Here is a 57,426-nt window from a genome sequence, read left to right on the forward strand (position 1 = left end):
CGGGTCGTTAGCTCAGTTGGTAGAGCAGTTGACTTTTAATCAATTGGTCGCAGGTTCGAATCCTGCACGACCCACCAATGTAAAAAAGCGCCCTAAAGGCGCTTTTTTGCTATCTGCGATATTCAAAGATTCGAACCTGCAGCAGGTTCGAGTTGAGCGCAGCGAAACAACGGAGCCGCTTGCGGCGACGACCCGAAGGGCGAGCGAAGCGAGTCATCCTGCACGACCCACCAATGTAAAAAAGCGCCCTAAAGGCGCTTTTTTGCTATGTGCGATTTGCGAAATTGCCAGATTCGCTTCGCTTATCAGACCTACAATTTCCGGCAATCTCCCCCTCGCCTACTGTCTCAATGCTGCCAACAGCTTAACCATCGCGGGCGTCACCTGCTGCGTTTCATAAACAATATATAAATCTGCCGGGATGCGCTCTTTGAGCGGACGGAAAATGACACCAGGCCAGTTCATCTGTGCATAGCTGTCTGCTATCAATGTGATACCAATGCCCATACTGATCATGGCCAGCACCGTTTGTGGTTCATTAACTTCGCGAATAACAACCGGTGAAAAACCCGTCTGCTGACAAACGCGCTGCAAAAATTCCCAGTCAGTGTACACGGGCGGCATTGTGACAAAATACTCGTCACGTAGTGCTTCCAGCGGAACGTCGGAATATGATGAGAGGTGATGCTCTTCAGGCATCGCTACCAGAAACGCCGATTCATGCAAGCGTAAGCTGGTAAAATCTTCCGGTGGTTCTGTCGCCATTCGCCAGATCCCGGCATCGAGTTCGCGGCGCTCCAACAGCGCCATTTGCATCGCAGGCATCTTTTCGCGAAACAGTACTTCAACGTTGGGGTTTTCCCTAAGGAATCGCCGCATAACTGGCCGCATCCGTCCCCACATTGCCGTTCCGACCACACCGAGTTCAATCCGCCCTGCTTCTCCCCGGCCTATTTGTTCAATCCGAGCCAACACCTGATTTGCATTCATCAGCAACCGGCGCGATTCTTCCATCAAGATTTTGCCCGCGTGTGTCAGGGCGACGCTGCGCGAATGACGAATAAAAAGCTGTGTGCCAAGTTGATTTTCCAGCTCTTTAATATGAATACTGAGCGGAGGCTGAGACATATTTAAACGCGCCGCTGCGCGGCCAAAATGTAACTCTTCCGCTACAGCAAGAAAATAACGGAGCAACTTAAGGTCTGTTCTGTAAATGCGTTCCATAATTAAATGCTCCGTTTAATAAAAATATCTTATTAAATTATCACGGCATAAAGTATTTCACCACCAGATAACCTACATACATAAACACAATAGATAATATACCCGGCAATACATTTGGCACGGGAATAGGTAACCGCACGATTGTAAATAAAGCACCAATACCAAAACCGACGCCAGAAGAAAATAAAATATCTTTCATTAATTAACCTTTATCATAAAAGCAGCCCTGAAAAAAAGAGCTGCCAGTTCTTTTAATGTGTCACTGTTCGATGTGTTATCTTTTCAGGGTCATGGTTATATTTAAATCCAAAGAAAAATATCACTGCGAGGAAAAGAGAATATCCTGCAAACATCAGCCAGATAGTTTGCCAGTCTTTTACGCCATCTACCGAGAAGTAATCCACTGCCATGCCGCTCAGAATCGAGCCAACCCAAGCACCGACACCATTTACCATGGTCATAAAGAGCCCCTGTGCGCTGGCACGAATGTTGGAATCAACTTCCTGTTCAACAAAGACCGAACCGGAAATATTGAAGAAATCAAATGCGCAGCCGTAAACAATCATCGACAGCAGCAGCAAAATAAACCCAGTTGGTGACGGATCGCCATAAGCAAAGAAGCCAAAGCGCAGCGTCCAGGCCACCATACTCATAAGCATGACCGTTTTGATGCCGAAACGCTTCAAAAAGAACGGAATCGTCAGAATGAAACCGACTTCAGCCATCTGTGAAACTGACAATAAAATGGACGGATATTTCACCACGAAGCTATCAGCAAACTCCGGGTTACGGGCAAAATCATGCAGGAACGGGTTGCCAAAAACGTTGGTAATTTGCAGTACCGCGCCCAGCATCATGGCGAAGAGGAAAAAGATGGCCATACGCGGATTTTTGAATAGCACAAACGCGTCCAGACCGAGTTTACTGGCAAGCGAAGTAGTCACTTTTTTCTGCGCAACAGGAATTTTAGGCAAAGTCAGCGCGTAAGCCGACAGCAGCAGAGACGCACCGGAAGCGATATACAATTGCAGGCTGCTCAATTCCAGATGCAGTAAGCTTACTGCCCACATCGCAATGATGAACCCCACCGTACCAAAAACGCGAATAGGCGGGAAAGCTGTCACCGGGTCAAGCCCGGCCTGAGCGAGGCAGGAATAAGAGACGCTGTTTGATAACGCGATGGTCGGCATAAATGCCATTGCATTGACTAACATCACCCAAAACATCGTATCCGGATCACTGACGGATGCCGCATAAAAAAGCACGCCAGCACACACCAGGTGGCACAGCATATATGCGCGTTCCGCACGCAGCCATTTATCCGCGATCATCCCCATAATGCCAGGCATAATAATCGCAGCAATCCCTTTGGAGCTGTAGACCATACCGACGTTAGCGCCGGTAAAATGAAGGGTATTAATCATGTAGGAACCGAGGGTAACCAGCCAGCTCCCCCAGATAAAATATTGCAAAAAGGACATTACCTTTAAGCGCAAAGCGATGCTCATAATCGTTTCCTTGTCGCATCATGTGGCCTCACCCGTGAGGCCGTTTATTGTTGTTTTAATCAGGCAATATTGCGCAGAAAGCCGCAAATAAGGTTGATAAAGTTCTGCTTAGAGAGATCCGCTGCCGCCAACGTTTGGGTATGCGAGAGCTTCACGTCACTCAGACCTTCCGCCATATTGGTAATCGCAGAAACGGCCACGACCTTCAGGTCACAATGGCGTGCTGAAATAACTTCAGGCACAACGGACATTCCAACGACATCCCCGCCAATAATTTGCATCATGCGAATCTCTGCCGCCGTTTCGAAATTCGGCCCCGGATACGAGACGAACACACCTTCCGTCAGGGGGAAACCCTCTTCTTTCGCCACTTTTTGCAACAGTGCGCGGTAGTCCGCATCGTAGGCATTCGCCAGCGAGAAGAAGCGTTCGCCAAAGCGTTCATCGTTAAGACCCACCATCGGTGTACCTGGCATGGTGTTGATGTGGTCTTTCAGCGCAACCAGACTGCCCGCACCGACTTCCGGACGCAGTGAGCCCGCCGCATTGGTGCAGAACAGCAGTTCACAGCCCAGCAATTTGAAAGTACGAATCGCGTCAGTCATGATGGTCATTCCACGACCTTCATAGAAATGCCCCCGACCTTTCATACATGCCACCGGAACGCCCTGGAGATGCCCCAACACCAGCTCACCTGCATGACCATGCACCGTACTTACCGGGAAGCCCGGCAGCTTTTCGTAGGAAATGGCGACAGCGTTCTCAATCTGATCGGCCAGCGCGCCCAGCCCGGAACCTAAAATAAAAGCCACTCGTGGTGTGAAATCTGGTTTATAAGCCTGGATAATATCGACGCAATACAGCGGGTTATGAGAAAATTGAGCCTGAGACATATATATCCTTTTTTCAGTAGGGTTGAATCTAATGTCTTTTTATAGCGAAGTTGTCCCGGCTCTTACCAATACACTTTCCTCACGCATTCAATAGCGATTTGATATCGATGGATTTATATCTTTTCACTATTAATTCCCAGCAAAAACTGTATTGGCGATATTCACTCCCTTGCATTAACAATATGCCGTTTTTAACAAACCACTTTATTAAGCAATCTACTAATAACGATCGGCATAGGGAATTATGCTATGAAAAAACATCTTTTAACTCTGACGCTCACCTCTTTATTAGCCGTACCCGTAATCTCCCACGCAGAATTTAAAGGTGGGTTTGCAGATATCGGCGTGCATTACCTGGACTGGACCAGCCGAACCACCGAGAAATCGTCAACTAAGTCACACAAAGATGATTTTGGTTATCTGGAACTGGAAGGCGGTGCCAACTTTAGTTGGGGAGAAATGTACGGGTTTTTCGACTGGGAAAACTTTTATAACGACCGCCACGATAAACCAGGTAGTGAGCAGCGTTATACCTTTAAAAATACCAACCGCATTTACCTGGGCAATACCGGATTTAATCTCTACCTGCACGCGTATGGCACCTACAGTTCTGCAAATCGGGTAAATTTCCACGACGATATGTTCCTGTACGGTTTTGGCTACAACTTCACCGGTAACAGTTGGTGGTTCAAACCTTTCTTTGCCAAACGCTATACGGATCAAACCTATTACACGGGCGATAACGGCTACGTGGCAGGTTGGGTTGCGGGTTACAGCTTTATGCTGGGCAGAGAGAAATTCACCCTCACCAACTGGAACGAGTACGAGTTTGATCGTGATGCCACCTACGCGGCAGGTAATGGCGGTAAAGAAGGGCTGAACGGTGCGGTCGCCCTCTGGTGGAATGCTACCCCGAATATAACTACGGGGCTTCAGTATCGCTACGCGGACGACAAGCTGGGAGAAGCCTGGTATCAGGACGCCATCATTTACTCGGTCAAATTTAACTTCTGAACCATTTCTGCCGGGATTCCCGGCAGAAATGCATAACACGATATATGATACAACGATTCCCCTTCTCGCCCTGCCATCACTATTCCCCCTGTTCTTGCTCCACGTCCTCTAATGCTTCACCAGCTGTTGAAAGTGTCCGGTTCTTCCTTCGCTACTGTGACGAAAACCTTTAATTGTTTTAAAGAGTCATTCATCTATTTTCTTCATGAATGAATGCAATAAATCAATTTTATTTCTCAAACTGGAAGAAGCACAATAGAACCATCGATTATCTGGAGCCTTTATGAAACTTTTTCGTATCCTCGATCCTTTCACCTTAACCCTGGTCACGGTGGTGTTACTGGCTTCTTTCTTTCCGGCCAGAGGCGATTTCGTCCCCTTCTTTGAAAATCTGACCACAGCAGCCATTGCCCTGCTGTTCTTTATGCACGGCGCGAAGTTGTCGCGAGAGGCCATTATTGCAGGCGGTAGTCACTGGCGACTGCATTTGTGGGTGATGTGCAGTACCTTCGTGCTGTTTCCGGTTCTGGGCGTGTTGTTTGCCTGGTGGAAACCAGTAAACGTCGATCCCATGCTCTATTCCGGCTTTCTCTATCTTTGCATTCTTCCTGCCACGGTGCAGTCTGCAATCGCTTTTACCTCGATGGCGGGCGGTAACGTTGCGGCGGCCGTTTGTTCTGCATCAGCATCCAGCCTGCTGGGTATTTTCCTTTCGCCATTGCTGGTTGGTCTGGTGATGAATGTTCACGGTGCAGAGGGCAGCCTCGAACAGGTCGGTAAGATTATGCTGCAGCTGTTACTACCTTTTGTGTTGGGGCATCTTTCTCGCCCGTGGATTGGCAACTGGGTGGCGCGTAATAAAAAGTGGATTGCGAAAACTGACCAGACTTCCATTCTGTTGGTGGTCTATACGGCCTTCAGCGAAGCTGTTGTTAACGGCATCTGGCACAAAGTCGGTTGGGGTTCGCTGCTGTTTATCGTGGTGGTCAGCTGCGTGCTGTTGGCTATCGTGATTGTGATTAACGTCTTTATGGCGCGTCGACTGGGTTTCAATAAGGCGGATGAGATAACGATTGTCTTCTGTGGTTCGAAAAAGAGCCTGGCGAATGGTATTCCGATGGCGAACATTCTGTTCCCAACGTCAGTTATCGGTATGATGGTGCTGCCACTGATGATTTTCCATCAGATCCAGCTGATGGTTTGCGCGGTGCTGGCGCGTCGTTATAAGCGCCAGACCGAGCAACTACAGGCGCAGCAGGAAAGCCACGCAGGGAAGATTTAAAGCGGACGTTTCAGGGGCTGAACCAGTTGCGTCAGCCCCTCGGTTTTAATCAGCAGCGTGATTTGCATTAGCTCACCGAGTTTTCCTGCCGGGAACTCATCCTTGCGGGCAAACCACAAAAGATACTCTTCCGGCAGGTCGATTAAGCGACGCCCTTTGTACTTGCCAAACGGCATTATCGTATTGGCTATTTCAATCAGCTGCTCTTTTTCCATCTCAGTTACCCAGCAAACGTAGCATCTCTGCTTCGTCGATCACTTCAATGCCCAATTCCTGCGCTTTCGCCAGTTTAGAACCTGCGGCTTCTCCGGCGATCACCAGATCGGTTTTCTTCGAAACGCTGCCCGCGACTTTCGCGCCCAGTTCGACCAGGCGAGCTTTAGCATCATCACGCGACATCTGACTTAAGCTACCGGTGAGCACCACGGTTTTACCGGCAAACGGGCTGTCGATCTCTTCCGCGTTAATCACCACCGGCGCAGGCCAGTGAACACCTTCCGCCAACAGCTCGCTGATGACATTGCGGTTACTGTCTTCGGCAAAGAAGTTGTGAACATGGGATGCGACGACAATTCCGACATCGGGCACTTTTTGCAGCTCTTCAATCGAGGCTGCTTCCAGTGCGTCCAGCGTGCCGAAATATGCTGCCAGACCTGCTGCAGTGGCCTCGCCGACTTCGCGAATGCCAAGCGCATAAAGGAAGCGAGCAAAGGTGGTTTCTTTCGCTTTTTCCAGCGCGTTAACCACGTTTTGCGCTGATTTCGGCCCCATTCTCTCCAGTCCGGTCAGTTTGCCTGCGGTGAGTTTAAACAGGTCAGCAGGTGTGTGGACGTACTCTTTTTCGACAAGCTGGTCGATGATTTTGTCACCCATACCGTCAACGTCCATCGCCCGACGGGAAACAAAATGTTTCAGTGACTCTTTACGCTGAGCGCCGCAAATCAGGCCACCTGTACAGCGGGCGACTGCTTCTCCTTCCACACGTTCAACATCAGAACCACATACCGGACAATGTGTCGGGAACTCTACGGCACGGGTATCTTCCGGGCGTTCAGAAAGCACGACGTTAACCACCTGCGGGATCACATCGCCAGCGCGGCGGATCACCACCTTATCGCCAATACGTAAACCAAGACGTTCGATTTCATCGGCATTGTGTAAGGTAGCATTGCTCACCAGCACGCCTGCAACATGTACAGGTTCCAGACGCGCAACGGGCGTAATAGCGCCGGTACGCCCAACCTGAAACTCAACGTCACGCACGAAAGTCATCTGTTCCTGCGCCGGGAATTTAAATGCCACTGCCCAGCGCGGGGCACGTGAAACAAACCCAAGCTGTTCCTGCTGCGCCAGTGAGTTGACTTTAATCACCACGCCGTCGATATCAAAGCCCAGCGTCGGGCGGTCTTCTTCAACTTTGTGATAAAACGCCAGCACCTCTTCTGCCGATTCACATAACGTGACACGATCGCTGACCGGTAATCCCCACTTTTTAAATTGCATTAAACGACCAAGATGGGTGTCCGGCAGCTCGCCGCCTTCCAGCACACCAACGCCGTAGCAGAAGAACGTGAGCGGTCGCTTCGCCGTGATACGCGGATCAAGCTGACGCAGCGAACCTGCCGCAGCATTACGTGGGTTAGCAAATACTTTCCCGCCCGTGCGTCGCGCCTCTTCGTTGATCTTTTCGAACCCTGCTTGTGGCAGGAATACTTCACCACGCACTTCCAGGCGCGCCGGGATATTCTCACCATGCAATTTCAGCGGAATCGCGCGAATAGTACGGACGTTAGAGGTGATGTCTTCGCCGGTGGTGCCATCACCACGGGTCGCCGCACTGACCAGAACGCCATTCTCATACAGAATGCTGACGGCAAGGCCATCAAGCTTCAGCTCACAGCACCAGGTGACTTTTTCGTTACTTTTCAGACGATCCAGTACGCGTTTGTTGAAAGCGAGAAAACTCTCTTCATCAAAAACGTTGTCCAGCGACAGCATCGGTACTTCATGACGGATCTGGCTGAAGGCTGCCAGCGGCGCTGCACCTACGCGCTGGGTTGGTGAATCCGGGGTAATGAGTTCCGGATGTTTTGCTTCCAGCTCGCGCAGCTCACGCATCAGCCTGTCGTATTCAGCGTCGGGAATTTCCGGCGCATCCATCACATGATAAAGATATTCATGATGGCGAAGCGTCGTTCGCAGTTCTGTGAGTTGTCTTTCGATTGATTCCATATCGCACCATCAATGCTAAAAACCCCCGACAAGCGGGGGTTCGAAGAAGAGTTAATTTGCCTTAAGTGTATCAGACGTTAGCGTCTTTCACTTCGCGGATGATGTCCTGATACTCGCGCAGTTTCTGCGGAGTCATCATACGGCGCTGATCGTCAAGAACTACGCCACCGACTTCATCAGCGATATGCTGCGCAGATTGCAGCATCAGCTTGAAGTTTTGCAGTTCATCACCATAAGACGGAACCTGCATAAAGATAGTGACGCCAGGAGTGATGAAATCCTTCATTTCAGGATCGAATGTTCCCGGTTTCACCATATTCGCCAGGCTGAATAACGCAGGGCCACTGCCGTCCGGGCTGAGATGACGATGGTAAATATTCATATCGCCAAAGATAAAGCCCGCCTGCTGAATGCTGTTAAGAAGCAGTTCACCATTCAGCTCGCTACCGTGATGCGCCGCGACGTTCATAATGATCACCGCTTCTTTACGCTTCGGCTTATCCATGACAGGTGCCGGTTCATTTACAGGTTCAGGCTGCGGTGCCGCTACGGGTTCCGCAACCTGGAAAGCCTGCTGCGCTGGTTGGGGCGCTGGCTGCGTCGGTTGCGGAGCTGGCGGTACTTGCGGAGCAACCTGCTGTTCAGGCTGCGGCTGGTAGGTCGGCTGCTGAACCGGCTGCGGTTGCTGAACCGGCTGCGCTGAATGCGGAGCATGTTGCGGCGATACCTGCGCTTCAGGCGGCTGCTGAACCGGTTGACGCGGCTGCGCAGACGCATAAGGCGGTTGGTACTGGTGTTGCGGCGACGGACGAGCAGCCTCATGCTCCTGGGCGTTAGCCGGGGCATGATTTACGCGGTGAACACGAACCTCACCAACGCCCTCATCATCTTCGACATCCTCATCATAAGAATCGTCGTCACGTTTTGACTTCATTCGTTTTAATGGCCGATCGCGGAACATAGAAGATCGTTCTTTACGGCTGGTCCAGAAACCATGTACCAGTAAAGCGATTATGGCGATCGCGCCAACAATGATTAATATCAGACGCAAATCCTGCATCATTATATTCTCTGTTGTTCTAACACCTTGCCACCACGGCAAACATTTACTCACTAAGAGTATTTGCCGATTACCTCGAGTGCAAGTGCACTCTTAACTTTCACAGCACAAAGATAGATGAAATCGTGCTTTTTGCTGTTTTTTCGAACATATCCTAACTGTCCATTGCGCAATTACCCGGTAAAATACGCAGAATTTTCCTGGGATTGGTCAAAAGGAGCATCTCCTGATTATGGTTTCAACATACACATCTTCCCCACGCAGCGGTTTTTACTATTTTGCGCAAGGCTGGAAGCTCGTCTCGCAACCCGGGATTCGGCGTTTTGTCATTTTACCTCTGTTGGTCAATATTTTGTTGATGGGAAGTGCATTCTGGTGGCTCTTTACCCAACTGGATGTCTGGATCCCATCATTAATGAGCCACGTGCCTGACTGGCTGCAATGGTTAAGCTATTTGCTGTGGCCTGTCGCGGTTCTCTCCGTGCTGCTGATTTTTGGCTATTTTTTCTCAACTATTGCGAACTGGATTGCCGCGCCATTTAACGGTTTATTGGCTGAACAACTGGAAGCAAGGCTGACAGGCGCTACGCCGCCGGATACCGGAATTTTGGGTATCATGAAAGATGTGCCGCGAATTATGAAACGCGAATGGCAAAAATTTGCGTGGTATTTGCCACGCGCCATCGTATTGCTGATCCTCTACTTTATCCCTGGCATCGGGCAAACCGTCGCGCCAGTGTTGTGGTTCCTGTTCAGCGCCTGGATGTTAGCCATTCAGTACTGCGACTATCCGTTCGACAACCACAAAGTGCCGTTCAAAGAAATGCGCACTGCCCTGCGCACGCGCAAAATCACTAACATGCAGTTTGGCGCATTAACGAGTCTGTTCACGATGATCCCGGTGCTCAACCTGTTCATCATGCCGGTGGCCGTCTGTGGCGCGACAGCAATGTGGGTCGATTGCTATCGCGCTAAACATGCACTATGGCGGTAACAATCTTCCGGTTATTTTGTAAACTATTTGTATGAAACAAGGGTGGCTTATGCCACCCTTATTCCATCTTGCAAGTCATTATTTCCCTTCTGCATATAGATATGCTAAATCCTTACTTCCGCATATTCTCTGAGCGGGTATGCTACCTGTTGTATCCCAATTTCATACAGTTAAGGACAGGCCATGAGTAAGATTTTTGAAGATAACTCGCTGACTATCGGTCACACACCGCTGGTTCGCCTGAATCGCATCGGTAACGGACGTATTCTGGCGAAGGTGGAATCTCGTAACCCCAGCTTCAGCGTTAAGTGCCGTATCGGTGCCAATATGATTTGGGATGCCGAAAAACGCGGCGTGCTGAAACCCGGCGTTGAACTGGTTGAACCCACCAGCGGCAACACTGGTATTGCTCTGGCTTATGTGGCAGCCGCTCGCGGTTATAAACTCACTCTGACCATGCCAGAGACAATGAGTATTGAACGCCGCAAACTGCTGAAAGCCCTGGGCGCAAACCTGGTACTGACTGAAGGCGCGAAGGGCATGAAAGGCGCGATTCAAAAAGCAGAAGAAATTGTCGCCAGTAACCCAGAGAAATACCTGCTGCTACAACAATTCAGCAACCCGGCGAATCCGGAAATTCATGAAAAAACCACCGGTCCGGAGATCTGGGAAGATACCGACGGTCAGGTTGATGTATTTATTGCGGGTGTCGGTACTGGCGGTACGCTGACCGGCGTCAGCCGCTACATTAAAGGCACCAAAGGCAAGACTGACCTCATCTCTGTTGCCGTTGAGCCAACCGATTCTCCCGTTATCGCCCAGGCGCTGGCAGGTGAAGAAATCAAACCCGGCCCGCATAAAATCCAGGGCATCGGCGCTGGCTTTATCCCGGCGAACCTTGATCTCAAACTGGTCGATAAAGTTATTGGCATCACCAATGAAGAAGCTATCTCTACTGCACGTCGTTTAATGGAAGAAGAAGGCATTCTTGCCGGAATCTCTTCCGGTGCGGCGGTTGCTGCGGCGTTGAAACTACAAGAAGATGAAAGCTTTACCAATAAGAATATTGTGGTTATTCTGCCATCATCGGGTGAGCGTTATTTAAGCACCGCATTATTTGCCGATCTCTTTACCGAAAAAGAATTGCAACAGTAATGCCAGGTTGTTAAAAATGCGTAAAAAAGCACCTTTTCAGGTGCTTTTTTGTGGCCTACTTCAAATTTTAGCCTCTCCTGGCATTGATTCAGCCTGTCGGAACTGGTATTTAACCTGACTAATTATTTTGATGCGCGAAATTAATCGTTACAGGAAAAGCCTTAGCTGAATCGATTTTATGATTTGGTTCAATTCTTCCTTTAGCGGCATAATGTTTAATGATGAACGAAACGTCAGCGGTCGATATCCGCCAGCAATGGACTGTACAGAACACTTCGTGCGTCGCGTCTGTTAAAAACTGGCGCTAACAATACAGGCTAAAGTCAAACCGCCAGGCTAGACTTTAGTTCCACAACACTAAACCTATAAGTTGGGGAAATACAATGTTCCAGCAAGAAGTTACCATTACCGCTCCGAACGGTCTGCACACCCGCCCTGCTGCCCAGTTTGTAAAAGAAGCTAAGGGCTTCACTTCTGAAATTACTGTGACTTCCAACGGCAAAAGCGCCAGCGCGAAAAGCCTGTTTAAACTGCAGACTCTGGGCCTGACTCAAGGGACCGTTGTGACTATCTCCGCTGAAGGCGAAGACGAGCAGAAAGCGGTTGAACATCTGGTTAAACTGATGGCGGAACTCGAGTAATTTCCCGGGTTCTTTTAAAAATCAGTCACAAGTAAGGTAGGGTTATGATTTCAGGCATTTTAGCATCCCCGGGTATCGCTTTCGGTAAAGCTCTGCTTCTGAAAGAAGACGAAATCGTCATTGACCGGAAAAAAATTTCTGCCGACCAGGTTGATCAGGAAGTTGAACGTTTTCTGAGCGGTCGTGCCAAGGCATCAGCCCAGCTGGAAACGATCAAAACGAAAGCTGGTGAAACGTTCGGTGAAGAAAAAGAAGCCATCTTTGAAGGGCATATTATGCTGCTCGAAGATGAGGAGCTGGAGCAGGAAATCATAGCCCTGATTAAAGATAAGCACATGACGGCTGACGCAGCTACTCATGAAGTTATTGAAGGTCAGGCTTCTGCCCTGGAAGAACTGGATGATGAATACCTGAAAGAGCGTGCGGCTGACGTGCGTGATATCGGTAAGCGCCTGCTGCGCAACATCCTGGGTCTGAAGATTATCGATCTGAGCGCCATTCAGGATGAAGTCATTCTGGTTGCCGCTGACCTGACACCGTCCGAAACCGCACAGTTGAACCTGAAGAAGGTGCTGGGTTTCATCACCGACGCGGGTGGCCGTACTTCCCACACTTCTATTATGGCGCGTTCTCTGGAGCTGCCGGCCATCGTGGGTACTGGTAGCGTCACTTCGCAGGTGAAAAATGACGACTATCTGATTCTGGATGCCGTAAATAATCAGGTTTACGTCAATCCAACCAACGAAGTTATCGATAAATTGCGCGCTGTTCAGGAGCAAGTTGCTTCTGAAAAAGCAGAGCTTGCTAAACTGAAAGATCTCCCGGCTATTACGCTGGACGGTCACCAGGTAGAAGTGTGCGCTAACATCGGTACTGTTCGTGATGTTGAAGGTGCAGAACGTAACGGCGCTGAAGGCGTTGGTCTGTATCGTACCGAATTCTTGTTCATGGACCGCGACGCGCTGCCAACAGAAGAAGAACAGTTTGCTGCCTATAAAGCAGTGGCTGAAGCGTGTGGTTCGCAGGCTGTTATCGTTCGTACCATGGACATTGGCGGCGACAAAGAGCTGCCGTACATGAACTTCCCGAAAGAAGAGAACCCGTTCCTCGGCTGGCGTGCTATCCGTATCGCGATGGATCGTAAAGAGATCCTGCGCGATCAGCTCCGCGCTATCCTGCGTGCCTCGGCTTTCGGTAAATTGCGCATCATGTTCCCGATGATCATCTCTGTCGAAGAAGTACGCGCTCTGCGCAAAGAGATCGAAATCTACAAGCAGGAACTGCGCGACGAAGGTAAAGCGTTTGACGAATCAATTGAAATTGGCGTAATGGTGGAAACACCGGCTGCCGCAACAATTGCGCGTCATTTAGCCAAAGAAGTTGATTTCTTTAGTATCGGCACCAATGATTTAACGCAGTACACTCTGGCAGTTGACCGTGGTAATGATATGATTTCACACCTTTACCAGCCAATGTCACCGTCCGTGCTGAACTTGATCAAGCAAGTTATTGATGCTTCTCATGCTGAAGGCAAATGGACTGGCATGTGTGGTGAGCTTGCTGGCGATGAACGTGCTACACTTCTGTTGCTGGGGATGGGTCTGGACGAATTCTCTATGAGCGCCATTTCTATCCCGCGCATTAAGAAGATTATCCGTAACACGAACTTCGAAGATGCGAAGGTGTTAGCAGAGCAGGCTCTTGCTCAACCGACAACGGACGAGTTAATGACGCTGGTTAACAAGTTCATTGAAGAAAAAACAATCTGCTAATCCACGAGATGCGGCCCAATTTACTGCTTAGGAGAAGATCATGGGTTTGTTCGATAAACTGAAATCTCTGGTTTCCGATGACAAAAAGGATACCGGAACTATTGAGATCATTGCTCCGCTCTCTGGCGAGATCGTCAATATCGAAGACGTGCCGGATGTCGTTTTTGCGGAAAAAATCGTTGGTGATGGCATTGCTATCAAACCAACTGGTAACAAAATGGTCGCTCCGGTTGACGGCACCATTGGTAAAATCTTTGAAACCAACCACGCGTTCTCTATCGAATCCGATAGCGGCGTTGAGCTGTTCGTCCACTTCGGTATCGACACCGTTGAACTGAAAGGCGAAGGCTTCAAGCGTATTGCTGAGGAAGGTCAGCGCGTGAAAGTTGGCGATACGGTTATTGAATTCGATCTGCCGCTGCTGGAAGAGAAAGCCAAGTCTACCCTGACTCCGGTTGTTATCTCCAACATGGACGAAATCAAAGAACTGATCAAACTGTCCGGTAGCGTGACTGTGGGTGAAACCCCGGTTATCCGCATCAAGAAGTAATTCTTGCCGCAATGAAAAATGGCGCCATCGGCGCCATTTTTTTATGCATCTAACAGCGGCGGCAAAATCAATTCATCGCTCTCATGCTGCTGGGTATAACGCATTACCTCCAGCACACGTAAGCCCGCGCTGTGTACTGCGTCGGTTAACGCCTTCCCTTTCAGTAATCCACTAATAAGCTGGGCGCAAAACAGATCGCCAGTACCTTTCAGGTCGGTTTTTACCCGTGAATGGGAAATGACATTCACGCTATCGGCACTGACCACCACCACCTGCATCTCCTGATGTTCTTCATTGCCGGAGGCGCTGGTAACAACCACCCATTTTAATGTCTCTGAAAGCAGGCTTTTTGCAGCAGCAATGGCGCTGTCGAGGTCGCGGCAGTTTTTACCGGTCAATATTTCCAGCTCAAAGATATTTGGCGTAATCCCCTGCGCCAGCGGCAGTAAATATTGCCGATACGCATCGGGAAGATCAGCTTTGACGTAAATACCGCTATCAATATCGCCAATCACCGGATCAACCATAATCAGCAAGTCAGGATGCTCTTCGCGTAAGGCTGTCAGCCATTCAGCAAGGATTTTGATTTGCGATGCCGTCCCCATATAGCCCGTGGTAACAGCGCGAAGTTGGCGCAGCGCATCACGCTCCTGAAGCGCACGCAAATAGCCACTAAACCACTCGTCCGGAATCGCACCACCGTAGAACGTATCGTAATGCGGCGTATTGCTCAGCAACACGGTCGGCACGGCAAAGACATTCAGGCCGTTCTGTTTAATCGCAGGCACGGCAATGCTGTTACCTACGCTGCCGTACACCACCTGCGACTGCACGGCGACGATATCCGCCTGCAGCGCCCTGCTTTTATCGTTAAACAACAACAAACTACTCATTTAGTTTTTCTCCTTGCCGATGATCCCCATCGTATTCCAACCGAAACTTTACCTGATTCTGGCAGTCAAATCGGCTATCACAAAACAAGGATAAGGTAATTCAGTGAAGAAAATCATTTGTCTGGTCATTACGCTGTTAATGGCACTTCCCGCTTACGCGAAGTTAACAGCCCATGAAGAAGCCCGCATCAACGCCATGCTAGAGGGATTAGCACAGAAAAAGGATTTGATATTTGTACGCAACGGCGATGAACACACCTGTGATGAAGCGGTTTCCCATCTGCGTCTGAAGCTGGGCAATACCCGTAATCGCATTGATACTGCCGAGCAATTTATTGATAAGGTTGCCTCGTCATCATCGATTACCGGAAAGCCTTACATTGTGAAGATCCCTGGTAAGAGCGATGAAAACGCGCAACCTTTTTTACATACGTTAATTGCCCAGACGGATAAAACGTTGCCTGCGCAATAATCTTAAATTCCCGCCCCCTGGCTAAAGTGTTCTTCGCCAAATACGCCGGTGGAAAGGTAGCGATCGCCGCGATCGCAGATGATCGCCACCACTACCGCGCCAGCGTTAGCTTTTGCCACGCGCAGCGCACCAGCAACCGCGCCGCCAGAACTAACGCCGCAGAAAATACCTTCCCGCACCGCCAGTTCGCGCATGGTGTTTTCCGCATCGCGCTGATGAATATCCAGCACCTCATCCACCAGCGAGGCGTTGAAAATCCCCGGCAGATATTCCGCTGGCCAGCGGCGAATCCCCGGAATGCTGCTGCCCTCTTCTGGCTGCAGGCCAACAATGGTCACCGGTTTGGATTGCTCGCGCATAAACCGTGACACGCCGGTAATGGTGCCGGTCGTCCCCATACTGGAGACAAAATGGGTAATGCGCCCACCGGTCTGCTGCCAAATTTCCGGCCCGGTGGTGGTGTAATGGGCATAAGGGTTATCGGGGTTGTTGAACTGATCGAGCAACTTGCCTTCGCCCCGGTTCGCCATTTCCAGCGCCAGATCGCGCGCGCCTTCCATGCCTTGTTCTTTGGTCACCAGAATCAGCTCCGCACCATAGGCACGCATCGCCGCACGGCGTTCCTGGCTCATGTTGTCGGGCATCAGCAATTTCATGCGATAGCCTTTTAGCGCGGCGATCATTGCCAGCGCAATGCCGGTGTTACCGCTGGTGGCTTCAATCAACACATCGCCCGGTTTAATCTCACCGCGTTTTTCCGCCTCAACAATCATCGATAGCGCCGCACGATCTTTCACTGAACCTGCCGGGTTATTACCTTCCAGTTTTAACCAGACTTCACTGCCGTTATCCGGCCCCATTCGCTGTAACTTCACCAGAGGCGTATTGCCTATTGTTTGTTCTAATGTACTCACGATCTCTGTCCATACATGGTGTTGCCTGATGCGAGGCTTGTGCGTCTTATCAGGCCTACAGGTTACAAAACCTTGCCATTAAAAAGCCCGGATCGCGGGAAGCGCCTCCGGGCGTTTAACATTCACTCAACCTATCAGGCGCTTTGTGCGAGAGCAAGTTCCTCATCGCGGGTTTCGATACGCTCGTCACCGTTATACAGCCGCGCATGTTGCAGCCCAACAAACAGGCGATCGCCGCGTACTGGCGCGTCATCCCCGCGCATCACCACGGTTAGCGGGTCGTCATACCATCCCAGCGGCTGCACCACTAATTGGGTGTAGTGGCCTTTCGGGCTGGCTTCCAGCACCTGAACCGGCAGCGGCGAATCCAGGCTGGTGCGGCGGCTGATATCCACTTCCCACGGACGCAGGAAGAGATCCACCGGCCCCTGATAGGCAGGCGTATATCCCAGCGGCCAGCGATGTGCGCCAACATGGAACTGCCCGCCGCGAATGGTGCCACGCAGACGGTTTACTTCGCCCATAAATTCCAGCACAAAACGGGTCGCCGGTTCGCGCCATACCTGATCCGGCGCGTCGGCCTGTTCGATATTGCCCTGGCTCATCACCACCACGCGGTTAGCGACTTCCATCGCTTCTTCCTGGTCGTGGGTCACGAAGACGCTGGTGAATTTCAGTTCTTCATGCAGTTGACGCAACCAACGACGCAGCTCTTTACGCACCTGTGCATCCAGTGCGCCAAACGGTTCATCAAGTAGCAGAATTTGCGGTTCAACAGCAAGCGCGCGCGCCAGCGCCACACGCTGTTTCTGACCGCCGGAAAGCTGCGCCGGATAACGGTCCGCCAGATGAGCAAGCTGCACCATCTCCAGCAATTTTGTCACTTTCGCTTTGATGGCTGCGGCATTTGGCCGCTCGCGACGCGGCAGCACCGTCAGGCCAAAAGCGATATTGTCGAATACCGTCATATGGCGGAACAACGCGTAATGCTGGAACACGAAACCGACTTTACGGTCGCGCGCGTGCAGGCGGCTGACGTCAGTGCCGTGGAAGCGAATATGTCCGCTGGTTTGATGTTCCAGCCCGGCAATAATACGCAGCAGCGTGGTTTTCCCGGAACCGGACGGCCCCAGCAGCGCGACCATCTGGCCTGAAGGAATATCCAGTGAGATATCGTTCAGCACCTGGGTGCGACCAAAAGACTTCTTAATCCTGGCAATCTCAATGCTCATGATGTTCCTCCTGCTGCGCGCGTTTTTCCTGATTCTCCAGGCGCCATTGCAACATACTCTTCAAAAACAGGGTGATAATCGCCATCAGCGTCAATAACGCCGCAGCGGTAAAGGAGCCGACAGTGTTGTAGTCCTGCTCCAGCAATTCAATTTGTAACGGCAGCGACAGCGTTTCACCGCGAATCGAGCCGGAAACCACCGACACCGCGCCAAACTCACCAATTGCGCGGGCGTTGGTCAGCACCACGCCGTAAAGTAGCGCCCAGCGAATATTCGGCAATGTGACGCGACGAAACATCTGCCAGCCAGATGCACCAAGCAAAATCGCCGCTTCGTCCTCCTGGCTGCCCTGGCTTAACATCACCGGCACCAGCTCGCGCACCACGAACGGGCAAGTCACGAAGATAGTGACCAGCACCATCCCCGGCCACGAGAACATAATTTGCAGGTTATGCTCGTCGAGCCAACCGCCCAGCGGGCCATTCGAGCCGTAAAACAGCAGATAGACCAGACCGGCAACCACCGGCGATACGGCAAACGGGATGTCCAGCAGCGTCAGCAGCAACTGACGTCCCGGAAAATCAAAACGCGTCACCAGCCAGGCCAGCAGAATGCCGAATACCAGGTTTACCGGCACGGCAATCAGCGCAATCATCACCGTCAGCCAGATGGCGTGCAGCATGTCCGGGTCGGCCAGATTCTGTAAAACCGGCATCAGCCCTTTGCTGAATGCCTGCACGAAGATGTAAATCATTGGCACCAGCAGGATGAACGCCGAAACCAGCATCCCGGTGCCAATCAGAAACCATTTGCCCCAGTTAATCGGGCGCGCGTCATAACGCTTCAATTGGGTAACTTCCGCCATTAATGACCTACCACACGCCGACCAAAGCGACTTTGCAGAGTGTTAATAGAGAACAGCAGCAGCAGTGATGCCGCGAGGATCACCGAAGCGATCGCGCTCGCCGCCGGGTAATCAAACTCCTGTAAGCGAACGAAAATCATCAGCGATGTGACTTCGGTTTTCCATGCGATGTTCCCGGCGATAAAAATCACTGCGCCAAACTCACCGAGGCTACGGGTGAACGACAGCGCCACACCCGCCACCAGCGCAGGGGAAAGCTCCGGCAGCACCACTTTGCAGAAACTCTGCCAGCGCGTTGCTCCGAGCGTTTCCGCCGCTTCTTCATATTCCGGGCCTAACTCTTCAAGCACCGGCTGCACGGTACGCACCACAAACGGAATACTGGTAAAGGCCATTGCCACCGCAATCCCCAGCCAGGTGTAGGTGACTTTGATATCAAACTTCGCCAGCCATTCACCGTAAAAACCGTTGACCGAAAACAGCGAAGCCAGCGTTAAACCTGCTACCGCCGTCGGCAATGCAAACGGCAAATCCATCAGCGCATCAAGCAGAGTGCGCCCCGGAAAGCGATAACGGGTTAGGATCCATGCCATCAGCAGACCGAAAACGCCGTTAAAAATCGATGCCACAAACGCCGACAGCAACGTCACTTTATAGGCCGCCACCACTTGCGGGTTGGTGATCACCTCCCAGTACTGCGCCCAGCTCATCTCAGAGAGCTGCATCACCAGTGCGGAAAGCGGCAGTAACAAAATCAGGCACACAAACAGCAGACTGGTGCCGAGGCTTAAGGTAAAGCCCGGCAGCACACGTCTGGAAGCGACGGCAAACATCAGCTACGCCCCGCCGCTAACAGCTTGTCTAACTCGCCGCCGCTGGTGAAGTGAGTTTTCATCACTTCCGGCCAGGAGCCAAATTTGTCTTCCACGCGGAACAGCTCGGTCTGCGGGAATTTATCTTTCAGTTTGTCCATAACTTCCGGGTTATTTACGCGGTAGTAATAGTCGGTGATGATGGTTTGCGCCTGCGGGCTGTAGAGCCAGTTCAGGTAAGCTTTGGCGGCTTTTTCCGTACCGTTGGCCTGCACGTTTTTATCCACCCACGCCACCGGGAACTCCGCCAGAATGTTGGTTTTTGGAATCACCACTTCGAAGCCCTGCGCTTCATACTGTTTACGGATGTTGTTCACTTCCGATTCGAAGCTGATCAGCACATCGCCCAAACCGCGCTCGGCAAAAGTGGTGGTTGCGCCACGACCGCCGGTATCGAACACTTCGACGTTTTTCAGGAACTGGGTCATAAACTGTTCGGTTTTGGCTTTATCGCCACCGTCGGCTTTATCCGCTGCGCCCCACGCGGCTAAATAGGTGTAGCGCGCGTTACCGGACGTTTTCGGGTTCGGGAAAATCAGCTTCACGTCGGAGCGAACCAAATCGTTCCAGTCGTGGATATTCTTCGGGTTGCCCTTACGCACCAGGAAGCCCATGGTGGAGTAGAACGGCGAGCTGTTGTTCGGCAGGCGCGACTGCCAGTCCGCCGGGATCAGCTTGCCTTTGTCGTGCAGGATTTGTACGTCGGTCACCTGGTTATAAGTAACAACGTCGGCTTTTAAGCCCTGCAAAATCGCCAGCGCCTGTTTTGATGACCCGGCATGAGATTGTTTTATCGTCAGTTTGTCGCCGCCGTTATCTTTTGCCCACTGCTGTTCAAACGGGGTATTCAGGGCGGCAAACAGCTCGCGGGAGACGTCATAAGAACTGTTAAGCAGTTCCGTTGCCTGCACGTGGCCAGCCAGCAGCAGCGAAGCGACCAGCGCGAGAGAGTTCTTTTTCAGTAAGTTAACGGCCATTGCGCACCCTTATATATTTAATGACTTTCTAATAGCCATCATATTTATAACGGGCATGAAAGGAGTAACGGTTTTATATACCGTTTGGTGATTTGGAAGTTGAAAAGGGAATAAGAACTTGGTTCAACAGGCGTAATTGTTGCAGTCAGTTTGGACACGGACAGCGCGGAGAAACCGGAGCGTACACATAGTACGTGAGTATTTCGAGCACTGCCCGGGGCAAAAATGACAAATAAAATAGCCTGGTGAACTTAGTTCAAGACGAAATCCTCCCCACTAATGCAGGGAGGAAACAGAGGTGAATCAGATGCCGACGCTAACCGTCTCCGGTAGTGTGCTACCGCCATCGATCACATTCTGTGTACCTGTTAAATAGCTGGATTCATCCGACGCGAGGAAGGCTGCCAGTTCGCCGACTTCCAGCGGATCGGCGAGGCGACGCAGCGGGATTGCTTTTGCCATTTCGGTGAGCACCGATTCCGGATCTTGCGGATTTGACTGACGGGCGATGCTTTCCGCCATTGGCGTGCGAACGTATCCCGGGCAGATTGCATTAACGCGAATCCCCGACTGTGCATACTCCACTGCCAGCGATTTGGTCAGCCCCACAATCGCCGCTTTCGTTAAGGCATACGCTGTTTCGCCCGGATCGGCCACCATATCGCCGGTGACCGAAGACATCATCACAATGCGACCATCTTTGCGGGCAATCATCTCCGGCAGCACCGCCTTCGTGACGTTCCAGACACCTTTGATATTGATATCAATATGGAAATCGCGATCGTCATCGCTCATTTCAAGAAAACTACCCAGACGGCAAACACCTGCGTTATTCACCAGAATATCAATGCGCCCTTCTTTTTCCTTCGCGCGCTTGATCGCTGCCGTAACTGACGCCGGGTCGCGTACATCGGCAATTACCGCCGTACAGCGATGACCACGACCACACAGCTCATCCGCCAGCTTTTCAATCTCAGGGGAGATATCCAGCAAGATTAGGTTTGCGCCATGACGCGCAAAGGTTCTGGCAATTCCTTCACCAATGCCTTGCGATGCGCCCGTAATCAGTGCTGTCTTGCCCGTGAGTTTACCCATTTCAAGTTTCTCCTTTTGAATACAGAGCATTACGCTCTATTGTCCCTACCATACCTGAATAACAGATCAATGCTGAGGAGTGGATCTAAATTCAGGAAAATCTTAAGTAAAATCTCCCTTAACCACAACTCTGTCATTGTATGCATTCCCTGCTGTACATAATCAGGCAGGGAGATATGATTCACTCCATATGAAATTATTCGAAGGCAAATATTTAAGGTGATTGTATATGCAACTTGAAAAAATGATTACTGAAGGTTCGAACAGCGCCTCGGCTGAAATCGACCGCGTATCGACGCTGGAAATGTGCCGAATTATCAATGATGAAGATAAAACCGTTCCATTGGCCGTTGAGCGAGTACTGCCGGATATCGCAGCGGCGATTGATGTCATCCACGCCCAGGTCAGCGGTGGCGGTCGTCTGATTTATCTCGGTGCCGGAACTTCCGGTCGGTTGGGGATTCTGGATGCCAGCGAGTGCCCCCCAACCTACGGCGTGAAACCTGGTCTGGTGGTTGGTTTGATTGCTGGCGGCGAATATGCCATTCAGCACGCGGTGGAAGGCGCGGAAGACAGCCGGGAAGGCGGCGTCAACGATCTGAAAAATATTGCGTTAACGGCGCAGGATGTGGTTGTCGGTATTGCTGCCAGTGGTCGCACGCCGTATGTGATTGCCGGGCTGGAATACGCTCGCCAGTTGGGCTGCCGCACGGTGGGCATTTCCTGTAATCCCGGTAGTGCTGTTTCAACAACCGCAGAGTTTGCTATTACGCCAGTCGTCGGGGCTGAAGTGGTTACCGGTTCTTCGCGGATGAAAGCAGGTACGGCGCAGAAACTGGTGCTCAACATGCTCTCCACCGGGCTGATGATTAAGTCAGGAAAAGTGTTCGGCAACCTGATGGTCGATGTGGTCGCCACCAATGAAAAACTACACGTGCGCCAGGTCAATATTGTCAAAAACGCGACCGGATGTAGCGCGGAACAGGCGGAAGCGGCGCTAATTGCCTGCGATCGCCACTGCAAAACAGCGATTGTAATGGTCTTGAAAAATCTCAATGCCGCAGAAGCGAAAAAACGCCTGGCGCAGCATGGGGGTTTTATTCGTAAGGCTCTGGAAAAGGAATAACCTATGGCTAAAGAGATCAGCAGTGAGCTTCTGAACACCATTCTTACCCGCGTCGGCGGCGCGGGAAATATCGCCAGTTGTGGTCACTGTATGACGCGTCTGCGTCTCGGTGTACATGACAGTTCACTGGTTGATCCTGATATCAAAACGCTGGAAGGGGTGAAGGGTGTCATTTTGACCAACGATCAAGTACAGGTGGTATTTGGGTCGGGCAAAGCGCATCGTGCCGCAAAAGCGATGAGCGTGTTGTTGGGTGAAACACCAGTGCAGGATGCCGCAGAAATCGCCGCTCAGAACAAACGTCAGTTAAAAGCCAGACAAACCTCTGGCGTGCAGCAATTTCTCGCCAAATTCGCCACTATCTTTACGCCGCTAATCCCCGGATTTATTGCCGCCGGTCTGCTGCTGGGGATTGCGACGTTAATCGCCACGGTGATGCACGTTCCGGCAGATGCCCAGGGAACGCTGCCCGATGCGCTGAATTTTATGAAGGTATTCAGCAAAGGCTTATTCACCTTCCTGGTGATCCTGGTGGGATATAACGCCGCTCAGGCCTTCGGCGGCACAGGTGTAAATGGCGCGATTATCGCCGCACTGTTTTTGCTCGGTTATAACCCAGGCGCGACCACCGGTTACTACGCTGGTTTTCACGATTTCTTCGGCCTGCCTATCGATCCGCGCGGAAATATCATCGGCGTACTGATTGCCGCCTGGGCCTGCGCCCGCATTGAAGGTATGGTGCGTCAATTTATGCCGGACGATCTCGACATGCTGCTGACCTCGTTAATCACTCTGCTGATCACCGCTACGCTGGCATATCTGGTGATTATGCCGCTGGGAGGCTGGTTATTCGAAGGCATGTCCTGGCTGTTTATGCATCTGAACAGTAATCCACTTGGCTGTGCAGTGCTTGCCGGACTGTTCCTGATTGCCGTGGTCTTCGGCGTGCATCAGGGCTTTATTCCCGTTTATCTTGCCTTGATGGACAGCCAGGGTTTCAACAGTCTATTCCCGATCCTTTCAATGGCAGGCGCAGGTCAGGTGGGCGCGGCGCTGGCGCTTTACTGGCGCGCGCAGCCGCACAGTGCCTTACGCAGCCAGGTGCGCGGGGCGATTATCCCTGGTCTGCTGGGCGTTGGTGAACCGTTGATTTACGGTGTCACCCTGCCGCGCATGAAACCGTTTGTTACCGCTTGTTTAGGCGGCGCAGCAGGTGGATTGTTTATTGGTCTTATCGCATGGTGGGGTCTGCCGATGGGGCTAAACAGTGCCTTTGGGCCGTCTGGCCTGGTAGCGTTGCCGCTGATGACTTCGGCACAAGGCATCCTTCCGGCAATGGCTGTGTATGCAGGTGGGATTCTGGTGGCATGGATTAGCGGGTTCATTTTCACCACGCTCTTTGGCTGCCGTGACGTCAATCTGGACTAAGCCGTAACTTAGAAACAAAACAGCCCGATACGCTACGCTTATCGGGCCTGCAGGTTAACTACAATTTATTGAATTTTAACGATCATACAGGCCGGATAAAGCATTTACGCCGCTCCGGCAAGACGCTACAGGTGCGTGAGTAAAACTTACAGCGCCATCAGCTTGTCCAGCGACGGTGCGAAGTAATAGCCGCCAGTGACCGGTTTGGTGAAACGTAACATTGCGTCACGTTTGCCATCAGTATCGCCAAACATGCTCAGCAGCTGTTGCTCAATGTTGTGCAGACGTGCGCAGTAAGCGCAGAAGTACAGACCGTGCGTGCCGCTGGCTGTACCGTATGGCAAGCTCTGGCGAACAATCTTCAGCCCTTTGCCGTCTTCTTTCAGATCAACGCGGGTCAGGTGAGAGGTTTCCGGACGTTCGTCGCCGTCAATCTCTTCGTTGGCTTCTTTGGTGCGCCCGATCATCATCTCCTGATCGTGAACACTCATACGGTTAAGCTGCTTCAGGTTGTGCTCCCAACGCTGCACAAACACATAGCTGCCGCCCGCATCCACGCCGTCTTTGATAACCGCCACTTCGCGACGCGTCTCTTCACCCGCCGGGTTTTCTGTACCGTCAACAAAGCCGCTCAGGTCACGCTCTTCAACCCAACGGAAGCCGTGGATCTCTTCTTTCACTTCAATGCAGTCACCAAAGGCTTCCATCGCCGCCTGAGCGACAGAGAAGTTTACGTCGTGACGCAGAGAAAGAATGTGGATCAACACATCGAACTGGGTCGTCGGCGCAAGACCTTTACCGTAGCCCGGAAAATCTTTCAGCTCTTCGGCCCCAACGCCGCCACTCAGAGCACGCCAGGTGTTGTTACCAAAGGCAACCACAGCACCGAGATGCGCGTCCGGGAATTTTGCTTCAAAGGTTGCCAGTTTATCGGCAAAGGTTTTACTGGCCGCACGCAGGGCATCAACATCCCCTTTTACGTTGGCTTCAATCCAAATCGCTGCGCGGCAATGTTCTGGCAAAATGCCACTCTGAACCTGAGACATTGTTCCTCCTGAAAATAAGAATGCCACGCAATCCGTGGCATTGTTGGGCGCTATTTTACGTGTTTTTTCGCGGCGGCGGTTTGTTCAGACGCAAATTAACGCCGCCAGATAATTTTACTGACTTTCCAGTTTTTCAGGGTATCGTCTGAAGGCATTAACCCTTCAGGACCACTCCACTCACCGCTGAACTGGTAGCTAATATGTTGACTGCCTTCGGCTTTACATTCGACAGCACGATTATCATCACCATCAGCTTTTTGGCAATTGCCAAATGCTTTGCTGTAAAGGTCGCTAAACGGTGTTCCGATTTTAACACCCGTATCAGCAGGAATATCGCTATCCAGCACGTCAATACGGCTGATTGTGCCCTGATCGCCGTTAATCACCATCGCCACGTTGTCGCCTTTCATCACTTCGAAAAAGCGCACCACGTTGCCGTTCGCGGTTTTCATTCCGCTGCGCAGGCGATAATCGCCATCAAGCGCATCGGCAATGGCTTGTTCTTGCAGTGGTGTGGACGCCGTTAATTCACCCACGCCCTGCTCGCTCACTTTGGTGGACGACCCAAACCAGTTCCACGGGTTAGCGGCAGACCAGTTAACTGACGACATCGTGGAACAGCCGGTCAGCATCAACGGCATAGCGCATAACAATAAACGCAGCGATTTCATGTCACTTCCTTTGGTTATTCAATAACGTTGCTTGGAGTGCAAATTCACCAAAAAGTGCCGTTATTCTTTTTCTTCATTAAAACAAGCGCGTAAACGTCGATTGGTCAAAAGCCAGATTAACGCCACAATATCTGCCACTACCAGCGCCAGACCGATACCGCTAACCGATTCGCCGTTCAGCCACAGCCACGGTTGCCAGCAAAGCAAAACGAACTGCGCTAACAGCAACAGAAAATAGAGCACATGCCAGATACGGGGAAACGTAGCCCGCCGACCGCTCAACAAAAACGCCAGCACTGCCGGAATGCCAGGAATCAGCCCCAGCCAGAAATTATCGTGATCGGGATAAAACAGATTCAGCAGCGCACTACCCTGCTCGCGCGATGCACCGGCAATAACAAACAGTACCCAGGTTCGCGCCTGTAGCAAAAGCACAATCCAGAAGAGAAAAGGTAAACGCAGGCGTCCGTGCGCATCATAATGGACAGGATGAAACTCAGTACTCTTCATCTTCAATCAAACGCTTACCCAGACTCAGCACGTCGGCGTGTTCATATCCCAGGCGTTCATACATTCCGAGCACCATGTCGTTATCTTCCGGCACGTTGATCTGAATTTTCGGGCAGCCGCGAGCAATCAGCTTTTTCTCCAGCCGATTAAGCAGCGCATTAGCAATGCCACGCCCACGAAACTCAGGATGCACGCCAAGATAATAAGCAGATCCGCGATGCCCGTCATAACCGCCCATCACCGTTCCCACCACTTTACCGTTCACCTCAGCGACCAGAAACAAACTGACGTCATGGTTCATCTTGCGCTCGATGTCCATTTCCGGATCATTCCACGGACGCAGCAAGTCGCAACGCTCCCAAAGGGTGATGACCTCTTCGAAATCTTCCTGGCGAAATACGCGTATCTCCATGGTATTCGTTACCTTTTTGCGGGTTAAAAGGGTGATTATGGCGTGAACGGTTGAATTAGCCAATATCTGACGAAAATCGGTTGAAAAAGTGGCATAATGGGGAGTTGTCAACTATTGAAATGAAAAGTAAAACAATTCTCAACAGCAAACGGTCGTAACGGATTACGCGATACGATATAACATCTGGAACTTTATTATTACAACTCAGGCCGTATGAGCACTTTTAAACCACTAAAAACACTCACTTCGCGCCGCCAGGTGCTGAAAGCCGGATTGGCTGCCCTGACGTTGTCAGGCATGTCGCAAGCCATCGCCAAAGAAGAACCTTTAAAAACCAGTAACGGACACAGCAAGCCAAAAGCCAAAAAAGCTGGCGGCAAACGTGTCGTTGTTCTCGATCCAGGCCACGGCGGGATTGATACCGGGGCGATCGGTCGCAACGGTTCGAAAGAAAAACACGTGGTGCTGGCGATTGCTAAAAACGTCCGTTCCATTTTGCGCAATCATGGCATTGATGCGCGTTTAACGCGTTCTGGCGATACGTTTATCCCACTGTACGATCGCGTTGAAATCGCCCATAAACATGGCGCGGATCTGTTTATGTCAATTCACGCCGACGGCTTTACCAACCCAAAAGCCGCAGGTGCATCAGTCTTTGCCCTCTCTAACCGTGGCGCAAGTAGTGCGATGGCAAAATATTTGTCGGAACGCGAAAACCGTGCCGATGAAGTCGCCGGGAAAAAAGCGACTGACAGAGATCATCTATTGCAGCAAGTGCTGTTTGATCTGGTGCAAACAGATACCATTAAAAACAGCCTGACGCTTGGCTCGCATATTCTGAAGAAGATTAAGCCGGTGCATAAGCTGCACAGCCGCAACACTGAGCAAGCCGCGTTTGTGGTGTTGAAATCACCGTCGGTTCCTTCAGTGCTGGTGGAAACTTCGTTTATCACCAACCCGGAAGAAGAGCGACTGTTAGGCACGGCGGCGTTTCGTCAGAAAATCGCCACAGCGATTGCTGAAGGCGTGATCAGTTATTTCCACTGGTTTGACAACCAGAAAGCACACTCGAAAAAACGGTAAGTTATGAAGCCCGACGCACACCAGGTTAAACAGTTCCTGCTCAACCTTCAGGACACAATTTGCCAGCAGCTAAGCGCCGTAGATGGCGCAGAGTTTGTCGAAGATAGCTGGCAGCACGACGCTGGCGGCGGCGGACGTAGCCGGGTGTTGCGTAATGGTGGTGTTTTCGAACAGGCAGGCGTCAACTTTTCACACGTCCACGGCGATGCAATGCCGTCTTCCGCCACCGCTCATCGCCCGGAACTTGCCGGGCGCAGTTTCGAGGCGATGGGCGTTTCGCTGGTCGTGCATCCGCATAACCCGTATGTTCCCACCAGCCACGCGAATGTGCGCTTTTTTATTGCCGAAAAACCGGGTGCCGAACCCGTCTGGTGGTTTGGCGGCGGCTTCGACTTAACCCCCTTCTATGGCTTTGAAGAAGACGCCATTCACTGGCACCGCACCGCCCGTGACCTGTGCCAGCCGTTTGGCGAAGACGTTTATCCACGTTATAAAAAGTGGTGCGACGAATACTTCTACCTCAAACATCGCAACGAACAGCGCGGTATTGGCGGGCTGTTCTTTGATGATCTGAACACGCCAGATTTCGACCACTGTTTTGCCTTTATGCAGGCGGTAGGCAAAGGCTACACCGACGCTTATTTACCAATTGTAGAGCGACGTAAAGCGATGGAATACGGCGAGCGCGAGCGTAATTTCCAGCTCTACCGTCGCGGTCGTTATGTCGAATTCAACCTGGTCTGGGATCGCGGCACGCTGTTTGGCTTACAAACTGGCGGGCGCACCGAATCGATCCTGATGTCAATGCCGCCGCTGGTACGCTGGGAGTACGATTATCAGCCGGAAGAAGGCAGTCCGGAAGCGGCGTTGAGTGAGTTTATTCAGGTCAGGGATTGGGTGTAACTCCCTCACCCCAACTCCCGCATCCGCTGATGCAGCGTCAGTGACGGCTTCTCGGCAAACAGTTGCTGGTAATCCGTGGCGAATTGCCCCAGATGCCAGAATCCCCATTGCATGGCGGCGTCTTTTACCGTTGTACTTTGCGACCACGGGCTTATCAGTTCGCGTCGCACGGCGTTCAGACGAATACGTTTCAACCACGCGTTCGGGCCAATGCCTAAAATAGCGTGAAACGCGTTTTGTAACGTGCGGCGACTGACATGCAGTTGATTACACAAGTCCAGCACCGTCACCGGTTCGGACATGTTTTCCAGCACATATTCACGGGCGCGGGAAAGCAATCGACGGTAACTCTGATGACTGATGCTTTCCGCCGTCATCATCGGCTGCGCTTCTTCCAGCATCGCCCCCATCGCCATTAGCAAATTATCCCCCAGCACTTTACGCACAGCAGGCTGATGAAGATTTTCCGGGTTCTCGCAAAACGTCGCCAGCGCCTGCTGGACAAAGCCCCACAGCGCGGCTTTATGCTGCTCTTTCACTTCCAGCGCCGACTGGCTACGCAGCATATGTAATACCCGATCCGGATTATGCAAAAAGTTAGCCTGCCGGGTAATGACGTCTTCAGAAAGCACCACGCCAAGAATTGTGTAATCGTCAGGCGTACTTAATTCAAACTCGGTTCCACCAGGGCGCGTGGCAATTTCTGCGCTTCCCAGACATTGCGAACCGATAAATCCCTGTTCACCTCGTGTCGCCGGAATGCCAAACCAGAACGAGTTCGGCCAGACCAGGCACGACTGACGCAGCGCCAGACCGGTGTATTCACGGAAAACCTGAATATCATCGAGCAGGATTTCCGTAAATTCACCATGAAACTTGCCCGGATGGAGCTGATCGTAAATCTGCTGCCAGGCGGTAATCGTCAAGGCATGTTCATAGACATCCGTTGTCTGTCGTTGATGAACATTATCCACTTCGACCTTCGGCGTGAGCTTCAGGTTTTCGGGTAAGGGTTCATGATAAAGATGGTGCAAATTGGCTGTACGGGTCTTTTTCATGATGTTAATGCCGGGTGTTGTATGACACCCGGCACCTCCGACAGGTTAATGGGGCTTGAGACGATAACGACTACTGCGTTTACGTAACGTCCCGGCAGAAAAGAGCTGTTCGAGCGCATTTCTGGCTTTTTCCAGCGGCCAGCCAAAGTGGGCAGCCACTTCTCCTGCCGTCATTCCCTGACGTACTGATGTTAACAGCGCCAACAACTCGTCAGCAGATCCCTCGGCAATAGCGGACGCATCAGGTTGCTTCGGCTGGCGATTAAAGCCAGTAACCAGCCACTGGGTGTCATCATCAGGCCGACCAATCTCCTTACGGCTGATGACACGCCCGGTACGCATCGCGGCGGCACAACCTGCGTCCAGCGCCGCACGACACGCCGCCAGATCGCCTTCCACCACCAGCGTTAATCGACCTGGGTCAAGCACTTCGTGACTGAGCAGACGCACGTTAGCCGCTTTCAGCATGGCATCCGCTGCATCTATCGCGGCGACCATGCCGTCCACTTCCAGCAATCCCAGTGCATTGATCATCGGCAACCTCCGTTACGCACGCTGGATTGGATTACGCGCGATTTCCAGCACTGCATCGGTAAAGGCGTTGCAGGCCGCTTTACACGCGGCCTGGCTACCGGTTAAAAATGCCGCTGAATAGTTGGTTTCTGACGGTGGCGGTACATAGGTCACCAGTTGCACGTCAGCCGATTTCAACGCCGCATCAATGCCATAGGTCGCTTCCAGCGGCGGCGCCACCAGATACGCCAGCGGATCGCCAAGCGTGATCCCGGCGGTTGATGAGAGATAAGAACCGGTACGCGAAACCACATGCGCGAGAAATGCGGTGTCTTGCTTATCGTTCGCCCACTGGAACGCCGCGCCATTTTCAATATGCGCAACCATCGCATCCAGGCCGGCACGCACTTCCGCCGGGTTTGGCCCGCCGAGCATAATCAGCACTTCACCGGCAGTCGGTGACGGTCCGTGCGCCGCTCCGGCATACAGCGAGCGGCCATACACCACTTCGACCATCGCCTGCTTGGTCGCTTCGTCAGCCGCAATGTAGGTGACGTCATCGGAATCAGCAGAAATCAGCCCGAGACTACGAATATGCGGCGGTAATTTCAGTTCACGCGCAAAATCAGCGTTAACGGAGGCAATCACCCGCATGGCGGTGACCGACGGTCGAATCAAATCTAAAGCTGGCATGATGCCTCCTTATCGGGTCATGTTGATGCCGGATGATTTCTGCTCCAGCATACGTTTCGCCAAATCCACAATGACGGCTGCGGCTTCAACCGGCGGTGTACCGCCCTGGTGAATGTTAGAGATGCAGGTGCGATCGGCCTCAACGGTGGTCGCCATACGCGGCGAGTAAACAGCGTAGCAGGAGAGACTTTCCGACTGCCCTAACCCCGGACGTTCACCCACCAGCAGGACAACCACTTTCGCGCCGAGAAGTTCGCCAATCTGGTCTTCAATTTTCACGCGACCATAACGCACAAAGAACGGCGTACCGACTTTCAGCCCCGCCTGTTGCAGACCTGCCATCAGCGGCGGCAGGATCTCTTCATAGTTGACGGTGATGGCATCAGTTGACAAACCATCGGAGACAACGACCTGTACGTCCGGATTGGCAACGCACTGTGCTTTCAAGGCTTCAACAGCTTCCGCACACAGGCGACGCCCCATGTCCGGGCGAGTCAGGTAGAGATTTTTGTCACTGATTTCAGAGCGTACTTCCAGCAAACCCTGCGCTTTCACCCACTCTTCCGGCACTTCTTTCAGTACGGTATCTTTCGAACGAGAGTGGTCGGCCAGGAAACGCAGCAACGCCTGAGTACGCGGACGCGGGCCGGCACGACCGGTACAAACGCGAGCCACGGTGCTGCGACGCAGTTCTGTTAATACGTCTGCGCGATGCGGATTTTCCACGCCAATCCATGCCTTCGCTTCAGCGGAACCTAAATCCAGCGCGCAACTTTCAGAGGTCACCGGCGCAGCGCACGTTGTGGTGGCGCATTTGGTTTCCGCTGGCGCGGCATCCGCCTGCCCCATTGACGCCATCACGCTGCGTACAATTTCTTCAATCTGTTTTTGATCCATGATGTGTTATCTCCGCGTCATCAGAAGAACAGTGACGGATCGCCCGCCCGTTTGGTCAGGCGACCGTTTGCCATAATGCCCATGCTTTCCAGCCAGCGTTCAAACTCCGGTGACGGACGCAGGTTGAGTAACTGACGCACTGTGGCGGTGTCATGGAAGGCGGTGGTCTGATAGTTGAGCATGATGTCATCGCCCAGCGGCATCCCCATGATGTAGTTGCAGCCTGCGGTAGCAAGCAGGATCATCAGGTTTTCGTTGAGGTTCTGGTCAGCGTCAGCGTGGTTGGTGTAGCAGCAGTCACAGCCCATAGAGATGCCGCTCAGCTTGCCCATAAAGTGATCTTCTAAGCCCGCGCGGATAATCTGCCGGTCGTTGTAGAGATATTCCGGCCCAATAAAGCCGACCACGGTGTTGACGATAAACGGATCGTAATGACGCGCCAGCCCGTAGTTTCGCGCTTCCATCGTCACCTGGTCAGCGCCGAAATTAGCGCCAGCGGAGAGCGCAGAACCTTGCCCGGTTTCGAAGTAGAGGCAGTTTTCCCCGGCAATACGGTTGAACTCCGCGCCCACTGCGCGGGCTTCGTCAAGCATCGCCAGCTCCACGCCAAACTCTTTCAGCCCTTTTTCACTGCCACAAATACTCTGGAAAATCAGCCCGCCCGGTGCGCCGCGACGGATCGCTTCGATCTGGGTGGTGACATGCGCCAGCACGCAGCCCTGAGTTGGAATGTTGAATTTGTCGATAACACCGTAAATGGTGTCCAGCACGCGGCTTAAGTTTTCCACGTCATCAGTCACCGGGTTAACGCCAATCACCGCATCGCCCACGCCGAAAGAAAGCCCTTCGTAGATTTGTGCGGCAATACTTTGCACGTCGTCACGGGTATCATTTGGCTGCAAACGGGCGCTGAAAGTGCCTGGGATACCGATGGTGGTATTGGCCTTTTTGATCACCGGCATTTTCTTCGCGCCGTAGATGAGATCCGCGTTGGAACAAATCTTCGCCACCGCCGCGACCACTTCCGAGGTCAGCCCTTTGCGGGTAAAGGCAATGTCATCCACGCTGGTTTCGTCGCTCAGCACATACTCGCGCAATTCGCTGATACTCCAGTTTTTAATCTGGTTGTAGGCCGTTTCGTTAACGTCGTCCTGAATCAGCCGCGTTACGCAGTCCTCTTCATAAGAAATCACCGGATTATTGCGGATATCCGCCACCGTCATTTCCGACAACACCTGCTTTGCCGCCACGCGCTCCTGCGAGCTTGCCGCTGCAACGCCCGCCAGCACATCCCCCGAACGCAGTTCGTTGGCTTTAGCCAGCACCTCTTTTACATCCTTAAACTGATATACATTGCCGAACAATGTGGTCTTTAGTTTCATAAGTCGTTCCCTCAGGAAGGAAATGCGAGTGATTTCACCGTCACCGGCACAACCGATCCGCCAAAAAGAGGCGTACCAATGTCGATATAGTCCCCCGCGCGAACAATCACTTCGTCAATGACTGCCAACGGGAGTTGTTGTAGCTGTGGGCGCAATAACATGCCCAGAGCTTTACCAAAGTCCTGCCCGGCTACCACCAGCAGGGGATGCGGATTCGGAAAACGCGCGACGAAATCGACCAGCGCGTTGATGACCGTCAGTACCGAGGCGTAACGCACCGGAAGCCCGGCGGGAAGTGCCAGCACGTACGCGTCAGTTTTGGGGCATAGATCAAGCTGAATTAGCGCCTGTTGCCAGCCATTCACCAGATCCGTTTCATCAATTGGGATCGCCACTGGCAAATTGCGCAGCGGCAGTTGTATGCCCTCCAGCCAGATGGTGCTGCCTGAGAGCGAAAGGGTATGCGCGCCCGCGCCAATCACCGTGGCGCGCACGGTTTGCGCCGGAAACTGCACGTTCATTTCACGCAGGCGCGGATGCTCATGCAACGCCGTTGCCAGCAACGGGCCAATATCGGCAAAACAGAACGGGTCAGCGGGCTGGTGGCGATAACATTCGCCAACCCCGCCGGAGAGCGTAATGATTTCCGGCGTAGCGCCTGCGGGCAGCAAACCGGTTTGCATCAATGCCTGCGCGAGCGGCGAGAGCGTACCGTCAATCACTTCGACAATCAGCGCCGCCATCCGCCGGGTGACCTGCACCAGTTGCGCACCGGTCAGTGAACGGGCATCGGTGCCTGCGCCGAAGCACTCATCCACAATCATCTGCCCCGGTTTATGGGCGTAAACCACGCGCCCCTGGCTGTCGTTTTCCAGCAGGCGACCGCCGACGTTGAGGCAGGCAGTCCCGCTGATTTTTCCGGCATCGAACAGGGCGTAGTTCGCGGTGCCACCGCCGATGTCAATATTCAGTACCCGACATAACCGTTGTTCAGAAAGGGTTTGCGCCCCGGCACCGTGGCCTGCAATCACGGATTCGAGATGCGGTCCGGCGCTGGCGACGACAAAATCGCCCAGCGACCGGGAGAGCGCCATCACCGCCGGACGGGCATTGCGGGTTTTCGCGCTTTCGCCGGTGATGATGATGGCGCCGGAATCGACGCTTTCAGGCGCAATGCCCGCAGCCTGATATTGCTCGAGGATTAAGGTTTTCAGTTCCGCTTCTTTTAAACCGCCCTGTTTATCGACAGGGGTAAAGAACACCGGGCTTTGCCAGCTAATTTCGCGTTTGATAAATTCGTAGCGCGGCACCTGCGACACCGCCGCACGGTTAACCAGTTCCAGATGGGAGAAGATCACCTGAGTGGTAGTGGTGCCGATATCAATACCGACGCTCAGTAGCTGGCGAGTGCTCACGATTGCGCCTCCGCTGCGTTTTTAGCCGTTGCCGCGTCTTCTTTTGGCACCAGCATCATCGCCACGCCAATCGCCGTGACGCCGCCGATCAGCTTGCCGACAATCATCGGGAAGATCATGGCGTTCATGTTGGCAGCCGCGAAGCCTAAATGGTCGCCCAGGGCGAAGGCTGCGGAAACGGCGAAGGCACAGTTGATGACTTTGCCGCGAGTATCCATCTGCTTCATCATGCCGAACATCGGGATATTGTTGGCAAGCGTCGCCACCATGCCTGCTGCCGCGATATTGTTCATATTCAGCACTTTACCGACGCTCATCAGCGGTTTTTCAAACCAGCGGGTCAGTAGCAGTACCATCGGATACGCGCCAAGCAGGACGCAGGAGATCGAACCGATAACCTCAATCGCGCGCATCACTTCGCCAGGTTTGTCGCCAGGCGCCATGAAGATGGGATCAAGACCGGGGATCAGTTCCCAGCCAAGCAGGAATTTCACCACCGCAGCGGCAAGACCGAGGGTGATTAATGCAACGAGAAATTTGGCAAAGATCTGGAAGCCGTTGATCATTTTTTCCGGGATGAACTTCAGCCCCAGCGCCACCAGCACCGCAACGATAAGCACCGGGATCATGTTCATCAGAATCAGGGCGAAGGTGAACTCCACCGGCTGGCCGTTGATCTGTACGCCTGAGTACATTGCCACCAGGCCACCGGCGATACAACCAATCGGAATGGTCACAATGCCCGCCAGCACGCCGAGTGCCAGATAACGACGATCTGAGGGTTCGATAATGCCGAGCGCCACCGGAATGGAAAACACAATCGTTGGCCCCATCATCGATCCGAGAATTAACCCAGAGTATAGCCACGCTGCTACGTCACCGCCCGCCAGCTCTTTGGCGAGGAAGAAGCCGCCCATATCGCACGCCAGCAGTGTTCCGGCGAACATGGAAGGGTTTGCGCCGAGCATTTCATAAACGGGTATGATTACCGGCCCAAGTACATGCGCCAGTACCGGTGCCAGCGCGGTCATACCGACCATCGCCAGACCCAGTGCGCCCATCGCCATAAAGCCTTCTTCGAACTGCCCGCCCGATCCTTCAATACTTTTACCGAATTTACCGAGGAAACGTGCAGAACCGCCGAACTGCGACAGGATCCTGTCTACGGCAGCTATCAGCATAAAGAACATCATGATGTACATGATGATTTCGTTAATTCCCATCGCCTTTACTCCCTGTTAGTTGTTATTTATTGGCGGATGCGGCGTGAACGCCTTATCCGCCCTACATGTGCAATCCCGTAGGCCGGATAAGACGCGACAAGCGTCGCATCCGGCGTTTATTGTGCTGCTGCGTACAGGCCGACAATCTGTTCCAGGCTGGCGGTACGCGGATTACTGCGCAGACAAATATCTTCCAGCGCGGCCTGCGCCCATGCGCCGTAATGCGCAGATGTCGCACCAACATCGCCCAGTCGTTTACCAATCCCAACTTCCGCAATCAGCTCACTAACCGCGTTAATAGCATCACGCTCGTCGGATTTTTTAGTTCGCAGCGCCCTGCCTACCTGGCTAAAACGTTCGCGGCATACCATCCGGTTAAACTCCATCACCGTTGGCAGCAGCATGGCATTCGCCAGACCGTGCGGAATATGCAGCGCCGCGCCCGGCTGATGCGCCATCGCGTGGCATAACCCAAGCCCCGCACTGGAAAACGCCATTCCCGCCATGCATGATGCGAGCAACATACTTTCGCGCGCGGCAAGGTCGTGCCCGTAGCCCACCGCTTTCGGCAGCGATTTACCAATCATCGCAATGGCGCCAATCGCCAGGCTATCGGTAAACGGTGTGGCGTTCAGTGCGCTATACGCTTCAATGGCATGGGTTAACGCATCGATGCCGGTCATCGCCGTGACATGCGACGGCACGCCTTCGGTCAGCGCGGCATCGAGAATCGCCACATCCGGCATCAGCGAGGCATGTGCTAACACCTGCTTGCGCCCGCTCACAGCGTCGATAATCACCGTTACGTTAGTGGTTTCAGAGCCGGTTCCGGCGGTCGTTGGAACGGCAATCAGTGGCAGGCGCGGTTGCAGAACGCGGGTTTCTGACATTTCTGCCAGCGTGCTATCGGGGTTCGTCACCAGCAACGCCACGGCTTTCGCCGCATCCAGCACCGAGCCGCCGCCAAATGCGATCACCCCGTCACAACCTGACTCACGCAACTGCGCCACGGCTGCACACACGTCGGTAATGCACGGTTCGCCCACCGGACATGGCCATAGCGTCATGGCGATACCTTTTACCGCCAGGCTACGCGTCAGCCCGGCGGTCATCCCCGCCTGATGCAAAAAGCTGTCTGCCATCACGAACAGATGTTTCAACCCGCGCGTTTGCGCCTGCTGTCCGCAACTGCTCACCGCACCAGAGCCGCAAAGCGTCACCGGTGGAACGCTAAATGTTTTTACCCGTTGCAGATTCAGGGCATCGAATGCCTGAAAGAGCGCGGTCTGCAATTCATTTTGCATAGATCCCCTCCGCTTTCTCTCGCCCGCTACTGGCAATCGCCAGCGGGGTCATAAACAGACTGTGCTGCGGTAAATGCACCTGGAATGTCGGGAATTGTTTGCGAAATAGCTCCGCCACGCCCGATTGCATACAGGAGCCGCCTGCCAGCCATAAATCAGTAATGCCCTGCCCTGCGATATGCCGCGCGACAATGTCCGCCATTTTTTCGTACACCGGTTTCACCACAGGCCAAATCTCTTCACCGTGACCGCGCTTGTACTGCTCCGCCTCTTCCAGCGGAATACGACGATTTCCGGCGAGCGTCAGAGAAATGTGATGTCCGCCGGTGGCTTCATCCGCCGAGTAAGTCACTTTGCCCTGTTTCACGATGGCAATACCGGTGGTGCCGCCGCCAATATCCACTACGCCTGCGTTATCCAGTTGCAGTAGATCCGCGACTGCGGTTGGTTCATCCAGAACATGGCTGACTTCCAGTCCGGCAGATTCCAGTACGTTGATGGAAATACGCGCATCCGTACCTGGGGGAAATGACGTCGCCGCATGGCTAAAACGGCGACCGAATTGCTGCTCAAGGGTGTCGAGATGGCGACGAACAATGGTGACTGCGCCGAAGAAATCCCAGACGATGCCGTCGCGGACCACATCGGCCCAGTCGAGGCATACCGCCACCGGCTGACCTTCGCGGTCGACAACCATCGACACCACATCGCAGGTGCCCAGATCCACCCCCAGCCACAGCGGAGACTCCGTCGCGCCAGGCGTCTGGTTACACAGCGTTGCCGCCGTTTGCAGACGCGGGGTGAGCCATTGTTCGTCGTGCGCCATCGGTTACTCCTTAAACAATGCGAAACGCATCGACTAATACACAGCGACGCAGACGGACAAACGTCCGTGCGCTGGTTACCCCTTCACCGGTTGGCGTGGTGATGGTCATGGTGGTCCAGCCTTCCCCGCCCAGACCCAGTCCGGCAATGCACGGTCCGTTCTTAACGAAAATGCTGGTATCAATGGCGTTCGCCATCTGGTTCATGTTTTCGATGTTGCGCGAGTGCATTGCCGCCGTATGGTGGCAACCGCCTTCCAGTTTCACCGCCAGCGCAATGGCATCCGCCACATTGGCGACGCGCACCACCGGCAGTACCGGCATCATCAGTTCGGTCACGGCAAACGGATGTTCTGCGGTGGTTTCCACAAACAGCAATCGTGTTTCTTGCGGCACGTTCAGGCCGATTGCCGCCGCGATTTTCTCCGCATCGCGACCTACCCAGTCGCGGCTGACTGTGCCCTTTCCGCGTTCGTCGATATTTTTCAGCAACACTGGTTGTAGCTGCTGCGCCTGCTCTGCGGTCAGTTTCACCGCGTTCTGGCCTTGCATCAGACGCATCAGTTCATCGGCTACGCTATCGACGACAATCAGTACCTTTTCATCGGCACAAATAATGTTGTTATCGAAAGAAGCGCCTTTGACAATGGACTGAGCGGCACGGGCAAGGTCGGCGGTTTCATCCACCACTACCGGCGGGTTGCCTGCACCTGCGGCTATCAGACGTTTATTGGTGTGTTTACGCGCCGCTTCCACCACTGCTTCGCCGCCGGTCACCACCAAAAGGCCGATGCCCGGAAACTTGAACAAGCGTTGCGCGGTTTCGATATCCGGATTTGCCACGGTCACCAGTAAGTTTTCCGGCCCGCCTGCGGCAACAATCGCCTGGTTGAGCAGCGTAATCGCCCGCTGGGAGACTTTTTTCGCCGCCGGATGCGGGGCAAAAATGACGCTGTTGCCCGCCGCAATCAGGCTGATGGCGTTATTAATTACGGTTGCCGCCGGGTTAGTGGACGGCGTCACCGAAGCCACCACGCCCCAGGGCGCGTTTTCAATTAAAGTCAGGCCGTTGTCGCCCGTCAGCACTTGCGGAGAGAGACACTCAACGCCCGGCGTACCGCGCGCCTGAGCGACGTTTTTGGCAAATTTATCTTCGACGCGCCCCATGCCGGTTTCACTGACGGCAAGTTCCGCTAAATCTCTGGCGTGTTTTTCGCCTGCTTCACGAATGGCAGCAATAGCTAACTGGCGCATTGCCACGCTTTTTAACCCTTGCTGAGCAATTTTGGCTGCCGCAACGGCGTCATCCAGGGAAGCGAAAACGCCCATCTCATGAACGACGGCGGGCGGCATGTCGCTGCTTTGCATTTTCAGCAGTACCGCTTTCACCACCTGTTCAATATCCTGTTGATTCATGATGTTCTGCCTTATTTGTGGAAAATTACCTGACCGCCAGAGACCACCTCATCGACGATGCCAATCACGCACAGATCGACCGGTGACGTTTCGCTTTTATGCGCCTGGCGGGCGGAACTGCCACTCACCAGCAACACCCACTCCCCGGCTCCTGCGCCAATGTTGTCGATGGCAACGGCACACTGCCCGTCAGGGTTTCCCTGTGAATCAATCATTTCCACCATCAGCAATTTGTCATGCGCCAGTCCGTGATGGCGTACGGTACAAACAATTTGTCCAGTGACGACTGCCAGTTTCATACCCGCCTCCGTGGCGTATTTCAGGTAAAAGCTCCCCCTACCCTCCGCAGAAGGTAAATAGAAAAAGGAGAGAGCGTGACGCCCGAATCGACGTCACACAGGGTGATTACAGGTTACTGCTGTCGCCTTTCAGGCCGATCGGGAACACTTCTTCCAGGTCGCCGTGCGGACGCGGAATAACGTGGACAGATACTAGCTCGCCGATACGCTGTGCCGCTGCGGCACCGGCATCGGTCGCCGCTTTACAGGCAGCAACATCACCGCGAACCATCGCAGTACACAGGCCGCCGCCAATCTGCTTAACACCAACCAGTTTGACGCGCGCAGCTTTTACCATCGCGTCAGAAGCCTCAATCAGTGCAACCAGGCCCCGGGTTTCGATCATTCCTAATGCTTCCATTGTGTTTTCCTCTTTATAGGGGTCCAGAACGGGACCGTTCATTCAACCAGTGTTTGTAAACTGCTTTCGCGGTTCACTTCTGTCTGACGCGGTACGGCTGCCACCAGCGCCAGTTCGATAATTTCCTGCACGCTACAGCCACGAGAGAGATCGTGCATCGGCGCGGCAAGCCCTTGTATCAATGGCCCGACGGCACGATATCCGCCAAGTCGTTGTGCGATTTTGTAGCCAATATTTCCGGCTTCCAGCGACGGAAAAACCATTACATTCGCTTTGCCCTGTAGCGGGCTGGCAGGCGCTTTTTGCGCCGCCACTTCCGGCACGAAGGCGGCGTCAAACTGTAATTCTCCATCCACCACAAGCTGTGGCGCGCGTTCACGGACGATTTCGGTCGCCTGCTGAACGTTAGCAACGCAGGGGTGACGGGCGCTGCCGTTGCTGGAAAACGACAGCATCGCCACGCGCGGTTCTTCTCCGGTGATAGCGCGCCAGGTGTCGGCGCTGGCAAGCGCGATATCCGCCAGTTGCGCCGCCGTCGGCTGTGGCACCACGCTGCAATCGGCAAAGCCCAACGCGGAGCCGCTGTACTGCGGCAGCATCAGGAAAATGGAGGAGAGCGTTTTACAGCCCGGCTGCAAACCAATAATGCGTAATCCGGCGCGTAACACATTCGCCGTGGAAGAGAGGTTGCCCGCAATGCAAACATTCGCTTTACCGGCGCTGACCATTGCGGCGGCAAACATCAGCGGATCGGTGAGTTTATCCAGCACGTCCGGCGGCGTTTTATCGCCTGCGCGAGCAAGCCAGCGGTGGGCAAATTCTTCCCGCATCGCAAGATTGCTGTGTGGATCTATCACCTGTAGCCCGTCCATCGCCACACCATGACTGAGCGCAAACTGGCGAAGTTCAAACGGATTGGCGACCAGAATGGGCGTTGCCAGAGCTTGTTGATGTAAATATTGCGCGGCTTTCAGCACACGTTGATCTAACGCATCCGGAAAAATCACTCTGGCGGGCGCTCGCAACGCCAGTTCACGACAACGTTCAATTATCATGGCGTCTCTCCCAGTCGTTGTTGGATCTGCGTCACCGTTAGCGGCTGCTTCGTCACGCTCAGGATCATCATCACGTAAACTGTGCTGGAAAGGCGGTTCAGCGCCTGCAAGATGTCCGGGCGTAATACTTCAAAACTGCGGGTGATAAACACCTGCGCCGCTACCGTCTCGGTTTCACGCACTTTGGTGCGTAGCAGATTGAGCAACGCGGCATCGCGCCCGTGGCTGGCTTCCGGCACCAGATGATCGTGATCGAGATAACGCAGCGGCTGATGGGAAAGCCGATGCAGGTCTTCGTCTGAAAGCCCGACAATCGCCTGGCAGCCCAGCGGTTCTCCCAGCGCATCGGCGCGCATAATGTTGCCAAGACGCGAACGGATGTCCGCCAGCCACGGCTGCCACGGTTCCGCCAGTTCAATTTGCAGCCACACTGTCAGCGCAATGGTGCTGTCGAGAACAGCGCGAAAACCCAGGCGCGGATCGCTTTTAGCGACCATTTTTTCCGCCGACAGATGAGTCAGCGTGTCTGGCTTTTTCGCCACCGGCTGGTGGCAGAGTTCGCAGCACGCCTGCGGATATTCATCGCTACTGGTCAGCCCGTGAACGCGCTGCGGCTGCTGCTGTTCATCGTCAACAAACAGGCTGCCCTGCTCGTCAATAAACTTGATGCGCAGATGGCGGCTTTCCAGTAACTCCCGGGCAGAGGGCGTCAGGCGACTGTGCGCAGGGAGATGGATCTCTGCGCCTTCGCTAAGCGTATGGTTCGCTCTTAGCCATGCTTCGGTGATGAAATCTTTCATAGGGATTGCCAGTTAGCCGGCCAGGCGACATACAGGAATTTCACGCTGGATGTCGTACCAAATTCGATGCTGGAACCCTTCGGGATAAACATCACGTCGCCCGCTTTGGCGATCATGGTTTCGCCTTCATGGCGAACGTGCAGTTCACCTTCCAGTACCATGTCGATTTCGTCGTAGTTCAGCTTCCACGGGAAGAAGGCGTTATCCCACTGCATAAAACCCGCAGCCATGCTGCTGCCGTCATCTCCGGTAACCAGGTCGGTCAACCCGACGCATTGAGGCTCCGCGCCGTCGAAACGACCAAACTTCACGCTGCCGCCATCGATAACTTTGATGCCGCCTTTGCCGGTCACCGATTTAAAACTCGACTGCATTGCGCCCTGCTCCAGCGACTGCTTTTCCTTCATCACTTTTTCCATCAGTTGCGCGACCAGGCTTTCGGTAAACTGGCCTTCCGGCAGTTGGGCGATGATGGTTTCGCGAATGCGCTGACTTTCGGTTTTATCGGCAGGTGCGCTGGCAGGAACGGACGCCGTTACCGGAGTCGATTCATCGCATTCGGTGATGGTAAAACCCAGTAGATCCGCCACTTCACGGGCTTCCGGAGTAATAATGCTGGCACGTAGAACCACGGACATTGCCTGTTCGCCGCGCGCATGGGCTTCACGAATATCATTCGCTGTGATGAGTTTTTTCACCTGCTTCCTCCTGTTCGGTGAGAGATGCCAGATAATCCACCAGTTGCTGCACGCTTTGCGGGTCGTGGCTGTTTAGCTCGAAAATCGGCTCTTCAAAGCCAGTCTCGCGCAATAACTGTCGCGTTGCGGCGACGTCAGCATCCGGCATGTCCGTTTTACTGATGACGGCGATTTGCCGTTTAGTGACGCCAATATCCAGCAACCCGGCAGGTAATCGGCTTTCCGGATCATTTGCGCCGTGGACATATATCAGCATGTCCACATCCTGTAGCGTGGTAATTAAGGCGTGATACCAGCGGGGATGGCTAAAATATTCACCTGGCGTATCAATATCACCCTTATTATTAAATTCCACAGCCTGCGTTTTTCGCGCGAGGGTATAATCCCCTTGCAACGCATTAAATAACGTTGTCTTTCCTGCTCCGACAGCACCCACAAACGCAATTCGTTTCATGAATGCCTCGCATTAACTTTTGGTCATTTCACAAAGCGTATAATTTAATAAGCGCCCTAAACCGCTGACGGTTTGTGATAACGCTTCTTCTACCGCGCCCACCGAGCCATAAATCACCAGCGCGCCGCTAAAACGGTCAAGAAAACCGATATGCACATCGGCGGCTTTCAGTGCTAAATCGCCGGCGATCATCGCTGTTTCACCGGGAGTTAGCGTCATAATGCCGATTGCGCCAGCATCGGGAACGCCGATTTTCTTCGCCAGTTCCTCACCGGGATGCGCAATTAAATGCGCCAGCGTGACCTGTTTACCGGGCACAAATTCCTGAATGATGCGTTCTTTATCCATGAGTCGCCGCCTGTGAAAAATCTGGCGCTATCGTGACAATTTTTTGTCAGAGTAAATAACAAAATTCGGCAAGGGAGTTTAAAAGGTGAGGTAGATCACTAAGAATGGAGAGATATTTTATCTAATGCATAAATTTTCATGAACAGCACATGAATATAATTAAATTGATATTGATTTATTTTTATATGGCGCGCTTTATTATTCGAAAAACAAGTAATAATCCCTTCTGATATATTGCGATAAACCGCTTACCCTGAATATTCAGGGTAAGCGTAAGAGTTAAGAAAGAATTACAGCGGCTGGGTTTGCGCTTCAACCACGGCCAGCGCCACCATGTTGACGATACGACGTACCGACGCGATTGGCGTTAATACGTGAACCGGTTTCGCCACGCCCATCAGCACCGGACCAACGGTTACACCTTCCGAGCTGGAAACGCGTAGTAAGTTGTAACTAATGCGGGCGGCTTCCATATTCGGCATCACCAGAATATTAGCGGAACCTTTCAGAGAGCTGTCCGGCATACGATCGTTGCGAATCGCTTCCACCAGCGCCGCATCACCGTGCATTTCGCCATCAATCATCAGTTCTGGCGCACGTTCCCTGACCAGTTCCAGGGCTTTACGCATTTTGCTGGACGACGGGCAATTTGAAGAACCAAAGTTGGAGTGCGAGAGTAAGGCTACACGCGGCTCAATACCGAAGCGACGGACAGTTTCTGCCGCCATCAGCGTGATCTCCGCCAGCCCTTCTGCGTCTGGATCATCGTTGACGTAGGTGTCAGCAATGAAGGTGTTACCACTCGGCAGCAGCAGCGCGTTCATTGCGCCTGCGGTGTGAACGCCATCGCGATAACCAAACACATTTTTCACCACACTAAAGTGTTCGTGATAATCCCCCACCGTACCGCAGATCATTGCATCGGCTTCGCCACGCTGAACCATAATCGCGCCGATCACTGTCGGATTGCCGATCAATGCACGCTGTGCCTGTTCCTGGGTGACCCCGCGACGTTTCATGATCTGGAAGTATTCGCTCCAGTACTCTTTAAAGCGCGGATCGGATTCGTTATTGACGATCTCAAAATCAACGCCCGCTTTGATCTGCAAGCCCAGTTTCTGAATACGCATTTCGATCACGTTCGGACGACCAATAAGAATCGGTTTCGCCAGTCCCAGCGTTACCAGTTCCTGAGTCGCGTGCAAAACGCGCGCCTCTTCCCCTTCCGGCAGCACCACGCGCTTCGGCGCTTTGCGAGCCTGAGAGAAGATCGGCTTCATAAACAGGTTGGTTTTGTAAACGAACTCGGTCAGTTTGTCGATGTAGACGTCGAAATCAGCAATCGGACGCGTCGCCACACCGGACTCCATTGCCGCTTTTGCCACCGCTGGCGCGATCTTGACGATCAGACGCGGATCGAACGGTTTAGGAATGATGTATTCCGGGCCAAAGCTCAGATCCTGATCGCCATAGGCAGAAGCAACCACTTCGCTCTGTTCCGCATGAGCCAGTTCAGCAATCGCACGTACCGCTGCCAGTTTCATCTCTTCATTAATAGCGGTTGCACCAACGTCCAGCGCGCCACGGAAAATGAACGGGAAGCAAAGCACGTTGTTGACCTGGTTTGGATAGTCAGAACGACCAGTACAGATGATGGCATCCGGACGCACTTCTTTCGCCAGCGGCGGCAGAATTTCCGGTTCCGGATTCGCCAGCGCCAGGATCATCGGCGCGCGAGCCATTTTCTTCACCATTTCCTGGGTGAGCACTTTCGGGCCGGAGCAGCCAAGGAAAATATCCGCGCCTTCAATTACATCGTCGAGGGTACGTTTACCGTCATCCACCACCGCATAAGCGGCTTTGGTTTCCGCCATGTTCGGCTCTCGACCCTGATAGATAACGCCTTTCGAGTCACAAACCACGATGTTATGTTTTTGCAGCCCCAGTGCCACCAGCAGGTTCATACAGGCGATGGCGGCTGCCCCCGCGCCGGAAACTACCATCCGCACGTCGGAGATGTTTTTCTCTACCACGCGCAAGCCGTTAAGGATAGCGGCGGTGCTGATGATTGCCGTTCCGTGCTGGTCGTCGTGGAATACCGGAATGTTCATCCGCTGGCGCAGTTTCTGCTCAATATAGAAGCATTCTGGCGCTTTAATGTCTTCGAGGTTGATGCCGCCAAAGGTCGGTTCCAGCGCAGCGACCACTTCGATAAATTTGTCCGGATCGAGTTCATCAACTTCAATGTCAAACACATCAATCCCGGCGAATTTCTTAAACAGAACGCCCTTGCCTTCCATCACTGGTTTGCCTGCCAGCGCGCCAATGTTGCCTAACCCCAGTACCGCCGTACCGTTGGAGATCACCGCCACCAGGTTACCGCGCGCAGTATATTTGTAGGCTTTTAACGGATCTTTCTCGATTTCAAGACAAGGCGCGGCGACGCCAGGTGAGTAGGCCAGCGCCAGATCGCGCTGCGTGGCCAGAGGTTTAGTGGGAGAAACCTGGATTTTCCCTGGAACTGGAAATTCATGGAAATCAAGTGCACTTTGTTTTAACTGGTCATCCATTTGGTTGTTCCTTTCACGTAACGTTCACAAAAATGCGTGGGCAACTGCCTCAGCCCACAACATGGCGCACATTATTACCTTGCCGGAGCTTTCAGACTTTGAGCAAGTCCAAACTCTCCTCATAAAAATAATATTTTGGCAATAATCCTATAACACTGATGTTACCTGCTTAATCCGGCAATACCATGCCTGTCTGCTATGCTTTTTTGATGCGATTAGCAAAATTTCTCAGAAGTGTGAATTAACGCACTCACCTAACACTTTACTTTTCAAGGAGTATTTCCTATGAACGAGTTAGACGGCATTAAACAATTCACCACTGTCGTGGCAGACAGCGGCGATATTGAGTCCATTCGCCATTATCATCCTCAGGATGCCACCACCAATCCTTCGTTATTACTCAAGGCTGCCGGATTATCACAATATGAGCATTTAATAGACGATGCTATCGCCTGGGGTAAAAAAAATGGTCAAACGCAGGAACAACAAGTGGTAGCTGCCTGCGATAAGCTGGCGGTCAATTTCGGTACAGAAATTCTCAAAATCGTACCCGGTCGTGTATCGACAGAAGTTGACGCACGCCTCTCTTTTGATAAAGAAAAGAGTATTGAGAAAGCGCGTCATCTGGTGGATTTGTACCAGCAGCAGGGCGTTGAGAAATCACGCATTCTGATCAAGCTAGCTTCAACCTGGGAAGGGATCCGCGCGGCAGAAGAGCTGGAAAAAGAAGGCATTAATTGCAATCTGACGCTGCTGTTTTCCTTTGCTCAGGCACGCGCCTGTGCAGAAGCGGGCGTTTTTCTGATTTCGCCATTTGTCGGGCGTATTTATGACTGGTATCAGGCGCGCAAGCCGCTGGATCCGTATGTGGTGGAAGAAGATCCGGGCGTTAAGTCGGTGCGTAATATCTACGACTATTTCAAGCAGCACCGCTATGAAACCATTGTGATGGGCGCAAGTTTCCGCCGTACCGAGCAAATCCTCGCTTTAACCGGTTGCGATCGTCTGACTATCGCGCCGAACTTGCTGAAAGAGTTGCAGGAAAAAGTCTCGCCAGTCGTCCGCAAATTGATCCCGCCTTCTCAGACGTTCCCACGCCCTGCCCCCATGAGCGAAGCGGAGTTCCGTTGGGAGCACAATCAGGATGCGATGGCGGTAGAAAAACTGTCTGAAGGCATCCGCCTGTTCGCCGTCGATCAACGCAAACTGGAAGATCTTCTTGCCGCCAAACTATAAACCAGCCACGGAGTGTTATATGTCCCGAAAAGACCTTGCCAATGCGATTCGCGCGCTCAGTATGGATGCGGTGCAAAAAGCCAATTCTGGTCATCCCGGCGCGCCGATGGGCATGGCCGATATTGCCGAAGTGCTGTGGAACGATTTTCTTAAACATAACCCCACCGATCCAGCCTGGTATGATCGCGACCGCTTTATTCTCTCCAACGGTCATGCCTCGATGCTGCTCTACAGTTTGCTGCATCTGACCGGTTACGACCTGCCGCTGGAAGAGCTGAAGAACTTCCGTCAGTTGCATTCGAAAACCCCAGGACACCCTGAGCTTGGCTATACGCCAGGCGTTGAAACCACCACAGGGCCGCTGGGGCAAGGGCTGGCGAACGCGGTTGGACTGGCGATAGCAGAACGTACGCTGGCGGCGCAGTTTAACCAGCCGGATCATGAAATTGTCGATCACTTCACTTATGTGTTTATGGGCGACGGCTGCCTGATGGAAGGTATTTCTCACGAAGTCTGTTCGCTGGCGGGCACGCTGGGGCTAGGCAAGCTGATTGGTTTTTACGATCACAACGGTATTTCCATCGACGGTGAAACCGAAGGCTGGTTTACCGACGATACGGCAAAACGTTTTGAAGCCTATCACTGGCATGTTGTCCATGAAATCGACGGTCACGATCCGCAGGCGGTGAAAGAAGCGATTCTCGAAGCGCAAAGCGTGAAAGATAAGCCGTCGTTGATTATCTGCCGCACGGTGATTGGCTTCGGTTCGCCTAATAAAGCGGGTAAGGAAGAGGCGCACGGCGCACCACTGGGGGAAGAAGAAGTGGCGCTGGCACGGCAAAAACTGGGCTGGCACCATCCGCAATTTGAGATCCCTAAAGAGATTTATCACGCCTGGGATGCCCGCGAAAAAGGCGAAAAAGCGCAGCAGAGCTGGAATGAAAAGTTTGCAGCTTATAAAAAAGCCCATCCGCAACTGGCAGAGGAGTTTACCCGCCGGATGAGCGGAGGTTTGCCGAAGGACTGGGAGAAAACGACGCAGAAATATATCAATGAGTTGCAGGCGAATCCGGCGAAAATCGCTACCCGTAAGGCGTCGCAAAATACGCTTAACGCTTACGGCCCCATGCTGCCGGAACTGCTCGGCGGTTCGGCGGATCTGGCTCCCAGTAACTTAACCATCTGGAAAGGTTCGGTGTCGCTGAAGGAAGATCTGGCAGGGAATTATATTCACTACGGAGTGCGTGAATTTGGTATGACCGCCATCGCCAACGGCATCGCGCACCACGGTGGATTTGTACCGTATACCGCGACGTTCCTGATGTTTGTTGAATACGCCCGCAACGCCGCTCGTATGGCGGCGCTGATGAAAGCGCGGCAGATTATGGTTTATACCCATGACTCGATTGGTCTGGGGGAAGATGGCCCGACGCACCAGGCGGTTGAGCAACTGGCCAGTTTGCGCTTAACCCCGAATTTCAGCACCTGGCGACCGTGCGATCAGGTGGAAGCAGCGGTGGGCTGGAAGCTGGCGGTTGAGCGCCACAACGGGCCGACGGCGCTGATCCTCTCAAGGCAGAATCTGGCGCAGGTGGAACGTACGCCGGATCAGGTAAAAGAGATTGCTCGTGGTGGTTATGTGCTGAAAGACAGCGGCGGCAAGCCGGATATTATTTTGATTGCTACCGGTTCAGAGATGGAAATCACCCTACAAGCGGCGGAGAAATTAGCGGGAGAAGGTCGCAATGTTCGCGTGGTTTCCCTGCCCTCGACCGATATTTTCGACGCCCAGGATGAGGAATATCGGGAGTCGGTGTTGCCTTCTAACGTTGCGGCTCGCGTGGCGGTGGAAGCAGGCATCGCCGATTACTGGTACAAGTATGTTGGTCTGAAAGGGGCAATTGTCGGGATGACAGGTTATGGGGAATCTGCTCCGGCGGATAAGCTGTTCCCGTTCTTTGGCTTTACCGCCGAGAATATTGTGGCAAAAGCGCATAAGGTGCTGGGAGTGAAAGGTGCCTGATGGTGATTGCCGGATGCGACGCTGACGCGTCTTATCCGGCCTACAGCGTCTTATCCGGTCTACATGTTCCCGCCATTTTGTTTAACGGGTGATCCACAACGTGGGCCAGGCGTCTGGCCCATGCCAGTTATCGCAGGTGGGTTCTGCGGCGTAACGCACCAGGCGAAAACGCTGACCGTCAAAGCGCCAGCGCGCCTGAATGCCACAATCGCTTAATCCACGGCCTTTCGCTAACGTCACCAGTTCACGCGATTTTTCATCAAATGTCGCGTTCATCAGTTCCAGTTCATTCGTCTCCTGACCGTTATTGAACGGCAAACGCAACCGTACCGGACGCGAGGCCAGCGGCTTTTTACGCGACACTATCCACGCCAGATCAATGGTGTTATAGGCGCCCGCCTCACAGCTAATCATCATCAGCGCTTTATCATCAGTCAGCGCAGTGACATTCACCTCACGACGCAACGGATCAAGCGAACAACGCAGGCCATTCATCCGCCAGTTACCGTAATCCAGCAAATCATTACGCTCTTCGAGTGAGAGTGGCGTCGGCGTTGGGTTTACCACAGCGACCTCTTTCAGCGCAGGCGCAGGCGGTACGCTGAGTGGCGGCTCGTCTCCTTTCTTGATCCACGCAGTTTCACTGCCAACGCGCTTTTGCTGAGCATCAATAAACAACAACGCCGCTTTTAATCCATTAAGAGAAATGGTCTGATCGCCGTCGCGTAAGGTAATTGCCTTCCCTTCCTGAATCATTTGCAAAAACGCGGTGATGGTCGCCGTATCATCGGTCACTAATAACCACGGCGAAATCCGCCACTTGTCCCCGCTTAACGCCAGCGGCTCGCCATCTAACAGCAGTCGTGGCGCTATCGCCTCTTCCGACGCATCCGGCGACTTCAACCCGCCGCGCTCAATACGTAAAACGGCATCGGTATGCGCCCCGGCACTGCGACTGAGAGTCATCACCAGTCCATTATGATTGCCAGTGTTGCGCGCTACGCAGAAATTTTGGTTGTTACAGGTGACCTGCCAGTCGGAAAACGTCCGTTGCGCTGGTGCTGCCCACGCCAAAGACGTCGGCAACAAAGCGAAAAAAAAGAGCAGGAAAATGCGATAGCGCATGGACGGTACGACCCCAGAAGTTCAAACAAACAGCACAAGTCGTATCTTCGTTGCGCAGGTAGCGCGGCTCAATCGGATTTATCGGATTGAGCCAATAATAAACAACGAAATATTATTGTTATTTTTCAGTCCATTAAATGTGACGTTTGTAAATAGTTAAGCAATAACACCGTCTTACCGTCACGTATCTCGCCGGTATTAATCATCTCAAGCGCCTGGCTGAACGGCAGCTCAAGCACTTCAATATCTTCATCTTCGACGCCGCCCCCCGCGTTAGCACGCTGACTGTCACTGTATTCGGCGATAAAAAAGTGGATTAGCTCGGTCACACCGCCAGGCGACATATACAGTTCAAATAATTTGCGTACTTCGCCAACCTCATAACCCGTCTCTTCAATCGCTTCTTTGCGAATGCACACTTCGGGTTCGTCGTTGTCCAGCAGCCCGGCACAGGTTTCAATCAACTGCCCGCTTTCATTGCCATTAACCCAGGTCGCGACGCGGAACTGACGAATCAGAACTACGGTCTTTTTCTTCGCGTTGTACAGGAGGATCGTCGCGCCATTGCCGCGATCGTAAACTTCACGTTTATGGCGGATAACTTCGCCATCTTTGCGGGTGAGATCGTAGGTAATGTTGTGCAGGGTGAAATAGTTATCGGAGAGAATTTGGTCTTTGATGAGGGTGATTTGTTGCGTCATACCGACTCCACAGCGCGAAATGAACAAGTATCTTACGCTGTGAAGTCGGGTTTGTCTGCGGATGGAATTAGTGAGATTTGACTGATTTTATCCCCAGCCAGTCAATAATTCCCTGCGCCGCATGGCGCCCTTCCGCCATTGCAGTCACCACGAGATCCGCACCGCGCACGGCATCGCCACCGGCGAAGATTTTCGGGTTCGTCGTCTGGTAACGGTACTGACTTTCAACATCAGCCACGATGCGCCCCCATTTATCCACCGTTACACCGTGTGACTGAAGCCACGGCATATCATGCGGATTAAAACCAAACGCCATAATCACCGCGTCGGCAGGCATGACAAATTCACTGCCTTCCACCGGCACCGGACGCCGACGCCCTTGTGCATCCGGCTCGCCAAGACGCGTGCGCAGGAAACGAATCCCGCAGACGTGACCTTGCTCATTCAATTCAAGCGCCACTGGCTGGACGTTAAATTCGAAGTTAGCCCCCTCTTCGCGGGCGTTCTTCACCTCTTTTTTCGAACCGGGCATGTTAGCTTCATCACGACGATAGGCGCAGGTGACGTTACTTGCGCCGTGGCGCAGCGCGGTGCGCACACAGTCCATCGCGGTGTCGCCGCCGCCCAGTACAACGACATTTAGCCCGGCTGTATTGATAAACGGCTCTTCCGGTAGCTCTTCAAGCCCCATCACCTGTTTGGTGTTGGCAATAAGGAACGGCAGAGCGTCATAAACGCCCGGCGCATCTTCATTGGGTAAGCCCGCTTTCATGGAACGGTAAGTGCCGACGCCAACGAAGACTGCGTCGTATTGTTCGAGCAGCGAATCCAAAGAGACATCTTTACCCACTTCACAATTGAGTTTGAAGTGAATCCCCATTGCGCTGAAGATTTCCCGACGGCGCGCCATCAGCGATTTATCCAATTTGAAAGAAGGAATGCCAAAGGTGAGCAAGCCACCGATTTCTGGATGGCGATCGTATACCGTCACCTCCACGCCGCTGCGGGTCAGGACGTCCGCACAGGCCAGCCCCGCAGGCCCCGCACCGATAATCGCCACTCGCTTGTCCACTTTGGTGACATGGCTTAAGTCAGGACGCCAACCTTTCGCCAACGCCTGATCTGAAATGTAGCGTTCAATGTTGCCGATAGTCACCGCGCCGTGCTCATCGCGAATGGTGCAGGCGCCTTCACACAAGCGATCTTGCGGACAGACGCGTCCGGTAATTTCTGGCAGGGTGTTGGTCTGGTGAGAAAGCTCGACGGCGGCGTCGATATTTCCGGCTTTCACCAGTTCAATCCACTGCGGAATATGGTTATGCAGCGGGCAGGTCCATTCACAGACGCTATGCTCGCCGCACTTCAGGCAGCGCGAGGCTTCCCGTTGTGCCTGGTCGGTGCGGAATGGCAGATAAATTTCATCAAAGCCGGTTTTGCGCGCTTCAATTGCCAGTTTATCCGGCTCGCCGCGCGCGGGCGTTGCCTGCATTTGCTCGACTTTACTCATTACCGGCATTTCTTGTGCCGCTGTACTGGTATGCCACGGTTGATGTTCCTGACGTGCAGTGCGCAAGCGGCGAGATTTCGCTATGCCGGAGAGTGCGGCGTCGGTGACCAGTTGCAGCGCATCCGCCGGGCAGTTTTCGACACAGGCGGGGCCGTTTTCTCGCCCTGCGCACAGGTCGCATTTATGTGCCGTGGCTTTCACTTTACCCGCTGTGACGGGTGTCAGGACAATCTGCATGGTGCCAAACGGACAGGCCACCACACAGGATTTACAGCCAATACACTTTTGCTGATTGACCTGAATGCTGTCATCAACATGGCTGATTGCGCCATTGGGGCAGCTACGGGCACAGGGCGCATCTTCGCAATGGTGACAGGTCACTGCACTACGTTGCTGCTGATGTTTGATAACCGTAATTCGGGGATGAAAATGGTGTTGGCTCAGGACATGTTGCTCATCATTGTGAGCCATGACACAGGCGATTTCACAAGCATGACAACCCAGACATTGCTGACTGTTGGCCATAATAAAACGATTCATAACGACCTTCTTTTTTGGTTGTAAAAACCTTATTCTTTATATGAGTGTTGTTATTACCCGACTTGCAGGGGAATCGGCAATGTCCATGTGCCCAGAACAAGTAACTATTTCGCTATAAACTGTGGCAGATCAAATAATCCCATCACTGACTAAATTGCGTTTCAACAACCTGGAACATTAATGATTTTATGTGGAGAAGACGCGTGTGATTGTTAAACGCCCCGTCTCGGCCAGTCTGGCCAGGGCCTTTTTTTACATTGTGCTGCTGTCGATTCTTTCCACGGGTATCGCCCTGCTAACTCTGGCGAGCAGTTTGCGCGACGCTGAGGCGATCAATATTGCCGGATCGCTGCGTATGCAGAGTTACCGCCTGGGCTACGACTTGCAAAGTGGCAGTCCACAACTCAATGCGCATCGCCAGTTGTTCCAGCAGGCACTGCATTCACCGGTATTAACCAATCTCAACGTCTGGTATGTGCCAGAGGCAGTAAAAACCCGCTATGCGCATCTGAATGCCAACTGGCTGGAGATGAATAATCGGCTCAGCAAGGGGGATTTGCCGTGGTATCAGGCCAATATCGATAATTATGTCAATCAGATAGACCTGTTCGTGCTGGCTTTACAGCACTACGCTGAACGCAAAATGCTGCTGGTGGTGGCGATTTCGCTGGCTGGCGGCATCGGTATTTTCACGCTGGTCTTTTTTACTCTGCGCCGCATACGCCATCAGGTCGTTGCCCCACTGAATCAACTGGTTACCGCCAGTCAGCGTATTGAACACGGTCAGTTCGACTCACCGCCGCTGGATACCAGCCTGCCCAATGAGCTGGGACTGCTGGCCAAAACCTTTAACCAGATGTCGAGCGAACTGCATAAATTGTACCGTTCGCTGGAAGCGTCAGTAGAAGAAAAAACCCGCGATCTCCACGAGGCCAAGCGCCGTCTGGAGGTGTTGTATCAGTGTTCGCAGGCGCTGAACACCAGCCAGATTGATGTGCATTGTTTCCGCCACATTTTGCAGATTGTTCGCGACAATGAAGCGGCTGAATATCTGGAGTTAAATGTCGGTGAAAACTGGCGGATTAGCGAAGGAAAGCCCAACCCGCAACTGCCGATGCAGATTTTACCGGTGACCATGCAAGAGACGGTTTACGGCGAGCTGCACTGGCAAAACAGCAACGTGTCGGCCTCCGAACCGCTGCTTAATAGCGTTTCATCGATGCTGGGGCGCGGTTTGTACTTTAACCAGGCACAGAAACATTTTCAGCAATTGCTGTTGATGGAGGAACGCGCGACCATCGCCCGCGAATTACACGACTCGCTGGCTCAGGTGCTTTCTTATTTGCGTATCCAGTTGACGTTACTGAAGCGTTCGATACCGGAAGATAACGCCACCGCACAAAGTATCATGGCCGATTTTTCCCAGGCATTGAATGATGCGTATCGGCAGTTACGCGAGCTGCTGACCACTTTCCGCCTCACGCTGCAGCAGGCGGATCTCCCTTCCGCGCTGCGGGAAATGCTGGATACATTACAAAATCAAACCAGCGCCAAACTGACCCTCGACTGCCGCTTGCCAACCCTGGCGCTGGATGCGCAAATGCAGGTGCATCTGTTGCAAATTATTCGTGAAGCGGTGCTGAATGCGATGAAGCACGCCAACGCCAGCGAAATCGCTGTTAGCTGCGTCACCGCACCGGAAGGCAACCACACGGTCTATATCCGTGACAACGGGATTGGCATCGGTGAACCGAAAGAACCTGAAGGCCATTATGGTCTGAATATTATGCGCGAGCGCGCGGAACGACTGGGCGGAACGCTGACATTTTCGCAACCTTCCGGCGGCGGCACGTTAGTGAGTATTAGCTTTCGCTCTGCGGCGGGTGAGGAAAGTCAACTGATGTAATACCTCTTGTTGACCAAAGAATACGGGCACTTAAGGTTCAGTATAAAAGGGCATGATAATTTACATTATCTCCTTTTTTTCTCCACGATTGGCTCGTACCTTGCCGCTACAGTGAAGCAAGTCAAGCCTACAACGATACGCAGAAACACGAGGTCCTCTTTTAATGGCGAATTTCTTTATTGATCGCCCCATTTTTGCCTGGGTACTGGCAATCCTGTTGTGTCTGACAGGAACCCTGGCGATTTTCTCATTGCCCGTTGAACAATACCCGGATCTCGCGCCACCGAACGTGCGAGTGACCGCTAACTATCCAGGCGCTTCGGCTCAGACGCTGGAAAACACCGTAACCCAGGTTATCGAGCAGAATATGACTGGCCTCGATAACCTGATGTATATGTCGTCACAAAGCAGTGGCACCGGTCAGGCATCTGTCACCTTAAGTTTTAAAGCCGGAACCGACCCGGACGAGGCGGTGCAACAGGTGCAAAACCAGCTGCAATCGGCCATGCGTAAACTCCCACAGGCGGTACAAAACCAGGGCGTGACAGTACGTAAAACCGGCGATACTAACATCCTGACCATTGCTTTCGTCTCTACCGATGGTTCGATGGATAAACAAGATATTGCCGATTACGTTGCCAGCAATATTCAGGATCCGTTAAGCCGCGTTAACGGCGTTGGTGATATCGACGCCTATGGTTCACAGTATTCGATGCGTATCTGGCTTGATCCGGCAAAACTGAACAGCTTCCAGATGACGGCTAAAGATGTAACCGACGCCATTGAGTCACAGAACGCGCAGATTGCGGTCGGACAGCTTGGCGGTACACCTTCTGTCGATAAACAAGCATTGAACGCTACCATTAACGCCCAGTCGCTGTTGCAAACGCCTGAACAGTTCCGCGATATCACCTTGCGGGTAAATCAGGATGGTTCGGAAGTGAAACTGGGCGATGTTGCCACCGTCGAAATGGGGGCGGAGAAATACGATTATCTTAGCCGCTTTAATGGTAAGCCTGCCTCCGGTCTGGGAGTAAAACTGGCTTCCGGCGCGAACGAAATGGCCACAGCGAAGCTGGTACTGAACCGGCTCGACGAACTGGCGCAATACTTCCCTCCCGGTCTGGAATATAAGGTGGCGTATGAAACCACCTCGTTTGTTAAAGCCTCCATTGAAGACGTGGTGAAAACCCTGTTAGAAGCTATCGCGCTGGTTTTCCTCGTCATGTATCTGTTCCTGCAAAACTTCCGCGCTACGCTGATTCCAACTATCGCCGTGCCGGTGGTGTTAATGGGCACTTTCTCCGTGCTTTACGCCTTCGGTTACAGCGTCAACACCTTAACCATGTTTGCGATGGTGCTGGCGATCGGTCTGCTGGTGGATGACGCCATCGTGGTGGTGGAAAACGTCGAACGTATTATGAGTGAGGAAGGACTCACTCCTCGCGAAGCCACACGTAAATCGATGGGGCAAATCCAGGGCGCTCTGGTCGGGATTGCAATGGTGCTGTCGGCGGTATTTGTGCCAATGGCCTTCTTTGGCGGCACGACCGGAGCTATCTATCGCCAGTTCTCTATTACCATTGTTGCGGCGATGGTGCTGTCGGTGCTGGTGGCGATGATCCTCACTCCGGCGCTGTGTGCCACGCTACTTAAGCCACTGAAAAAAGGTGAGCATCACGGGCAGAAAGGCTTTTTTGCCTGGTTTAACCAGATGTTCAACCGTAACGCCGAACGCTACGAGAAAGGGGTGGCGAAAATTCTCCACCGCAGCCTGCGCTGGATTTTGATTTACGTCCTGCTGTTAGGCGGTATGGTGTTTCTGTTCCTGCGTCTGCCGACGTCATTCCTGCCACTGGAAGACCGTGGCATGTTCACCACGTCGGTGCAGCTACCCAGCGGTTCGACCCAGCAACAGACGCTGAAAGTGGTGGAACAGATCGAGAAGTATTACTTCACTCATGAGAAAGACAATATCACGTCAGTATTTGCCACGGTCGGTTCAGGCCCTGGCGGCAACGGGCAAAACGTGGCGCGTATGTTTATCCGCCTGAAAGACTGGAGTGAGCGCGACAGTAAGACCGGCACTTCGTTTGCCATTATCGAACGTGCAACGAAAGAATTTAATAAGATTAAAGAAGCCCGCGTTATCGCCAGCAGCCCGCCGGCAATTAGCGGTCTTGGCAGTTCTGCGGGTTTTGATATGGAGTTGCAG

55 protein-coding genes, 1 tRNA gene and 1 other RNA gene (1 of these 57 only partly in view) are annotated in these 57,426 nt (G+C 53.0%); 18 read left to right on the forward strand and 39 right to left on the reverse strand.

Translation table 11 applies throughout. The features are described from left to right. Window position 1: 1 nt before the first annotated feature. Both A7Z29_RS12370 and A7Z29_RS12375 read left to right on the forward strand, forming a co-directional pair. A tRNA-Lys gene (locus A7Z29_RS12370) sits at window positions 2-77 on the forward strand. 24 nt (window positions 78-101) lie between these two features. Beyond that, a non-coding RNA gene (locus tag A7Z29_RS12375) (RtT sRNA) lies at window positions 102-233 on the forward strand. Between the two features lie 106 nt (window positions 234-339). Here the strand turns inward: A7Z29_RS12375 and xapR are convergent. Genes xapR through xapA form a run of 4 tightly spaced genes read right to left on the reverse strand, consistent with a single transcriptional unit; the run spans window position 340 to window position 3,625 of the window. After that, a complete protein-coding gene (gene xapR, locus A7Z29_RS12380; RefSeq protein ID WP_105290306.1) occupies window positions 340-1,224 on the reverse strand; it encodes a DNA-binding transcriptional regulator XapR in 885 nt (294 codons plus the stop codon). A 40-nt stretch (window positions 1,225-1,264) separates the two neighbouring features. Continuing rightward, on the reverse strand, window positions 1,265-1,423 hold the full coding sequence (locus tag A7Z29_RS12385; protein ID WP_000651752.1) for a DUF1427 family protein: 159 nt from the start codon (window positions 1,421-1,423) through the stop codon (window positions 1,265-1,267). A 52-nt stretch (window positions 1,424-1,475) separates the two neighbouring features. After that, window positions 1,476-2,732, reverse strand: coding sequence for a xanthosine/proton symporter XapB (gene xapB / locus A7Z29_RS12390; protein ID WP_105290307.1), 1,257 nt, complete (start codon window positions 2,730-2,732; stop codon window positions 1,476-1,478). 59 nt (window positions 2,733-2,791) lie between these two features. Then, window positions 2,792-3,625 carry a xanthosine phosphorylase gene (gene xapA, locus A7Z29_RS12395; protein WP_000075941.1) on the reverse strand — a complete coding sequence of 278 codons (834 nt, stop codon included), beginning with the start codon at window positions 3,623-3,625 and terminating at the stop codon, window positions 2,792-2,794. Between the two features lie 249 nt (window positions 3,626-3,874). Here xapA and A7Z29_RS12400 point away from each other — a divergent pair, with 249 nt between their 5' ends. Together A7Z29_RS12400 and A7Z29_RS12405 are read left to right on the forward strand one after the other, a co-directional pair. Beyond that, window positions 3,875-4,639 carry a nucleoside-specific channel-forming Tsx family protein gene (locus A7Z29_RS12400; protein WP_105290308.1) on the forward strand — a complete coding sequence of 255 codons (765 nt, stop codon included), beginning with the start codon at window positions 3,875-3,877 and terminating at the stop codon, window positions 4,637-4,639. 283 nt (window positions 4,640-4,922) lie between these two features. After that, a complete protein-coding gene (locus A7Z29_RS12405; RefSeq protein ID WP_000765627.1) occupies window positions 4,923-5,921 on the forward strand; it encodes a bile acid:sodium symporter family protein in 999 nt (332 codons plus the stop codon). Here the strand turns inward: A7Z29_RS12405 and A7Z29_RS12410 are convergent. The 3 genes from A7Z29_RS12410 to zipA all read right to left on the reverse strand — a co-directional run bounded on the left by A7Z29_RS12410 (window position 5,918) and on the right by zipA (window position 9,216). After that, complete coding sequence (locus tag A7Z29_RS12410) at window positions 5,918-6,136, reverse strand: DUF3820 family protein (RefSeq protein WP_000410201.1); 219 nt, start codon at window positions 6,134-6,136, stop codon at window positions 5,918-5,920. The two genes, A7Z29_RS12405 and A7Z29_RS12410, sit on opposite strands and share 4 nt — an antisense overlap. Window position 6,137: 1 nt before the next feature. Continuing rightward, on the reverse strand, window positions 6,138-8,153 hold the full coding sequence (gene ligA / locus A7Z29_RS12415) for an NAD-dependent DNA ligase LigA (protein ID WP_000443720.1): 2,016 nt from the start codon (window positions 8,151-8,153) through the stop codon (window positions 6,138-6,140). A gap of 70 nt (window positions 8,154-8,223) precedes the next feature. Continuing rightward, entirely contained in the window at window positions 8,224-9,216 is a 993-nt protein-coding gene (gene zipA, locus A7Z29_RS12420; RefSeq protein ID WP_105290309.1) for a cell division protein ZipA, read from the reverse strand. Between the two features lie 229 nt (window positions 9,217-9,445). Here zipA and cysZ point away from each other — a divergent pair, with 229 nt between their 5' ends. The 5 genes from cysZ to crr all read left to right on the forward strand — a co-directional run bounded on the left by cysZ (window position 9,446) and on the right by crr (window position 14,325). Beyond that, a complete protein-coding gene (cysZ, locus tag A7Z29_RS12425; RefSeq protein WP_000255356.1) occupies window positions 9,446-10,207 on the forward strand; it encodes a sulfate transporter CysZ in 762 nt (253 codons plus the stop codon). Window positions 10,208-10,390: 183 nt separating this feature from the next. Beyond that, a complete protein-coding gene (gene cysK, locus A7Z29_RS12430; protein WP_000034402.1) occupies window positions 10,391-11,362 on the forward strand; it encodes a cysteine synthase A in 972 nt (323 codons plus the stop codon). Window positions 11,363-11,745: 383 nt separating this feature from the next. Continuing rightward, complete coding sequence (gene ptsH / locus A7Z29_RS12440) at window positions 11,746-12,003, forward strand: phosphocarrier protein Hpr (protein ID WP_000487600.1); 258 nt, start codon at window positions 11,746-11,748, stop codon at window positions 12,001-12,003. A gap of 44 nt (window positions 12,004-12,047) precedes the next feature. Then, complete coding sequence (ptsI, locus tag A7Z29_RS12445; RefSeq protein ID WP_105290310.1) at window positions 12,048-13,775, forward strand: phosphoenolpyruvate-protein phosphotransferase PtsI; 1,728 nt, start codon at window positions 12,048-12,050, stop codon at window positions 13,773-13,775. A gap of 40 nt (window positions 13,776-13,815) precedes the next feature. Further along, window positions 13,816-14,325 carry a PTS glucose transporter subunit IIA gene (gene crr / locus A7Z29_RS12450; RefSeq protein WP_000522247.1) on the forward strand — a complete coding sequence of 170 codons (510 nt, stop codon included), beginning with the start codon at window positions 13,816-13,818 and terminating at the stop codon, window positions 14,323-14,325. A 41-nt stretch (window positions 14,326-14,366) separates the two neighbouring features. Here the strand turns inward: crr and pdxK are convergent, their stop codons facing one another. Then, window positions 14,367-15,218, reverse strand: a complete 852-nt coding sequence (gene pdxK, locus A7Z29_RS12455; RefSeq protein WP_105281157.1) for a pyridoxine/pyridoxal/pyridoxamine kinase — start codon at window positions 15,216-15,218, stop codon at window positions 14,367-14,369. A 103-nt stretch (window positions 15,219-15,321) separates the two neighbouring features. Between pdxK and A7Z29_RS12460 the strand changes: the two genes are divergently transcribed. Then, the gene (locus A7Z29_RS12460; RefSeq protein ID WP_105281156.1) at window positions 15,322-15,690 is read left to right on the forward strand and encodes a YfeK family protein; all 369 of its coding nucleotides are present in this window, start codon (window positions 15,322-15,324) and stop codon (window positions 15,688-15,690) included. 2 nt (window positions 15,691-15,692) lie between these two features. Here the strand turns inward: A7Z29_RS12460 and cysM are convergent, their stop codons facing one another. From cysM to ucpA, 6 genes are all read right to left on the reverse strand, one after another. Further along, complete coding sequence (gene cysM / locus A7Z29_RS12465) at window positions 15,693-16,604, reverse strand: cysteine synthase B (protein ID WP_000105472.1); 912 nt, start codon at window positions 16,602-16,604, stop codon at window positions 15,693-15,695. 134 nt (window positions 16,605-16,738) lie between these two features. Next, complete coding sequence (cysA, locus tag A7Z29_RS12470; protein WP_000021084.1) at window positions 16,739-17,836, reverse strand: sulfate/thiosulfate ABC transporter ATP-binding protein CysA; 1,098 nt, start codon at window positions 17,834-17,836, stop codon at window positions 16,739-16,741. Next, window positions 17,826-18,701, reverse strand: a complete 876-nt coding sequence (gene cysW, locus A7Z29_RS12475) for a sulfate/thiosulfate ABC transporter permease CysW (protein ID WP_000852695.1) — start codon at window positions 18,699-18,701, stop codon at window positions 17,826-17,828. Before cysW ends, cysA begins: the two co-directional genes overlap by 11 nt. Then, entirely contained in the window at window positions 18,701-19,534 is an 834-nt protein-coding gene (gene cysT, locus A7Z29_RS12480) for a sulfate/thiosulfate ABC transporter permease CysT (protein WP_032225900.1), read from the reverse strand. Before cysT ends, cysW begins: the two co-directional genes overlap by 1 nt. Then, window positions 19,534-20,550, reverse strand: a complete 1,017-nt coding sequence (gene cysP / locus A7Z29_RS12485; RefSeq protein ID WP_000290254.1) for a thiosulfate/sulfate ABC transporter substrate-binding protein CysP — start codon at window positions 20,548-20,550, stop codon at window positions 19,534-19,536. Before cysP ends, cysT begins: the two co-directional genes overlap by 1 nt. Window positions 20,551-20,853: 303 nt before the next feature. Continuing rightward, window positions 20,854-21,645: an SDR family oxidoreductase UcpA gene (gene ucpA / locus A7Z29_RS12490; protein WP_000517454.1), complete on the reverse strand. Its 792-nt coding sequence runs from the start codon at window positions 21,643-21,645 to the stop codon at window positions 20,854-20,856. A 229-nt stretch (window positions 21,646-21,874) separates the two neighbouring features. Here ucpA and murQ point away from each other — a divergent pair, with 229 nt between their 5' ends. Together murQ and murP are read left to right on the forward strand one after the other, a co-directional pair. Beyond that, window positions 21,875-22,771 (forward strand): N-acetylmuramic acid 6-phosphate etherase, encoded by an 897-nt coding sequence (gene murQ, locus A7Z29_RS12495; RefSeq protein WP_105290311.1) that lies wholly within the window; start codon window positions 21,875-21,877, stop codon window positions 22,769-22,771. Between the two features lie 3 nt (window positions 22,772-22,774). After that, complete coding sequence (murP, locus tag A7Z29_RS12500) at window positions 22,775-24,199, forward strand: PTS N-acetylmuramic acid transporter subunit IIBC (protein ID WP_105290312.1); 1,425 nt, start codon at window positions 22,775-22,777, stop codon at window positions 24,197-24,199. A gap of 146 nt (window positions 24,200-24,345) precedes the next feature. Here the strand turns inward: murP and yfeX are convergent, their stop codons facing one another. From yfeX to A7Z29_RS12520, 4 genes are all read right to left on the reverse strand, one after another. Next, the gene (gene yfeX, locus A7Z29_RS12505; protein ID WP_010344616.1) at window positions 24,346-25,245 is read right to left on the reverse strand and encodes a porphyrinogen peroxidase; all 900 of its coding nucleotides are present in this window, start codon (window positions 25,243-25,245) and stop codon (window positions 24,346-24,348) included. A 95-nt stretch (window positions 25,246-25,340) separates the two neighbouring features. Further along, a complete protein-coding gene (locus A7Z29_RS12510; protein WP_000838931.1) occupies window positions 25,341-25,916 on the reverse strand; it encodes an RpoE-regulated lipoprotein in 576 nt (191 codons plus the stop codon). A gap of 60 nt (window positions 25,917-25,976) precedes the next feature. Further along, window positions 25,977-26,426, reverse strand: a complete 450-nt coding sequence (locus tag A7Z29_RS12515; protein ID WP_105290313.1) for a DUF2919 domain-containing protein — start codon at window positions 26,424-26,426, stop codon at window positions 25,977-25,979. Beyond that, window positions 26,413-26,838: a GNAT family acetyltransferase gene (locus A7Z29_RS12520; RefSeq protein ID WP_105290314.1), complete on the reverse strand. Its 426-nt coding sequence runs from the start codon at window positions 26,836-26,838 to the stop codon at window positions 26,413-26,415. Before A7Z29_RS12520 ends, A7Z29_RS12515 begins: the two co-directional genes overlap by 14 nt. Window positions 26,839-27,051: 213 nt before the next feature. On the opposite strand from A7Z29_RS12520, the gene amiA reads away from it, so the two are divergent. After that, on the forward strand, window positions 27,052-27,921 hold the full coding sequence (amiA, locus tag A7Z29_RS12525; RefSeq protein ID WP_000102902.1) for an N-acetylmuramoyl-L-alanine amidase AmiA: 870 nt from the start codon (window positions 27,052-27,054) through the stop codon (window positions 27,919-27,921). A gap of 3 nt (window positions 27,922-27,924) precedes the next feature. Next, the gene (gene hemF / locus A7Z29_RS12530) at window positions 27,925-28,824 is read left to right on the forward strand and encodes an oxygen-dependent coproporphyrinogen oxidase (protein ID WP_105290315.1); all 900 of its coding nucleotides are present in this window, start codon (window positions 27,925-27,927) and stop codon (window positions 28,822-28,824) included. Between the two features lie 5 nt (window positions 28,825-28,829). Here hemF and eutR read toward each other — a convergent pair whose 3' ends face one another. The 18 genes from eutR to maeB form a co-directional block, all read right to left on the reverse strand. Next, window positions 28,830-29,882 (reverse strand): HTH-type transcriptional regulator EutR, encoded by a 1,053-nt coding sequence (eutR, locus tag A7Z29_RS12535; protein ID WP_032225906.1) that lies wholly within the window; start codon window positions 29,880-29,882, stop codon window positions 28,830-28,832. 45 nt (window positions 29,883-29,927) lie between these two features. Further along, the gene (eutK, locus tag A7Z29_RS12540) at window positions 29,928-30,416 is read right to left on the reverse strand and encodes an ethanolamine utilization microcompartment protein EutK (RefSeq protein WP_010350327.1); all 489 of its coding nucleotides are present in this window, start codon (window positions 30,414-30,416) and stop codon (window positions 29,928-29,930) included. A gap of 12 nt (window positions 30,417-30,428) precedes the next feature. Further along, a complete protein-coding gene (gene eutL / locus A7Z29_RS12545; protein ID WP_001111028.1) occupies window positions 30,429-31,088 on the reverse strand; it encodes an ethanolamine utilization microcompartment protein EutL in 660 nt (219 codons plus the stop codon). A gap of 9 nt (window positions 31,089-31,097) precedes the next feature. Further along, complete coding sequence (gene eutC / locus A7Z29_RS12550) at window positions 31,098-31,985, reverse strand: ethanolamine ammonia-lyase subunit beta (RefSeq protein ID WP_105290316.1); 888 nt, start codon at window positions 31,983-31,985, stop codon at window positions 31,098-31,100. Window positions 31,986-32,005: 20 nt separating this feature from the next. Beyond that, a complete protein-coding gene (gene eutB / locus A7Z29_RS12555; protein ID WP_000769998.1) occupies window positions 32,006-33,367 on the reverse strand; it encodes an ethanolamine ammonia-lyase subunit alpha in 1,362 nt (453 codons plus the stop codon). 11 nt (window positions 33,368-33,378) lie between these two features. After that, complete coding sequence (gene eutA / locus A7Z29_RS12560; RefSeq protein ID WP_105290317.1) at window positions 33,379-34,782, reverse strand: ethanolamine ammonia-lyase reactivating factor EutA; 1,404 nt, start codon at window positions 34,780-34,782, stop codon at window positions 33,379-33,381. Beyond that, on the reverse strand, window positions 34,779-36,005 hold the full coding sequence (gene eutH, locus A7Z29_RS12565) for an ethanolamine utilization protein EutH (RefSeq protein ID WP_000512384.1): 1,227 nt from the start codon (window positions 36,003-36,005) through the stop codon (window positions 34,779-34,781). The genes eutA and eutH overlap by 4 nt, the downstream gene beginning before the upstream one ends. A gap of 116 nt (window positions 36,006-36,121) precedes the next feature. Beyond that, on the reverse strand, window positions 36,122-37,309 hold the full coding sequence (eutG, locus tag A7Z29_RS12570; RefSeq protein ID WP_105290318.1) for an ethanolamine utilization ethanol dehydrogenase EutG: 1,188 nt from the start codon (window positions 37,307-37,309) through the stop codon (window positions 36,122-36,124). Next, window positions 37,299-38,135 (reverse strand): ethanolamine utilization protein EutJ, encoded by an 837-nt coding sequence (eutJ, locus tag A7Z29_RS12575; protein ID WP_105290319.1) that lies wholly within the window; start codon window positions 38,133-38,135, stop codon window positions 37,299-37,301. The genes eutG and eutJ overlap by 11 nt, the downstream gene beginning before the upstream one ends. Window positions 38,136-38,145: 10 nt before the next feature. Next, window positions 38,146-39,549 carry an aldehyde dehydrogenase family protein gene (locus tag A7Z29_RS12580; RefSeq protein ID WP_105290320.1) on the reverse strand — a complete coding sequence of 468 codons (1,404 nt, stop codon included), beginning with the start codon at window positions 39,547-39,549 and terminating at the stop codon, window positions 38,146-38,148. An 11-nt stretch (window positions 39,550-39,560) separates the two neighbouring features. Next, window positions 39,561-39,848 (reverse strand): ethanolamine utilization microcompartment protein EutN, encoded by a 288-nt coding sequence (gene eutN, locus A7Z29_RS12585; protein WP_000762199.1) that lies wholly within the window; start codon window positions 39,846-39,848, stop codon window positions 39,561-39,563. A 106-nt stretch (window positions 39,849-39,954) separates the two neighbouring features. After that, on the reverse strand, window positions 39,955-40,248 hold the full coding sequence (gene eutM, locus A7Z29_RS12590; RefSeq protein WP_000387713.1) for an ethanolamine utilization microcompartment protein EutM: 294 nt from the start codon (window positions 40,246-40,248) through the stop codon (window positions 39,955-39,957). 38 nt (window positions 40,249-40,286) lie between these two features. After that, window positions 40,287-41,303: a phosphate acetyltransferase gene (pta, locus tag A7Z29_RS12595; RefSeq protein ID WP_105290321.1), complete on the reverse strand. Its 1,017-nt coding sequence runs from the start codon at window positions 41,301-41,303 to the stop codon at window positions 40,287-40,289. After that, window positions 41,300-42,103, reverse strand: a complete 804-nt coding sequence (gene eutT, locus A7Z29_RS12600) for an ethanolamine utilization cob(I)yrinic acid a,c-diamide adenosyltransferase EutT (protein WP_105281141.1) — start codon at window positions 42,101-42,103, stop codon at window positions 41,300-41,302. The genes pta and eutT overlap by 4 nt, the downstream gene beginning before the upstream one ends. Then, window positions 42,100-42,801, reverse strand: a complete 702-nt coding sequence (eutQ, locus tag A7Z29_RS12605; protein ID WP_000733924.1) for an ethanolamine utilization acetate kinase EutQ — start codon at window positions 42,799-42,801, stop codon at window positions 42,100-42,102. Before eutQ ends, eutT begins: the two co-directional genes overlap by 4 nt. Next, window positions 42,776-43,255 (reverse strand): ethanolamine utilization acetate kinase EutP, encoded by a 480-nt coding sequence (eutP, locus tag A7Z29_RS12610; RefSeq protein ID WP_000820741.1) that lies wholly within the window; start codon window positions 43,253-43,255, stop codon window positions 42,776-42,778. Before eutP ends, eutQ begins: the two co-directional genes overlap by 26 nt. A 12-nt stretch (window positions 43,256-43,267) precedes the next feature. Then, a complete protein-coding gene (gene eutS / locus A7Z29_RS12615; RefSeq protein WP_000356956.1) occupies window positions 43,268-43,603 on the reverse strand; it encodes an ethanolamine utilization microcompartment protein EutS in 336 nt (111 codons plus the stop codon). A 290-nt stretch (window positions 43,604-43,893) separates the two neighbouring features. Continuing rightward, window positions 43,894-46,173, reverse strand: a complete 2,280-nt coding sequence (gene maeB, locus A7Z29_RS12620) for an NADP-dependent oxaloacetate-decarboxylating malate dehydrogenase (RefSeq protein ID WP_000342666.1) — start codon at window positions 46,171-46,173, stop codon at window positions 43,894-43,896. A gap of 285 nt (window positions 46,174-46,458) precedes the next feature. Between maeB and tal the strand changes: the two genes are divergently transcribed. Next, window positions 46,459-47,409 carry a transaldolase gene (tal, locus tag A7Z29_RS12625; protein ID WP_001003728.1) on the forward strand — a complete coding sequence of 317 codons (951 nt, stop codon included), beginning with the start codon at window positions 46,459-46,461 and terminating at the stop codon, window positions 47,407-47,409. A 19-nt stretch (window positions 47,410-47,428) separates the two neighbouring features. Further along, the gene (gene tkt, locus A7Z29_RS12630) at window positions 47,429-49,432 is read left to right on the forward strand and encodes a transketolase (RefSeq protein WP_105290322.1); all 2,004 of its coding nucleotides are present in this window, start codon (window positions 47,429-47,431) and stop codon (window positions 49,430-49,432) included. 81 nt (window positions 49,433-49,513) lie between these two features. On the opposite strand, the gene A7Z29_RS12635 is transcribed toward tkt, so the two are convergent. The 3 genes from A7Z29_RS12635 to aegA form a co-directional block, all read right to left on the reverse strand. Next, window positions 49,514-50,557, reverse strand: a complete 1,044-nt coding sequence (locus A7Z29_RS12635) for a DUF1176 domain-containing protein (protein WP_105290323.1) — start codon at window positions 50,555-50,557, stop codon at window positions 49,514-49,516. Between the two features lie 125 nt (window positions 50,558-50,682). Continuing rightward, window positions 50,683-51,258 carry a GDP-mannose pyrophosphatase NudK gene (gene nudK / locus A7Z29_RS12640; protein WP_010344584.1) on the reverse strand — a complete coding sequence of 192 codons (576 nt, stop codon included), beginning with the start codon at window positions 51,256-51,258 and terminating at the stop codon, window positions 50,683-50,685. A 67-nt stretch (window positions 51,259-51,325) separates the two neighbouring features. After that, window positions 51,326-53,305, reverse strand: coding sequence for a formate-dependent uric acid utilization protein AegA (aegA, locus tag A7Z29_RS12645; RefSeq protein ID WP_001078905.1), 1,980 nt, complete (start codon window positions 53,303-53,305; stop codon window positions 51,326-51,328). 205 nt (window positions 53,306-53,510) lie between these two features. Between aegA and narQ the strand changes: the two genes are divergently transcribed. Further along, window positions 53,511-55,211, forward strand: coding sequence for a nitrate/nitrite two-component system sensor histidine kinase NarQ (narQ, locus tag A7Z29_RS12650; RefSeq protein WP_105290324.1), 1,701 nt, complete (start codon window positions 53,511-53,513; stop codon window positions 55,209-55,211). 163 nt (window positions 55,212-55,374) lie between these two features. After that, window positions 55,375-57,426 carry the 5' portion of a multidrug efflux RND transporter permease AcrD gene (gene acrD, locus A7Z29_RS12655; RefSeq protein WP_001263108.1) on the forward strand. 1,062 nt of this gene lie beyond the right edge of the window, so only the first 2,052 of its 3,114 coding nucleotides appear in the window; its start codon is at window positions 55,375-55,377; its stop codon lies beyond the right edge, outside the window.

Origin of the sequence: Escherichia sp. MOD1-EC6842, from assembly GCF_002965705.1 — a bacterium.
Taxonomy (GTDB): domain Bacteria; phylum Pseudomonadota; class Gammaproteobacteria; order Enterobacterales; family Enterobacteriaceae; genus Escherichia; species Escherichia ruysiae.

Excerpts from the sequence above, each read along its gene's own strand:
- murQ (WP_105290311.1), top strand. The coding sequence starts at position 21,875 with ATGCAACTTGAAAAAATGATTACTGAAGGTTCGAACAGCGCCTCGGCT.
- eutH (WP_000512384.1), bottom strand. The coding sequence starts at position 36,005 with ATGGGAATTAACGAAATCATCATGTACATCATGATGTTCTTTATGCTG.
- A7Z29_RS12410 (WP_000410201.1), bottom strand. The coding sequence starts at position 6,136 with ATGGAAAAAGAGCAGCTGATTGAAATAGCCAATACGATAATGCCGTTT.
- ligA (WP_000443720.1), bottom strand. The coding sequence starts at position 8,153 with ATGGAATCAATCGAAAGACAACTCACAGAACTGCGAACGACGCTTCGC.
- crr (WP_000522247.1), top strand. The coding sequence starts at position 13,816 with ATGGGTTTGTTCGATAAACTGAAATCTCTGGTTTCCGATGACAAAAAG.
- cysZ (WP_000255356.1), top strand. The coding sequence starts at position 9,446 with ATGGTTTCAACATACACATCTTCCCCACGCAGCGGTTTTTACTATTTT.
- xapR (WP_105290306.1), bottom strand. The coding sequence starts at position 1,224 with ATGGAACGCATTTACAGAACAGACCTTAAGTTGCTCCGTTATTTTCTT.
- tal (WP_001003728.1), top strand. The coding sequence starts at position 46,459 with ATGAACGAGTTAGACGGCATTAAACAATTCACCACTGTCGTGGCAGAC.
- murP (WP_105290312.1), top strand. The coding sequence starts at position 22,775 with ATGGCTAAAGAGATCAGCAGTGAGCTTCTGAACACCATTCTTACCCGC.
- eutK (WP_010350327.1), bottom strand. The coding sequence starts at position 30,416 with ATGATCAATGCACTGGGATTGCTGGAAGTGGACGGCATGGTCGCCGCG.
- zipA (WP_105290309.1), bottom strand. The coding sequence starts at position 9,216 with ATGATGCAGGATTTGCGTCTGATATTAATCATTGTTGGCGCGATCGCC.
- eutC (WP_105290316.1), bottom strand. The coding sequence starts at position 31,985 with ATGGATCAAAAACAGATTGAAGAAATTGTACGCAGCGTGATGGCGTCA.
- eutJ (WP_105290319.1), bottom strand. The coding sequence starts at position 38,135 with ATGGCGCACGACGAACAATGGCTCACCCCGCGTCTGCAAACGGCGGCA.
- eutM (WP_000387713.1), bottom strand. The coding sequence starts at position 40,248 with ATGGAAGCATTAGGAATGATCGAAACCCGGGGCCTGGTTGCACTGATT.
- xapB (WP_105290307.1), bottom strand. The coding sequence starts at position 2,732 with ATGAGCATCGCTTTGCGCTTAAAGGTAATGTCCTTTTTGCAATATTTT.
- ucpA (WP_000517454.1), bottom strand. The coding sequence starts at position 21,645 with ATGGGTAAACTCACGGGCAAGACAGCACTGATTACGGGCGCATCGCAA.
- amiA (WP_000102902.1), top strand. The coding sequence starts at position 27,052 with ATGAGCACTTTTAAACCACTAAAAACACTCACTTCGCGCCGCCAGGTG.
- pta (WP_105290321.1), bottom strand. The coding sequence starts at position 41,303 with ATGATAATTGAACGTTGTCGTGAACTGGCGTTGCGAGCGCCCGCCAGA.
- maeB (WP_000342666.1), bottom strand. The coding sequence starts at position 46,173 with ATGGATGACCAGTTAAAACAAAGTGCACTTGATTTCCATGAATTTCCA.
- eutT (WP_105281141.1), bottom strand. The coding sequence starts at position 42,103 with ATGAAAGATTTCATCACCGAAGCATGGCTAAGAGCGAACCATACGCTT.
- eutB (WP_000769998.1), bottom strand. The coding sequence starts at position 33,367 with ATGAAACTAAAGACCACATTGTTCGGCAATGTATATCAGTTTAAGGAT.
- xapA (WP_000075941.1), bottom strand. The coding sequence starts at position 3,625 with ATGTCTCAGGCTCAATTTTCTCATAACCCGCTGTATTGCGTCGATATT.
- cysP (WP_000290254.1), bottom strand. The coding sequence starts at position 20,550 with ATGGCCGTTAACTTACTGAAAAAGAACTCTCTCGCGCTGGTCGCTTCG.
- tkt (WP_105290322.1), top strand. The coding sequence starts at position 47,429 with ATGTCCCGAAAAGACCTTGCCAATGCGATTCGCGCGCTCAGTATGGAT.
- A7Z29_RS12580 (WP_105290320.1), bottom strand. The coding sequence starts at position 39,549 with ATGAATCAACAGGATATTGAACAGGTGGTGAAAGCGGTACTGCTGAAA.
- cysT (WP_032225900.1), bottom strand. The coding sequence starts at position 19,534 with ATGTTTGCCGTCGCTTCCAGACGTGTGCTGCCGGGCTTTACCTTAAGC.
- A7Z29_RS12635 (WP_105290323.1), bottom strand. The coding sequence starts at position 50,557 with ATGCGCTATCGCATTTTCCTGCTCTTTTTTTTCGCTTTGTTGCCGACG.
- A7Z29_RS12520 (WP_105290314.1), bottom strand. The coding sequence starts at position 26,838 with ATGGAGATACGCGTATTTCGCCAGGAAGATTTCGAAGAGGTCATCACC.
- A7Z29_RS12510 (WP_000838931.1), bottom strand. The coding sequence starts at position 25,916 with ATGAAATCGCTGCGTTTATTGTTATGCGCTATGCCGTTGATGCTGACC.
- nudK (WP_010344584.1), bottom strand. The coding sequence starts at position 51,258 with ATGACGCAACAAATCACCCTCATCAAAGACCAAATTCTCTCCGATAAC.
- eutL (WP_001111028.1), bottom strand. The coding sequence starts at position 31,088 with ATGCCAGCTTTAGATTTGATTCGACCGTCGGTCACCGCCATGCGGGTG.
- A7Z29_RS12405 (WP_000765627.1), top strand. The coding sequence starts at position 4,923 with ATGAAACTTTTTCGTATCCTCGATCCTTTCACCTTAACCCTGGTCACG.
- ptsI (WP_105290310.1), top strand. The coding sequence starts at position 12,048 with ATGATTTCAGGCATTTTAGCATCCCCGGGTATCGCTTTCGGTAAAGCT.
- yfeX (WP_010344616.1), bottom strand. The coding sequence starts at position 25,245 with ATGTCTCAGGTTCAGAGTGGCATTTTGCCAGAACATTGCCGCGCAGCG.
- cysW (WP_000852695.1), bottom strand. The coding sequence starts at position 18,701 with ATGGCGGAAGTTACCCAATTGAAGCGTTATGACGCGCGCCCGATTAAC.
- hemF (WP_105290315.1), top strand. The coding sequence starts at position 27,925 with ATGAAGCCCGACGCACACCAGGTTAAACAGTTCCTGCTCAACCTTCAG.
- eutN (WP_000762199.1), bottom strand. The coding sequence starts at position 39,848 with ATGAAACTGGCAGTCGTCACTGGACAAATTGTTTGTACCGTACGCCAT.
- pdxK (WP_105281157.1), bottom strand. The coding sequence starts at position 15,218 with ATGAGTAGTTTGTTGTTGTTTAACGATAAAAGCAGGGCGCTGCAGGCG.
- A7Z29_RS12385 (WP_000651752.1), bottom strand. The coding sequence starts at position 1,423 with ATGAAAGATATTTTATTTTCTTCTGGCGTCGGTTTTGGTATTGGTGCT.
- eutR (WP_032225906.1), bottom strand. The coding sequence starts at position 29,882 with ATGAAAAAGACCCGTACAGCCAATTTGCACCATCTTTATCATGAACCC.
- eutS (WP_000356956.1), bottom strand. The coding sequence starts at position 43,603 with ATGGATAAAGAACGCATCATTCAGGAATTTGTGCCCGGTAAACAGGTC.
- cysA (WP_000021084.1), bottom strand. The coding sequence starts at position 17,836 with ATGAGCATTGAGATTGCCAGGATTAAGAAGTCTTTTGGTCGCACCCAG.
- eutP (WP_000820741.1), bottom strand. The coding sequence starts at position 43,255 with ATGAAACGAATTGCGTTTGTGGGTGCTGTCGGAGCAGGAAAGACAACG.
- A7Z29_RS12515 (WP_105290313.1), bottom strand. The coding sequence starts at position 26,426 with ATGAAGAGTACTGAGTTTCATCCTGTCCATTATGATGCGCACGGACGC.
- cysK (WP_000034402.1), top strand. The coding sequence starts at position 10,391 with ATGAGTAAGATTTTTGAAGATAACTCGCTGACTATCGGTCACACACCG.
- eutG (WP_105290318.1), bottom strand. The coding sequence starts at position 37,309 with ATGCAAAATGAATTGCAGACCGCGCTCTTTCAGGCATTCGATGCCCTG.
- ptsH (WP_000487600.1), top strand. The coding sequence starts at position 11,746 with ATGTTCCAGCAAGAAGTTACCATTACCGCTCCGAACGGTCTGCACACC.
- A7Z29_RS12400 (WP_105290308.1), top strand. The coding sequence starts at position 3,875 with ATGAAAAAACATCTTTTAACTCTGACGCTCACCTCTTTATTAGCCGTA.
- aegA (WP_001078905.1), bottom strand. The coding sequence starts at position 53,305 with ATGAATCGTTTTATTATGGCCAACAGTCAGCAATGTCTGGGTTGTCAT.